The 56,432-nt window shown below is 67.6% G+C and carries 59 protein-coding genes (2 of these 59 cut by a window edge); 16 read left to right on the top strand and 43 right to left on the bottom strand.

Annotation, left to right across the window (positions count from 1 at the left end; genetic code table 11):
• The 4 genes from hflX to ACLQ3J_RS01570 form a co-directional block, all read right to left on the bottom strand.
• A protein-coding gene (hflX, locus tag ACLQ3J_RS01585) for a GTPase HflX (protein ID WP_425901987.1) crosses the window boundary here: on the bottom strand, positions 1–716 show its 5' end (the start). The gene continues 751 nt to the left of window position 1, outside the view; 716 of the gene's 1,467 nt are visible here — the first part of the coding sequence; it begins with the start codon at positions 714–716; its stop codon lies beyond the left edge, outside the window.
• A 73-nt stretch (positions 717–789) separates the two neighbouring features.
• Entirely contained in the window at positions 790–1,656 is an 867-nt protein-coding gene (dapF, locus tag ACLQ3J_RS01580) for a diaminopimelate epimerase (protein ID WP_169652390.1), read from the bottom strand.
• A gap of 27 nt (positions 1,657–1,683) precedes the next feature.
• Positions 1,684–2,658 carry a tRNA (adenosine(37)-N6)-dimethylallyltransferase MiaA gene (gene miaA / locus ACLQ3J_RS01575; RefSeq protein WP_425901986.1) on the bottom strand — a complete coding sequence of 325 codons (975 nt, stop codon included), beginning with the start codon at positions 2,656–2,658 and terminating at the stop codon, positions 1,684–1,686.
• Entirely contained in the window at positions 2,646–3,359 is a 714-nt protein-coding gene (locus tag ACLQ3J_RS01570) for a class III extradiol dioxygenase subunit B-like domain-containing protein (RefSeq protein WP_169652392.1), read from the bottom strand. The genes miaA and ACLQ3J_RS01570 overlap by 13 nt, the downstream gene beginning before the upstream one ends.
• 152 nt (positions 3,360–3,511) lie before the next feature.
• Here ACLQ3J_RS01570 and ACLQ3J_RS01565 point away from each other — a divergent pair, with 152 nt between their 5' ends.
• Positions 3,512–4,927: a DUF349 domain-containing protein gene (locus ACLQ3J_RS01565; protein WP_425901984.1), complete on the top strand. Its 1,416-nt coding sequence runs from the start codon at positions 3,512–3,514 to the stop codon at positions 4,925–4,927.
• Between the two features lie 66 nt (positions 4,928–4,993).
• Here ACLQ3J_RS01565 and ACLQ3J_RS01560 read toward each other — a convergent pair whose 3' ends face one another.
• The gene (locus ACLQ3J_RS01560; RefSeq protein WP_169620638.1) at positions 4,994–5,539 is read right to left on the bottom strand and encodes an Rv2732c family membrane protein; all 546 of its coding nucleotides are present in this window, start codon (positions 5,537–5,539) and stop codon (positions 4,994–4,996) included.
• Complete coding sequence (gene miaB / locus ACLQ3J_RS01555; protein WP_169620637.1) at positions 5,536–7,065, bottom strand: tRNA (N6-isopentenyl adenosine(37)-C2)-methylthiotransferase MiaB; 1,530 nt, start codon at positions 7,063–7,065, stop codon at positions 5,536–5,538. Before miaB ends, ACLQ3J_RS01560 begins: the two co-directional genes overlap by 4 nt.
• 221 nt (positions 7,066–7,286) lie before the next feature.
• On the opposite strand from miaB, the gene gluA reads away from it, so the two are divergent.
• The 4 genes from gluA to ACLQ3J_RS01535 all read left to right on the top strand — a co-directional run bounded on the left by gluA (position 7,287) and on the right by ACLQ3J_RS01535 (position 10,664).
• Positions 7,287–8,015 carry a glutamate ABC transporter ATP-binding protein GluA gene (gene gluA, locus ACLQ3J_RS01550; RefSeq protein ID WP_169620728.1) on the top strand — a complete coding sequence of 243 codons (729 nt, stop codon included), beginning with the start codon at positions 7,287–7,289 and terminating at the stop codon, positions 8,013–8,015.
• A 104-nt stretch (positions 8,016–8,119) separates the two neighbouring features.
• On the top strand, positions 8,120–8,953 hold the full coding sequence (locus ACLQ3J_RS01545; protein WP_169620636.1) for a glutamate ABC transporter substrate-binding protein: 834 nt from the start codon (positions 8,120–8,122) through the stop codon (positions 8,951–8,953).
• A 131-nt stretch (positions 8,954–9,084) separates the two neighbouring features.
• Positions 9,085–9,765, top strand: a complete 681-nt coding sequence (locus ACLQ3J_RS01540) for an amino acid ABC transporter permease (protein WP_169620635.1) — start codon at positions 9,085–9,087, stop codon at positions 9,763–9,765.
• Positions 9,762–10,664, top strand: a complete 903-nt coding sequence (locus tag ACLQ3J_RS01535; protein ID WP_169652393.1) for an amino acid ABC transporter permease — start codon at positions 9,762–9,764, stop codon at positions 10,662–10,664. Before ACLQ3J_RS01540 ends, ACLQ3J_RS01535 begins: the two co-directional genes overlap by 4 nt.
• Before the next feature lie 4 nt (positions 10,665–10,668).
• On the opposite strand, the gene recX is transcribed toward ACLQ3J_RS01535, so the two are convergent.
• The 6 genes from recX to ACLQ3J_RS01505 form a co-directional block, all read right to left on the bottom strand.
• The gene (gene recX / locus ACLQ3J_RS01530) at positions 10,669–11,310 is read right to left on the bottom strand and encodes a recombination regulator RecX (RefSeq protein ID WP_425901980.1); all 642 of its coding nucleotides are present in this window, start codon (positions 11,308–11,310) and stop codon (positions 10,669–10,671) included.
• A 97-nt stretch (positions 11,311–11,407) separates the two neighbouring features.
• Positions 11,408–12,448: a recombinase RecA gene (recA, locus tag ACLQ3J_RS01525; RefSeq protein ID WP_169620632.1), complete on the bottom strand. Its 1,041-nt coding sequence runs from the start codon at positions 12,446–12,448 to the stop codon at positions 11,408–11,410.
• Between the two features lie 202 nt (positions 12,449–12,650).
• On the bottom strand, positions 12,651–12,845 hold the full coding sequence (locus tag ACLQ3J_RS01520) for a DUF3046 domain-containing protein (protein ID WP_169652395.1): 195 nt from the start codon (positions 12,843–12,845) through the stop codon (positions 12,651–12,653).
• Positions 12,846–12,933: 88 nt separating this feature from the next.
• A complete protein-coding gene (locus ACLQ3J_RS01515) occupies positions 12,934–14,079 on the bottom strand; it encodes a glycosyltransferase (protein ID WP_296550890.1) in 1,146 nt (381 codons plus the stop codon).
• Between the two features lie 39 nt (positions 14,080–14,118).
• Entirely contained in the window at positions 14,119–14,838 is a 720-nt protein-coding gene (locus ACLQ3J_RS01510) for a PIG-L deacetylase family protein (protein WP_425901979.1), read from the bottom strand.
• A gap of 123 nt (positions 14,839–14,961) precedes the next feature.
• A complete protein-coding gene (locus ACLQ3J_RS01505) occupies positions 14,962–15,138 on the bottom strand; it encodes a hypothetical protein (protein ID WP_169620629.1) in 177 nt (58 codons plus the stop codon).
• A gap of 250 nt (positions 15,139–15,388) precedes the next feature.
• Here ACLQ3J_RS01505 and ACLQ3J_RS01500 point away from each other — a divergent pair, with 250 nt between their 5' ends.
• Genes ACLQ3J_RS01500 through ACLQ3J_RS01490 form a run of 3 tightly spaced genes read left to right on the top strand, consistent with a single transcriptional unit; the run spans position 15,389 to position 17,288 of the window.
• Positions 15,389–15,985 (top strand): biotin transporter BioY, encoded by a 597-nt coding sequence (locus ACLQ3J_RS01500; protein WP_425901977.1) that lies wholly within the window; start codon positions 15,389–15,391, stop codon positions 15,983–15,985.
• Between the two features lie 20 nt (positions 15,986–16,005).
• Positions 16,006–16,686: an energy-coupling factor ABC transporter ATP-binding protein gene (locus ACLQ3J_RS01495; RefSeq protein ID WP_169620627.1), complete on the top strand. Its 681-nt coding sequence runs from the start codon at positions 16,006–16,008 to the stop codon at positions 16,684–16,686.
• Positions 16,683–17,288, top strand: a complete 606-nt coding sequence (locus ACLQ3J_RS01490) for an energy-coupling factor transporter transmembrane component T family protein (protein ID WP_425901975.1) — start codon at positions 16,683–16,685, stop codon at positions 17,286–17,288. The genes ACLQ3J_RS01495 and ACLQ3J_RS01490 overlap by 4 nt, the downstream gene beginning before the upstream one ends.
• A gap of 25 nt (positions 17,289–17,313) precedes the next feature.
• On the opposite strand, the gene pspM is transcribed toward ACLQ3J_RS01490, so the two are convergent.
• From pspM to pgsA, 5 genes are all read right to left on the bottom strand, one after another.
• Positions 17,314–18,129: a phage shock envelope stress response protein PspM gene (gene pspM, locus ACLQ3J_RS01485; protein ID WP_169620625.1), complete on the bottom strand. Its 816-nt coding sequence runs from the start codon at positions 18,127–18,129 to the stop codon at positions 17,314–17,316.
• 33 nt (positions 18,130–18,162) lie between these two features.
• On the bottom strand, positions 18,163–18,972 hold the full coding sequence (locus ACLQ3J_RS01480; RefSeq protein ID WP_169620624.1) for a PspA/IM30 family protein: 810 nt from the start codon (positions 18,970–18,972) through the stop codon (positions 18,163–18,165).
• Between the two features lie 192 nt (positions 18,973–19,164).
• Positions 19,165–19,554, bottom strand: a complete 390-nt coding sequence (locus tag ACLQ3J_RS01475; protein ID WP_169620623.1) for a helix-turn-helix domain-containing protein — start codon at positions 19,552–19,554, stop codon at positions 19,165–19,167.
• 101 nt (positions 19,555–19,655) lie between these two features.
• Positions 19,656–20,162 carry a CinA family protein gene (locus tag ACLQ3J_RS01470; protein ID WP_425901973.1) on the bottom strand — a complete coding sequence of 169 codons (507 nt, stop codon included), beginning with the start codon at positions 20,160–20,162 and terminating at the stop codon, positions 19,656–19,658.
• Complete coding sequence (pgsA, locus tag ACLQ3J_RS01465; RefSeq protein WP_422424781.1) at positions 20,159–20,836, bottom strand: CDP-diacylglycerol--glycerol-3-phosphate 3-phosphatidyltransferase; 678 nt, start codon at positions 20,834–20,836, stop codon at positions 20,159–20,161. Before pgsA ends, ACLQ3J_RS01470 begins: the two co-directional genes overlap by 4 nt.
• Before the next feature lie 43 nt (positions 20,837–20,879).
• Between pgsA and ACLQ3J_RS01460 the strand changes: the two genes are divergently transcribed.
• The gene (locus tag ACLQ3J_RS01460; protein ID WP_378528292.1) at positions 20,880–21,407 is read left to right on the top strand and encodes an amino-acid N-acetyltransferase; all 528 of its coding nucleotides are present in this window, start codon (positions 20,880–20,882) and stop codon (positions 21,405–21,407) included.
• 39 nt (positions 21,408–21,446) lie between these two features.
• Positions 21,447–21,731 carry a YciI family protein gene (locus ACLQ3J_RS01455; RefSeq protein WP_169620620.1) on the top strand — a complete coding sequence of 95 codons (285 nt, stop codon included), beginning with the start codon at positions 21,447–21,449 and terminating at the stop codon, positions 21,729–21,731.
• Positions 21,732–21,744: 13 nt separating this feature from the next.
• Here the strand turns inward: ACLQ3J_RS01455 and ACLQ3J_RS01450 are convergent, their stop codons facing one another.
• The 6 genes from ACLQ3J_RS01450 to thyX all read right to left on the bottom strand — a co-directional run bounded on the left by ACLQ3J_RS01450 (position 21,745) and on the right by thyX (position 29,993).
• Positions 21,745–22,728: a TerC family protein gene (locus ACLQ3J_RS01450; RefSeq protein WP_169620619.1), complete on the bottom strand. Its 984-nt coding sequence runs from the start codon at positions 22,726–22,728 to the stop codon at positions 21,745–21,747.
• A gap of 165 nt (positions 22,729–22,893) precedes the next feature.
• Positions 22,894–25,623: a DNA translocase FtsK gene (locus ACLQ3J_RS01445; protein ID WP_425901971.1), complete on the bottom strand. Its 2,730-nt coding sequence runs from the start codon at positions 25,621–25,623 to the stop codon at positions 22,894–22,896.
• 125 nt (positions 25,624–25,748) lie between these two features.
• Positions 25,749–26,372, bottom strand: a complete 624-nt coding sequence (locus ACLQ3J_RS01440) for a TIGR03085 family metal-binding protein (protein ID WP_169652400.1) — start codon at positions 26,370–26,372, stop codon at positions 25,749–25,751.
• Between the two features lie 87 nt (positions 26,373–26,459).
• Positions 26,460–28,271: a ribonuclease J gene (locus ACLQ3J_RS01435; protein ID WP_169620617.1), complete on the bottom strand. Its 1,812-nt coding sequence runs from the start codon at positions 28,269–28,271 to the stop codon at positions 26,460–26,462.
• The gene (gene dapA, locus ACLQ3J_RS01430) at positions 28,272–29,177 is read right to left on the bottom strand and encodes a 4-hydroxy-tetrahydrodipicolinate synthase (RefSeq protein WP_169620616.1); all 906 of its coding nucleotides are present in this window, start codon (positions 29,175–29,177) and stop codon (positions 28,272–28,274) included.
• Positions 29,178–29,237: 60 nt separating this feature from the next.
• Complete coding sequence (gene thyX, locus ACLQ3J_RS01425; protein WP_296550889.1) at positions 29,238–29,993, bottom strand: FAD-dependent thymidylate synthase; 756 nt, start codon at positions 29,991–29,993, stop codon at positions 29,238–29,240.
• 144 nt (positions 29,994–30,137) lie between these two features.
• On the opposite strand from thyX, the gene ACLQ3J_RS01420 reads away from it, so the two are divergent.
• Together ACLQ3J_RS01420 and ACLQ3J_RS01415 are read left to right on the top strand one after the other, a co-directional pair.
• Positions 30,138–30,662 (top strand): toxin-antitoxin system HicB family antitoxin, encoded by a 525-nt coding sequence (locus ACLQ3J_RS01420; RefSeq protein ID WP_169620614.1) that lies wholly within the window; start codon positions 30,138–30,140, stop codon positions 30,660–30,662.
• Between the two features lie 63 nt (positions 30,663–30,725).
• On the top strand, positions 30,726–31,166 hold the full coding sequence (locus ACLQ3J_RS01415; protein ID WP_296550888.1) for an SRPBCC family protein: 441 nt from the start codon (positions 30,726–30,728) through the stop codon (positions 31,164–31,166).
• Here the strand turns inward: ACLQ3J_RS01415 and ACLQ3J_RS01410 are convergent.
• The 12 genes from ACLQ3J_RS01410 to ACLQ3J_RS01355 form a co-directional block, all read right to left on the bottom strand.
• A complete protein-coding gene (locus tag ACLQ3J_RS01410) occupies positions 31,157–31,669 on the bottom strand; it encodes a flavodoxin family protein (protein WP_296550887.1) in 513 nt (170 codons plus the stop codon). The genes ACLQ3J_RS01415 and ACLQ3J_RS01410 overlap by 10 nt on opposite strands.
• A gap of 49 nt (positions 31,670–31,718) precedes the next feature.
• On the bottom strand, positions 31,719–32,192 hold the full coding sequence (locus ACLQ3J_RS01405) for a hypothetical protein (protein WP_169620611.1): 474 nt from the start codon (positions 32,190–32,192) through the stop codon (positions 31,719–31,721).
• Complete coding sequence (gene dapB / locus ACLQ3J_RS01400; RefSeq protein ID WP_422424219.1) at positions 32,189–32,944, bottom strand: 4-hydroxy-tetrahydrodipicolinate reductase; 756 nt, start codon at positions 32,942–32,944, stop codon at positions 32,189–32,191. Before dapB ends, ACLQ3J_RS01405 begins: the two co-directional genes overlap by 4 nt.
• A 115-nt stretch (positions 32,945–33,059) precedes the next feature.
• On the bottom strand, positions 33,060–34,397 hold the full coding sequence (locus ACLQ3J_RS01395) for a M16 family metallopeptidase (RefSeq protein WP_296550885.1): 1,338 nt from the start codon (positions 34,395–34,397) through the stop codon (positions 33,060–33,062).
• Positions 34,398–34,489: 92 nt separating this feature from the next.
• The gene (gene narI / locus ACLQ3J_RS01390) at positions 34,490–35,218 is read right to left on the bottom strand and encodes a respiratory nitrate reductase subunit gamma (protein WP_169620608.1); all 729 of its coding nucleotides are present in this window, start codon (positions 35,216–35,218) and stop codon (positions 34,490–34,492) included.
• 3 nt (positions 35,219–35,221) lie between these two features.
• Positions 35,222–35,905, bottom strand: a complete 684-nt coding sequence (narJ, locus tag ACLQ3J_RS01385; protein ID WP_422424216.1) for a nitrate reductase molybdenum cofactor assembly chaperone — start codon at positions 35,903–35,905, stop codon at positions 35,222–35,224.
• The gene (gene narH / locus ACLQ3J_RS01380; RefSeq protein WP_169652403.1) at positions 35,902–37,575 is read right to left on the bottom strand and encodes a nitrate reductase subunit beta; all 1,674 of its coding nucleotides are present in this window, start codon (positions 37,573–37,575) and stop codon (positions 35,902–35,904) included. The genes narJ and narH overlap by 4 nt, the downstream gene beginning before the upstream one ends.
• Before the next feature lie 34 nt (positions 37,576–37,609).
• Complete coding sequence (locus tag ACLQ3J_RS01375) at positions 37,610–41,263, bottom strand: nitrate reductase subunit alpha (protein ID WP_425902273.1); 3,654 nt, start codon at positions 41,261–41,263, stop codon at positions 37,610–37,612.
• Positions 41,264–41,304: 41 nt separating this feature from the next.
• Entirely contained in the window at positions 41,305–42,474 is a 1,170-nt protein-coding gene (locus ACLQ3J_RS01370; RefSeq protein ID WP_296550896.1) for a nitrate/nitrite transporter, read from the bottom strand.
• Between the two features lie 311 nt (positions 42,475–42,785).
• The gene (locus ACLQ3J_RS01365; RefSeq protein ID WP_169620605.1) at positions 42,786–45,059 is read right to left on the bottom strand and encodes a polyribonucleotide nucleotidyltransferase; all 2,274 of its coding nucleotides are present in this window, start codon (positions 45,057–45,059) and stop codon (positions 42,786–42,788) included.
• Positions 45,060–45,384: 325 nt separating this feature from the next.
• On the bottom strand, positions 45,385–45,654 hold the full coding sequence (gene rpsO, locus ACLQ3J_RS01360; protein WP_169620604.1) for a 30S ribosomal protein S15: 270 nt from the start codon (positions 45,652–45,654) through the stop codon (positions 45,385–45,387).
• A gap of 182 nt (positions 45,655–45,836) precedes the next feature.
• Positions 45,837–46,799: a bifunctional riboflavin kinase/FAD synthetase gene (locus tag ACLQ3J_RS01355; RefSeq protein WP_169620603.1), complete on the bottom strand. Its 963-nt coding sequence runs from the start codon at positions 46,797–46,799 to the stop codon at positions 45,837–45,839.
• Positions 46,800–46,879: 80 nt separating this feature from the next.
• On the opposite strand from ACLQ3J_RS01355, the gene ACLQ3J_RS01350 reads away from it, so the two are divergent.
• From ACLQ3J_RS01350 to ACLQ3J_RS01335, 4 genes are read left to right on the top strand one after another with little or no spacing between them, the layout of a single operon-like run.
• Positions 46,880–47,803 (top strand): metal ABC transporter substrate-binding protein, encoded by a 924-nt coding sequence (locus tag ACLQ3J_RS01350; protein ID WP_169620602.1) that lies wholly within the window; start codon positions 46,880–46,882, stop codon positions 47,801–47,803.
• A complete protein-coding gene (locus ACLQ3J_RS01345) occupies positions 47,800–48,564 on the top strand; it encodes a metal ABC transporter ATP-binding protein (protein WP_169620601.1) in 765 nt (254 codons plus the stop codon). Before ACLQ3J_RS01350 ends, ACLQ3J_RS01345 begins: the two co-directional genes overlap by 4 nt.
• Entirely contained in the window at positions 48,564–49,445 is an 882-nt protein-coding gene (locus tag ACLQ3J_RS01340; protein ID WP_296550883.1) for a metal ABC transporter permease, read from the top strand. The genes ACLQ3J_RS01345 and ACLQ3J_RS01340 overlap by 1 nt, the downstream gene beginning before the upstream one ends.
• A 9-nt stretch (positions 49,446–49,454) precedes the next feature.
• Positions 49,455–50,144: a metal-dependent transcriptional regulator gene (locus tag ACLQ3J_RS01335; RefSeq protein ID WP_169620599.1), complete on the top strand. Its 690-nt coding sequence runs from the start codon at positions 49,455–49,457 to the stop codon at positions 50,142–50,144.
• A gap of 4 nt (positions 50,145–50,148) precedes the next feature.
• Here ACLQ3J_RS01335 and truB read toward each other — a convergent pair whose 3' ends face one another.
• The 8 genes from truB to infB form a co-directional block, all read right to left on the bottom strand.
• A complete protein-coding gene (gene truB, locus ACLQ3J_RS01330) occupies positions 50,149–51,069 on the bottom strand; it encodes a tRNA pseudouridine(55) synthase TruB (protein WP_378528283.1) in 921 nt (306 codons plus the stop codon).
• 3 nt (positions 51,070–51,072) lie between these two features.
• Positions 51,073–51,735, bottom strand: a complete 663-nt coding sequence (gene npt, locus ACLQ3J_RS01325; protein ID WP_169620722.1) for a 4'-phosphopantetheinyl transferase Npt — start codon at positions 51,733–51,735, stop codon at positions 51,073–51,075.
• A 41-nt stretch (positions 51,736–51,776) separates the two neighbouring features.
• A complete protein-coding gene (locus ACLQ3J_RS01320) occupies positions 51,777–52,715 on the bottom strand; it encodes a metallophosphoesterase family protein (RefSeq protein WP_169620597.1) in 939 nt (312 codons plus the stop codon).
• Between the two features lie 5 nt (positions 52,716–52,720).
• Complete coding sequence (locus ACLQ3J_RS01315; protein ID WP_169620596.1) at positions 52,721–54,094, bottom strand: MATE family efflux transporter; 1,374 nt, start codon at positions 54,092–54,094, stop codon at positions 52,721–52,723.
• On the bottom strand, positions 54,091–55,056 hold the full coding sequence (locus ACLQ3J_RS01310) for a DHH family phosphoesterase (RefSeq protein WP_425902270.1): 966 nt from the start codon (positions 55,054–55,056) through the stop codon (positions 54,091–54,093). Before ACLQ3J_RS01310 ends, ACLQ3J_RS01315 begins: the two co-directional genes overlap by 4 nt.
• Before the next feature lie 58 nt (positions 55,057–55,114).
• Positions 55,115–55,573: a 30S ribosome-binding factor RbfA gene (gene rbfA, locus ACLQ3J_RS01305; protein ID WP_169620594.1), complete on the bottom strand. Its 459-nt coding sequence runs from the start codon at positions 55,571–55,573 to the stop codon at positions 55,115–55,117.
• Between the two features lie 58 nt (positions 55,574–55,631).
• A complete protein-coding gene (locus ACLQ3J_RS01300; RefSeq protein WP_169620593.1) occupies positions 55,632–55,922 on the bottom strand; it encodes a DUF503 domain-containing protein in 291 nt (96 codons plus the stop codon).
• An 85-nt stretch (positions 55,923–56,007) separates the two neighbouring features.
• A protein-coding gene (infB, locus tag ACLQ3J_RS01295; protein ID WP_169652406.1) for a translation initiation factor IF-2 crosses the window boundary here: on the bottom strand, positions 56,008–56,432 show its end. It continues 2,524 nt past the right edge of the window; only the last 425 of its 2,949 coding nucleotides appear in the window; its start codon lies off the right edge, out of view; it ends in the stop codon at positions 56,008–56,010.

Raw genomic sequence — 56,432 nt, 5'->3', positions numbered from 1 at the left:
ATCCGTTCGCGGATACGCCGACGGTCCGTTTCGATCTTGGTCTCGCCCGGACCGCGAAGACCGACGCCGCCGTTGCTGCCGGCACGACCGCCCGCCTGGCGCGACATCGACTCACCCCAGCCACGCAGGCGGGGCAGCATGTACTCCATCTGTGCGAGGGAGACCTGTGCCTTACCTTCGCGCGACGTCGCGTGCTGCGCGAAGATGTCGAGGATCAACGCCGTCCGGTCGATGACCTTGACCTTGACCACCTTCTCCAGCGCTGTCAGCTGCGCAGGGGTGAGCTCACCGTCGCAGATGACGGTGTCGGCGCCGGTGGCAAGGACGATCTGACGGAGTTCCTCCGCCTTGCCGGAGCCGATGTAGGTCGCGGCGTCGGGTTTGTCGCGACGCTGAATCAGTCCGTCGAGGACCTCCGAGCCGGCAGTCTCCGCGAGCGCGGCGAGCTCGGCGAGGCTCGCGTCGGCCTGCGCGGACGTACCGCCGGTCCAGACACCCACGAGCACGACCCGCTCCAGCCTCAGCTGGCGGTACTCGACCTCGGTGACATCTTCGAGTTCGGTGGACAGCCCGGAGACGCGCCGAAGGGCGGCGCGATCGTCGAGTTGCATCTCGCCGACGGACGGATCCTCGACGGTCCAGTCTCCGTGTGCGGTGTTCGCATCGTCGGGACTGTCTTCTGTGGTGGCACGGTGGGTGTGCGATGTGTTTGTCATACGCCTCCATGTTCCCATGAAGCCCGAATCGATGCATTCGAGTTTCTGCCGCCCCCACCGGGGAGAGGCCAGGTCACCGGAGGGACGACCACCAGTCGTCTGCAAGCTCACCCTTCGCGACGAGGACCGAGGGACCCCGCAGCCACGCACGGCCCTGCTCGATACGCACCTCTACGGAGCCGCCGGGCACACGCACCTGGACCACGCCTTCCTCGCTGCCGTCGTAGTTCAGCGCGGCAGCCGCAGCGGCCACGGTTCCGGTTCCGCAGGAGCGGGTCTCCCCCACACCGCGCTCGTGCACTCGCATGTGTACCGCCCCGGAGAGGATCGGCGTCAGAAACTCGATGTTGACCCCCTGCGGGAAGAACCCCGGGTCGAACCCGGGCGCAGTCAGATCGAGCGCTGCGAGACTCGACTCGGTCAGAGCGGGGTCGACGCACGCCAGGTGCGGGTTCCCTACGTCGATGCCGATTCCACTGTAGAAGCGGCCGTCGAGCGTTGCGGTGGACGTGCCGAGTTGCCGGACGAGTCCCATGTCCACGGTGACCTCGCCGAAGACGGGTCCGGTCGCATGCACCTGAACCGGCTTTCCGCCCGCGCGGCTGCCGACCACGAAGTCCCGCCCGGTCTCGAGACCGTGGGCCGTGAGGTAGTGCGCGAAGACCCGGACCCCGTTGCCGCACATCTCGGCGATCGACCCGTCCGCATTCCTGTAGTCCATGAACCAGTCGTCGGCGCCGGTGCCTTCGGGGAGTTCGGGTAGCACCCCGGCGGACACGAGGGCTCCGGTGCGCGCGACACGGAGAACACCGTCGGCGCCGAGCCCGCGGCGGCGGTCGCACAGCGCCGCGATCCGTTCGGGCGCGAGATCCAACCGCGCGTCGGGATCGGGGAGGATCACGAAGTCGTTCTCGGTGCCGTGCCCTTTGCTGAACTCCATGCCGGTCACCTTATCGAGGACAGGCCGTCAGCGACGGTCCGGCGTCATCCGAGAGCTCGGCGTCACACCGGTCTCGGCGTCCCGCACGGCACGCAGCGCGGACTCGGTGAGCTTCGGATCGCCGCCGTCGAGCCAGTGGATGCGCGGATCACGCCGGAACCACGAACGCTGGCGCCGGACGTAACGGCGGGTCCCGATGAACGTACGTTCGCGAGCATGGGCGAGGTCGTACCCGCCGTCGAGATACTCGAGAACCTGGGCGTACCCGATGGCGCGGCGGGCCGTGACGCCGTCGCGCAATCCGTTCTCGGCCAGCGTCCGGACCTCGTCCACGAGCCCGCGGTCGAACATGGTGTCGGTGCGGCGGGCTATGCGGTCGTCCAGTTCCCGGGTCTCGCGGTCGACGCCGAGGATCACGGTGTCCCAGCGGGGATCACCGATCGTCGGCTGGGATGCGGCGAACGGCATGCCGGTGAGTTCGACGACCTCGAGTGCACGCACCATCCGTCTGCCGTCGGTGGGAAGGATCGTCTCGGCCGCGACGGGGTCGGCGTGGCGTAGCGCCTCGTGCACGGCTGCGGGCCCGCCCTCGTCGAGCACTGTCTCCCACTTGGCGCGGACCTGCGGGTCCGTCGCGGGGAACTGCCACTCGTCGAGCAACGCCTGGACGTACATCATCGAGCCGCCCACGATCACGGGGACGCGTCCCCGGGCGAGTACGGCTTCGATATCCGCTGTCGCGGCAACCTGATAACGGGCGACCGTCGCCGTTTCGGAGACATCGAGAACGTCGAGTTGATGATGCGGAATCCCTCGCCGTTCCTCGACGGGAAGTTTGGCGGTTCCGATGTCCATGCCGCGGTACTGCTGCATCGCGTCGATGTTGACGATTTCGCCGCCCAGCGTGTCCGCGAGGTCCAGGCCGAGGTCGGACTTGCCGGTCGCGGTGGGACCGACGACAGCGATCGGTCGTAGTACCGTCCCGCCGGTCACGGGCGCCACAGCCCCGTGTAGTAGCCCACGCCGTACGGCGCCTCGGCATAGGTGACCGCCGCAGAGGCGGGCGCCCGAGTGAACGCCGCGGCGAACACCTGCCATGCCGCGCGGCCGGCCAGCCGGACCTCGGCGCACAGGGCCGGGTCGAGCGCCGCCAGACCGTCGGGGTCGCCCGAGGCCAACGCCGTCGCAAGCTCCGAGTCGACGTTCCCGGATCGGGGGTCGAACGCTCCCGGCGCCTTGTCCGTCAGGGTCGCGGGACCGTCCGCGACCACCAGCAGCGCACGTGGGACGGAGTCGGCGTCGAGCCGTTCGCGCACCAGGCGGCCGAGCTTCGCGCACGTCGCGGGGTCGGCGTCTTCGGCCAGGATGTGCACGTCGACGAGGGTTTCCGGAGCCACGCGGTCTCGAAGCCATCCGGCGACGAGAGCAGCGAGCGGGAGATCGGGATCGGGCTCGCCACGCGCGCCCGGTCCCAGCGCGACGGGAACATCCGCCCCGTACCCGCGGAAGGTGCCGCGTGCTGTCGGGGGGACCTCGACAGCAACATCTCCTGTGCCGACGACGAGCCATTCGGGGACCGCAGCGAGTTCGCGGGCGACGTCCAGCACCGCACGGCGCAGGGCATCGGTTTCGGCCACGGCGAGACCGTTGAGCTCCGGTACGAGCAGCGGTGGGGAGGGCACGAAGGCCCCGGCGATCAACACACCGGCAACGGTAGTCGACCGGACCCGGCGCCCTGCACCGCCACGACCTGTTTCAATAGGGGGCGGATGTGTGGTCACGGACTCCCGCGACCCGACCTGCGGTAGAACGATGCGACCAGGCAGCCGTGCCGCGCGGCAGAGATGAGGTACTGATGAGTGACCCGAATGCACAGGAACCCGCAGTGGAGCGGACGCCCGGCGATGCACCCCGGCCCGGACCGCCCAAGCCGGGTGCCCCGCGTCCCGGCCCGGTGAAGGCTGCCGCGACCGCCGGCGTCCAGAGCACCGGCTCGCACCCCAAGCCGCACCCCGTCACCTCCCAGAGCCATCCACACATGCCCTCGGTGCCGGCCGGCGATCCCAGCAAGTTCGGCCGGGTCGACGAAGACGGCACCGCGTGGGTCGTCACCGCCGAGGGGGAACGCTGCATCGGTTCGTGGCAAGCCGGTGACGCGGCAGAAGGCCTCGCCCACTTCGGGCGCCGATACGACGATCTCGCCACCGAGGTAGCAATCCTCGAGACGCGGCTCGCCTCCGGCACCGGTGACATCAAGAAGACACGCGCCGCGGCGGAAGCCCTCGCCGAATCCCTCCCGACGGCCGCGGTGATCGGAGACCTCGACGCGCTCTCCGTACGCCTCGCCGACATCATCACCGCGTCGGAGCAGGCTGCCGTCGCCGCCAAGCACGAGAAGGAACAACAGCGCGCCGAGAGCACCGCACGGAAAGAAGCGCTCGCAGCGGAAGCCGAGACGATCGGTGCCGAGTCGACGCAGTGGAAAGCAGCGGGCGATCGGCTCCGCGAGATCCTCGACGAGTGGAAGTCCATCCGCGGGGTCGACCGGAAGGTCGACGACGTCTTGTGGCGCCGGTACTCGAAGGCCCGCGAAGCGTTCAACCGTCGTCGCGGTGCACACTTCGCCGAACTGGACCGTGAGCGGGCAACCGCCAAGAGCCGCAAGGAAGAGCTGGTCGCGCGGGCCGAGTCGCTGCGGGACTCGACCGACTGGGGCGCCACTGCAGCCACCTTCCGCGACCTGCTCGCCGAGTGGAAGGCCGCCGGCCGGGCGCCGCGCGAAGCGGACGATCAGCTGTGGAAGCGTTTCAAGGCCGCGCAGGACGTGTTCTTCGCGGCGCGCAACAGCGCGAACGCCGAGCGCGAGGCCGAGTTCGAGGAGAACGCGCGCGCGAAGGAAGCCTTGCTCGAGAAGGCCGCGACGATCGACCCGTCCACGGACGTGGAGGCCGCGCGGGCGCAACTGCGGGAACTGCAGGACAAGTGGGAGGCGATCGGCAAGGTGCCGCGCGAGCGCACCCACGACCTCGAAGGCCGCCTGCGCGCCATCGAGAAGCGCGTCCGAGACGCCTCCGAGTCGGAGTGGCGCCGCACCGACCCCGAAGCTCTCGCCCGTGCCGCGCAGTTCCGTGAGCGGGTGCGTCAGTTCGAGGACCAAGCCGCCAAGGCGACCGCGAACGGCCGCGAGAAGGAAGCGGAGCAGGCCTTGGCGCAGGCTTCGCAGTGGCGTGAATGGGCCGAAGCCGCAGAAGGCGCCGTCGGCGAACTGTGACGGACAAACGACGGTGCCCCTCCCGGAATCGGGAGGGGCACCGTCGTCTGTAGCGCCGGGGGATCTCTACGTGTCGCGGAACAGCCGCGGGCGGTCGTTTTCGGCGACGACGCGACGCAGGTCGCTCTCTGCTTCGAGTTGTGCGGACGTCCGCGCCCACACCACGCGTGCCCAGTGGAAGACGATCACCATCATCGCGAACCAGCCCAGGACGACTCCGAAGCCCGGGCCGCTCGCCACCGACTCGACGGGCAGCGTCTGACGTGTCCAGATCGAGAGCATCCCGAACACGAGTGTGACCGACGAACCTGCCAGCGTCACCCAGGCCAGCACCCATTTGCGGGTGAGCAGCGCCAGGATCGAGCCGAGTCCGCCGAAGATCAGGGCGAACCACACGAACAGCCGGGACGGGAGGGCGATCTCCTGCGTCACGGCGTCGGGGGCGAAAGCCAGCACCTCCCAGCCGTTCGCCGAACCCGCGTGCGGCAGAGCGAACGAGCCGAGCAGCACGAGCACTGCGATCGCCACGACCATCGCACGCGCACCGGGATCGATCTCTTTGGCGGCGTTCCGTTCGGCGGCCTCGAGGCCGGCACGGATCTCCTCGGTCATGCGTTACATCCCATCTGGGTCGGGAGGTCGGCAGGAGCACCGATCGTGGGCAGGCCCAGACCCACGCCGATCGGCGGAGTCTTGGGGAGTTTGCCCTGCTCGAAATGGTCTCCGGCACGGGTACGGCGGTGGGTGAGTATCGGGTTGTCGGCGATGAGGTGGTGCGGCGCCGCCCCGGTGACGACGACTGTGATCACGTCGCCGGGACGGACAGCGGTGTCGATGTTGCCTTCGGGACGGAAGTGCACGAGGCGCCCGTCGCGTGCGCGCCCGCTCATGCGCGCGGTCTCGGCGTTCTTGCGCCCTTCCCCGGCGGCGACGAGCAGTTCCACCTCGGTACCCACGAGTTCGCGGTTCGCCTCGAGGGTAATGCGCTCCTGGAGTGCGATGAGCCGCTCGTAGCGTTCCTGGACGACTGCCTTGGGAACCTGGCCGTCCATCTCGGCTGCCGGGGTGCCGGGGCGCTTCGAGTACTGGAAGGTGAACGCACTGGTGAAACGTGCCTGTTCGACGACGTCGAGGGTGTCCTGGAAGTCTTCTTCGGTCTCGCCGGGGAAGCCCACGATGATGTCGGTGGTGATCGCCGCGTGCGGCATCGCGGCGCGCACCCTGTCGATGATGCCGAGGAACCGGTCCTTGCGGTAGGACCGGCGCATCGCCCGCAGGATCCGGTCGCTGCCGGACTGCAGCGGCATGTGGAGCTGCGGGCAGACGTTCGGTGTGTGCGCCATCGCCTCGATGACGTCGTCGGTGAACTCCGCCGGATGCGGTGAGGTGAACCGCACACGCTCGAGACCCTCGATGTCACCGCACGCACGCAGAAGCGAGGCGAAGGCGCCGCGGTCGCGGGGCTGTTCGGGATCGGCGAAGGACCGGCCGTACGAGTTGACGTTCTGCCCGAGCAGCGTCACTTCGAGGACACCTTCGTCGACGAGGGCTTTGACCTCGGCGAGGATGTCGCCCGGACGCCGGTCGACTTCCTTGCCCCGCAGCGACGGCACGATGCAGAACGTGCAGGTGTTGTTGCATCCGACCGAGATGGACACCCACCCCGCGTACGGCGACTCCCGCTTGGCGGGAAGCGTGGAGGGGAAGGCCTCGAGGGAATCGAGAATCTCGACCTCGGCGCGACGATTGTGGCGCGCCCGCTCGAGCAGCGCCGGAAGGTTCCCGATGTTGTGGGTGCCGAAGACCACGTCGACCCACGGGGCCTTCTGGACGACGAGACTGCGGTCCTTCTGTGCGAGACAGCCTCCGACCGCGATCTGCATGTCGGGGTTCTCGTCCTTGACCGGCCGCAGATGACTGAGGTTGCCGTAGAGCTTGTTGTCGGCGTTCTCCCGGACTGCGCACGTATTGAAAACAACGAGGTCAGGGGACGTTCCCGGGGAAGCACGATGAAAACCGGCGTCCTCGAGCAATCCGGACAGTCGCTCGGAATCGTGCACGTTCATCTGGCAGCCGTATGTGCGGACTTCGTAGGTCCGGGCAGCGGCGCGGGAGACATTCTCGTCGATCAGTGACACGTCTCAGGGTAGCTCACGCGGACGAGGGGTCTTCCCGCCGGTGACGCCGGGCGACCGACGAACCGGTCTGTTCCGGTGGCGGCCGTAAATTTTCCGTGACAGCATTCACTCCACGGCCCGAAATGCGAGGAATCGGCGCGCGGACCGCATAAGGTCTCCCCATGACATCACCGGCAGCCGGGACGGAGAAGCCGTCCGACAACTCGGACAGCACCACCTCGATGATCTCCCTCTCCCGAGTCGACAAGCACTTCGGCGACCTTCACGTGCTGCAGGACATCAACGTCGAAATCCCTCGTGGGCAGGTCGTGATCGTGGTCGGTCCCTCGGGATCGGGAAAATCCACACTGTGCCGCACCATCAACCGGCTCGAACCGATCGACTCGGGAGAGATTCGGGTCGACGGCACGCTGCTTCCCGCCGAGGGCAAGGCTCTCGCGAAGCTCCGTTCCGACGTCGGCATGGTGTTCCAGTCCTTCAACCTCTTCGCCCACAAGACGATCCTCGAGAACGTGACGCTCGGGCCCGTGAAGGTGCGGAAGATGAAGAAGGACGACGCACGCGAGACCGGCATGCGGCTCCTCGAACGCGTGGGCATCGCCAACCAGGCCGACAAGTACCCCGCGCAGCTTTCGGGTGGCCAGCAGCAGCGCGTCGCCATCGCACGGGCGCTCGCCATGAACCCGAAGGTGATGCTGTTCGACGAGCCCACGTCGGCGCTCGATCCCGAAATGGTTCAGGAAGTCCTCGACGTCATGACCTCGCTGGCGAAGGAGGGCATGACGATGGTCGTCGTGACCCACGAGATGGGCTTCGCCCGCAAGGCCGGCGACCGGGTGCTGTTCATGGCGGACGGCCGGATCGTCGAAGACACCGACCCGGACAGCTTCTTCACCTCGCCCAGTTCCGATCGCGCCAAGGACTTCCTCGGCAAGATCCTCAGCCACTGAGCCGACCTCGTGGGCGTACTGCCCCGTGAGGTCCCTGCAAGCGCCGGTGCGGAGATGTCCGCGCCGTTTCCACCCGCACGACACCCGCAAACCGGAGGTACTCGATGAAACTGTCCCGCTCGATCCGCCTGGGCATCGGCATGATTGCCCTTGCCGTCACCGCGACGGCCTGCGGCGGCGACGAGACGCGCAGCGTGTCGGATTCTGCCGAGAACGGCAACCTGACCGTCGGCATCAAGTTCGATCAGCCCGGGCTCGGCCTGCGCAACCCCGACGGAACCTTCACCGGGTTCGACGTCGAGGTTGCGAAGTACATCGCCGGCCAGCTCGGCGTCTCGGAAGAGAACATCGAGTTCAAGGAAGCCCCGTCGGCACAGCGCGAGACGCTCATCCAGAACGGTGAGGTCGACTACGTCGTCGCGACCTACTCGATCACCGATTCCCGCAAGGAGAAGGTCGACTTCGCCGGCCCGTACTTCGTCGCCGGCCAGTCGCTGCTGGTGCGCTCGGACAACACCGACATCACCGGCCCCGATTCGCTCAACGGTGGCAAGCGTCTCTGCTCGGTCGCAGGTTCGACCCCGGCGCAGAAGGTCAAGGACACCTACGCGCAGGACGTCCAGTTGCAGGAATTCGACACCTACTCGGCATGCGTCGAGGCGCTGCGGAACGGGGCCGTCGATGCGGTGACCACCGACGACATCATCCTCGCCGGCTACGCAGCACAGAGCCCCGGCGAGTTCAAGGTCGTCGGTGAGCCGTTCACCGAGGAGCGTTACGGCATCGGCGTCGCCCTCGGCGACGACGAGTCGCGCACCGCGATCAACGACGCGATCGAAGAGATGATCTCCAGCGGAGCATGGGAATCTGCGTTCCAGGAGACGGTCGGCGCGTCGGGCTACCCGCTCCCCGAAGCACCGTCGGTCGACAAGTACTGAGTAGAACCCGGCACCGGTCGATCCGGTTCCGGAAGTCCCCGCCGAAGTAGCGCCCGGCCGGTTCGTCGACGACGTCGCGAACCGGCCGGACCGCTCCGGCAACCGCCCTCCCCTCGATCCGGAGTAGACCTGTGGATCTGTTGAGCAAGTACGGAAGCCAGCTGCTCGATGCGTTCTGGACCACCATCCAGCTGACGGTCGTGTCGGCGATCGGCGCGCTGGTCCTCGGAACGATCCTCGCGGGCATGCGGGTTTCCCCCATCCCCGTCGCGAGGGCCATCGGCACCGCCTACGTGACCATCTTCCGTAACACGCCACTGACGCTGATCATCATTTTCTGCCTGTTCGGGTTGTCCCAGACACTCGGAGTGAAACTCGCCTCGGAGTCCTCCCCGACGTTCCTCGTCGACAACAACTTTCGCCTCGCGGTGCTCGGTCTGACCGTGTACACCGCCGCGTTCGTGTGTGAGTCCCTGCGCTCGGGCATCAACACCGTGTCGCTCGGGCAGTCCGAGGCCGGGCGCTCACTGGGCCTGACCTTCGGGCAGAACCTCCGGCTCATCGTGCTGCCCCAGGCATTTCGTGCGGTGATCGCGCCGCTCGGTTCGGTGCTGATCGCCTTGACGAAGAACTCGACCATCGCCTCGGTGATCGGTGTCTCCGAGGCGTCGCTGCTGATGAAGACGATGATCGAGAACGAAGCCGCGATCTTCGCGATCGGTGGCATCTTCGCCCTCGGGTTCGTGATCCTGACCCTCCCGACCGGCCTGCTCTTCGGCTGGCTCAGCAAGCGATTCGAGGTAGCACGATGAGTGCCAGCGGAAGCGTTCTCTACGACGTACCCGGCCCCCGCGCGAAGGCGATCTACCGGATCCTGTCGGTGGTGGTGGTCGCGCTACTGCTGCTCGCCGCGTGGTTCATCTACCGAGCACTCGACTCGCAGGGTCAGCTGACTGCGGCGAAGTGGGAGCCGTTCCTCGAATCGACCAGCTGGACAACGTATCTCCTCCCCGGCATCCGGGGAACGCTCATCGCAGCGGCCGCATCGATCGTTCTGGCGCTGATTCTCGGTGCTGTGCTGGGCATCGCACGCATGTCGGATCATCGCCCGGTACGTATCGTCGCCGGCACCATCGTGGAACTGTTCAGGGCCGTTCCCGTCCTGATCCTCATGATCTTCGCCTACCAGGTATTCGCCGAGTACCGCGTGTTCAAGTCGGATTATCTGGCACTCGCTGCGGTGATCACCGGCCTGACGCTCTACAACGGATCGGTGATCGCCGAGATCGTGCGAGCCGGCATCAACTCGCTTCCCCGCGGCCAGACCGAGGCCGCATCGGCGATCGGCATGCGGAAGAACCAGGTCATGCGGCTCATCCTGCTGCCGCAGGCGGTCACGGTGATGTTGCCGGCGATCGTGTCGCAGATGGTGATCGCGCTGAAGGACTCCGCGCTCGGCTACCTCATCGGATACGTCGAAGTAGTGCGTTCCGGACAGCAACTCGGCGCCTTCTTCTCCAACTACCTGCCGTCGCTGCTCGTGGTGGCCGCCATCATGATCGTGCTCAACAGTGCTCTGACCCAGTTCGCGACGCGACTCGAGAAGCGTTTGCGTTCCGGACGCGGGAAGAAGGGCGCAGTGCCTGCGGAAAGTCCTCAGACGATCCCTGTGCTGGCCGTCCCGGGCATGGACATCACCGACAAGCGGTGACCTGTCAGTCGGCGGGCAGGTCGCCGGTGTCGGCACCGAGGGCCGCGAGTTCCTGCCGCACCACGTCGAAGGCCATGCCCTGCGCGTAGCCGCGTCGTGCCAGCATTCCCACCAGCCGCCGCACCACCTTGTCTCGCTCGAGCGCACGTTCGCGCCGGTCGCCCTCGGTGGACAGCGGCGGCTGGGTGCGAAGCTTCTTCCGGACCAGTTCGACGGCGCGCTCTCGTTCGTCGTCGCTGTCGATCTGATCGAGGGCCGCTTCGGCGTCGTCGGCGTCGATGCCCTTGCGCCGCAACTCGAGCGCGATCGCACGTTTTCCTCTGCCGGAGTACAGGTGACGTGACCGCGCCCATTGCTGGGCGAAGTCCGCGTCGTCGATCAGTCCGACCTCGGTGAGACGGTCGAGGGTGCGTTCGGCGACTTCCGCTGTGAAGCCTTTCTGCTCGAGCTTCGCGGCAAGTTCGGCGCGGCTGCGGGCGCGATCGGTGAGCAAGCGAAGGCACACGTCTTTCGCCTGTGCTTCGGTTCCTCCGCCGGGCTCCTTGCCGGTGCCCCGGTCGGTGCGGGAACTGCGGTCGGGCCCGGAGCTTCGCTCGGATCTGCGTCGGCTACTCCCCCGAGTGCCCCCTCGGCTGCTGTCGTCCATGCTGCGGACACTAGAGGAGGACACCGACGGGATACGACGAAGGGACCGACCACACCGGTCGGCCCCTTCCTCACGAACCTCGTGGAAGTCTCGAACTCTAGAAGTCTGCGGGCTCTTCGGCCTCGCCGGCGGTGACGACCGCCCCGATGCCGAGCTTCTCCTTGATCTTCTTTTCGATCTCGTCGCGCACGTCGGTGTTCTCGAGCATGAACTTTCGGGCGTTCTCCTTGCCCTGTCCGAGCTGATCGCCCTCGTAGGTGTACCAGGAGCCCGACTTCCGAATGAAGCCGTGCTCGACACCCATGTCGATCAGCGAACCTTCCTTGCTGATGCCGTGTCCGTACAGGATGTCGAACTCTGCCTGCTTGAAAGGAGGCGACACCTTGTTCTTGACGACCTTGACGCGGGTGCGGTTGCCCACCGCGTCGCCGCCGTCCTTGAGCGTCTCGATCCGTCGCACATCGAGACGCACGGAGGCGTAGAACTTCAGCGCCTTGCCACCGGTGGTGGTCTCGGGGCTGCCGAACATCACGCCGATCTTCTCGCGCAACTGGTTGATGAAGATCGCGGTGGTGCCGGAGTTGCTGAGCGCGCCGGTCATCTTGCGCAGTGCCTGGCTCATGAGCCGGGCCTGCAGGCCGACGTGGCTGTCGCCCATCTCGCCTTCGATCTCGGCTCGGGGCACGAGAGCCGCCACCGAGTCGATCACGATGATGTCGAGGGCACCGGAACGGATGAGCATGTCTGCGATCTCGAGAGCCTGCTCACCGGTGTCGGGCTGGGAGACCAGCAGCGCGTCGGTGTCGACTCCGAGGTTGCGGGCATATTCGGGGTCGAGCGCGTGCTCTGCGTCGATGAAGGCGGCGAGACCGCCGTTCGCCTGCGCGTTTGCCACCGCATGCAGTGCCACCGTCGTCTTACCGGAGGATTCCGGCCCGTAGATCTCGACGACGCGGCCACGCGGGAGACCACCGATTCCGAGCGCGACGTCGAGAGCGATCGACCCGGTCGGGATCACTGCGATGGGCTGGTGGGCTTCCTCCCCCAGTCGCATCACCGAGCCCTTGCCGAAGTTCTTGTCGATCTGCGCGAGGGCGAGCTCGAGCGCCTTTTCGCGATCGTGAGTCTGTGCTGCCATGTTGGTCCCCTTCATCGAATCTCGTCCTGCTTGTCGACGACGTTAGAAGCCGGTACCGACAAGTTCGCTGCGGCGAGCACAGAACGTCTCTTCTGTGGATGGATTCGCTGCGTGTGGACGGCGTCGTCACCGCCCGGCCATATCAGCATAGACGAACATCTGTTCGAATGTTCGGAACAGAGCACTCCCCGCTGCGCTGCGGTCACCGTCGCGCCGGTGGCACATCGAACTCTTCGCACAAAGCCCGCCACACCTCCCGAGGTTCCTGGCCTGCCTCGATCGCCTGGGCGGCGGTACGGCCACCCAGTTCGAGGAGCACGTGGTCACGCAGCAGGGCGTCGCCGTGCATCTGCCCGAATTCGTCTCGGACCATCTCGTGGAATTCCGTCAACCGCACGCGCCCCACGGTAGTCGTCCCCGACGACGCGGTGCCGCATCCGCCCCGCGGCAATTCGATCTTCCCGAGTTCCTCACCGCACCGTGCTTCAGCGGAGGGCGGCCTCGCACACCGCGACCGGGTCCTCGACACTTCCCGCCGTGGCAGCCGCGGCGCGGGCCGCCGCCGCGAACTCCGGGCGCGACAACACCGTCTCCACCGCGGTCCGCACCGCGCCCGCATCCAGCGGCCGGACGACCACGGCGCTGCCCTGCCGGGCCGCACGGTTCGCAAGCTCCCACTGGTCGCCTTCACCGGGAACGATCACGGCGGGAACTCCGGCGCTGAGCGCCTTCGCCAGCATTCCGTGCCCTCCGCCGCACACCACCACGTCGGCGGCACGGAGCAGCACGTCCTGACGGCCGCGCCCCGCGACCGCCCAGTCCGGCAGCGAACCGGCCGGCGGGTCGAGCATCGTCGCCGCCACCCGCATCCCCGTACCGCTCAGCCCCTCGCACACCGACTCGACCAGTCCCACGACACCGGTCGTGGCGGTCGACGGTGCGACCATCACCAGCGGCCCGGTGCCGGACGGAGGCTCGAGCACCACGTCGGTGGGTTCCCACAGCAGCGGGCCGACGACGTGGGCGTGCGCGGGCCAGTCGGGCCGGGGCACCTCGAGGGCGGGCACGGTCGCGACGAGGCGCGCGCACGGTCCGGGGTCCCGGGCCGGCAGGCCGATCCCGATCCGCGCGTCCGCCCTGTGCCGGACACCTTTACGCACCGAACTCGCGGTCATGGCACGCAGCACGGTGTCCCGGAGGCGTCCTGCCGCTCCGGTGCCCACGGCGAGCCCGCTTCCGATCGGCGGCAATCCTCGAGACGGGAGGTAGAGGGGGTGCGGCGACAATTCGATCCAGGGAATGCCCAGTCGCTCGGCCGCCATGCCGCCCCCGGCGGTGATGACGTCCGACACCACGAGGTCCGGGAGCAGGGCGCTGAGGTCCTGGAGCATCTCGGTCGCGATGTGAGCGGCCCGCCCATGGATCTTGGCTCCGGCATCCGCGTCGTCGTCGTCCGACCGCGGAGCCAGCCCCTTGAGCTCAGCGACGGTCACGCCCGGAACATCGATGCCGAACCAGCGCTCACCGGTGAACAGGATCGCCTCGTGGCCGGCGGCGGCGAACCGGCGCGACAATTCGATCGCCGGAATCGCATGGCCTGCATCGGGTCCTGCCACCACTGCCACTCGCACGCAGCTCAGACTGCCACAGCCGATCAGGACGGTCCGCTGCTACCCCGCGACGGTGAACAGTTCGAACCCGACGGCACGCTCGGCCGGGAACCCCGGCAACGCTCCCGACGACATCTGCACCTGTGCCCGGGCCTGCTCGTCGACGTCCACGGTGCTCAGCGCCTCGAGATATCGCCGGTGCGCCGCGAGCGAGCGCTCGGCGGTCTCGACAGTCTCGGTGACGTCGACCGCGTGCGTCGGTGACGGAGTGTTCACCGCGATCCACCGCACACCCGGCCAGGGTTCGAGCCCGTCGCGGGTCAATTCCGGAAAGATCCACTCGTTGGCGGCGTCGGCCACCGCGTCGAGGACGCAGATGCCGAGTGCACGATGGTCCGCGCTGTTGAGGATTCCGGGCAACCAGGTCTCCCCGAAATGGGCGGTCACGAACATCTGCGGCCGGTGCCGCCGGATCGCGGCCGCGATAGCGCGGCGCAGTTCCGGACCCGCGACGAGCAGGCCGTCGGCGTGCCCGAGGAACTCGACGGATTCGACCCCGACGATCCGAGCGGACTCCCGCTCCTCGTCCTCACGTACAGGCGCGGATTGTGCCGGCGGAAGACCGGCGATACCCGCTTCGCCACGTGTCGCGAGGACATACCGCACGTCCTTGCCCTGCCGCGTCCATCTCGCGACTGCCGCCGCCGCGCCGTATTCGATGTCGTCCGGGTGCGCCACCACCACGACGGCGCGTTGCCAGTCCTCCGGTACAGGATCCATGCACTCACTATCCACCCGCACGGTCCGGCTCACCGGACTCCGGGACACACCGCGCGGACGAAGACCCGGCGGTACCTCTACCGCCGGGCCCCCTCTCTGCCGCCGTGGCTGTCCACCGTCCGGTCAGAACCGGGTGACGTGGTCGTCCCTGTCACTGCGCGACATCGCTTTGTACAGCAGATATCCACCGAAGATGATCGCGCTGAGTACGAGGATGCCGAACAGGTGGTCGAACAGGGCGCCGATCACCGCGAGGCCCACCCACACGAGTGCGACCATTCCTACGATCTTCCAGAACATCGTGTTCTCCCGCCTGGCACCTGAGCACCGTCGCTGTCGTACACACTCGATCCTCACACCGTCACGACGGAAAAACACCACGTCATCGCGTAGTTCAGGAAAAGATCAGGGGATACCCGCAGCGCGCGGCCCGGCCGTCTCAGGGGTGCACCCCGAACGGGGGTGGTGGCGTGGGGACCCTCCTGGACCCTTACGCTCTACACGTTCGATCCCACTGCTACTCGACCCGCCGTCAGAAGGCTGAGAAATCGTGTCCTCGACCCGTCGTATGCCCGCTCGCGATCTCGCGCAGATCGCCGTCTTCGCCGCTCTGATCATCGCGCTGGGTCTGCCCGGCCAGATCACCATCGGCTCTTCCGGCGTCCCCATCACCCTGCAGTCTCTCGGTGTGATGCTGGCCGGCGCGTTGCTCGGCGCCCGGAAGGGTGTCCTGTCGGTGACGACGGTGATCGTGATCGGTCTCGCCCTCCCCGTGCTGGCGGGCGGACGTACGACGCTCACGTCCCTGGCCGGACCGACCGCGGGTTTCCTGATCGGCTGGATTCCCGCCGTCGCCGTCATCGGGTGGCTGAGCATGCGGATGCTCCCCCGGTACCGGACAGTGCTGGGTGTCGGAGTGAACGTGCTCGGCGGCATCGTCGTCCTGTACGCCCTCGGGATCGCCGGCATGGTGCTCCGGACCGACCTGACGGTGTGGGCCGCGGCCGCCGCGAACGTCGCCTTCCTTCCGGGCGACCTGATCAAGGCTGTCGTCGCCGCTGCGGTCGCGGCGCAGGTCCACCGGGCCTACCCGGCGCTCCTCGCCGCCCGGATCCCGCGGCAGCCCGCAGCCGACCCGACGCACTGACGGACGGAGCGCACCGGTCGATGAGCGAAATCTGCTTCCGGCAGGTCCGTCACTCCTACGGTGACCGGACCGTCCTCGACGGCATCGACCTGACGCTGACCGAGCGACGGGTCGGCATCGTAGGGGCGAACGGGAGCGGGAAGTCGACGCTCGCGCGCATGATCAACGGTCTCGTGGTGCCCTCCGCCGGCGCCGTGACGGTCGACGGTTTCGACACCGCGAAGAAGGGCCGGGAGGTCCGCAAGCGGGTGGGCTTCGTCTTCACCGATCCCGACCATCAGATCGTGATGCCGACGGTCGCGGAAGACGTCGCATTCTCTCTGCGACGCAGCGGACTGGGGAAAGCGGAGCGCGCCGACCGGGTGCGGGAGGTGCTCGCCGAGTTCGGTCTCGCCGGGCACCACGATCATCCGAGCCACCTGCTCTCCGGTGGGCAGAAACAACTGCTGGCACTCGCGGCGATCATGGTCACCGACCCGGACGTGCTAGTGGCCGACGAGCCCACCACCTTGCTGGACCTGCGCAACACCAAGCTGATCGCCCGCACGTTCGCCTCGCTCCGCCAGCAACTCGTGGTGGTGACCCACGCCCTGGATCTGCTCACGGAGTTCGACCGCGTCCTCGTGGTGGACTCGGGTCTGATCGTGGCCGACGACGAACCCGGACCGGCCGTCGCGTACTACCGGAAGCTGATCGGGTGAACACCTTCGGCCTCTACCACCCCGGGACGTCGGTGCTGCATCGAGTGCCTGCCGGACCGAAGCTTGTCGTCACCGCAGCGATCATCGTGGTCCTGAGCCTGTGGATCCGGCAGCCCTGGCAGGTTCTTCCGGCTGCCGTACTCGCGGTGATCGCGTACACGGTTGCACGAATACCCCTGCGGCTCACGGTGATCCAGTTGCGGCCGATCGTGTGGATGCTGGCGTTCGTCGGCGCGTTCCAATGGGTCGTCGCGGGCTGGGAACGCGCTGTCGTGATCTGCGGTTCACTGCTCGTCGCCGTCGCCCTCGCCGCGCTCGTCACCTTGACGACACGCATGACGGACATGCTCGACGCGATCGTGTCCGCCGCGCGTCCGCTGCGCCGTGTGGGCGTCGACCCGGATCGTGTCGGCCTCGTGCTGGTGATGACCATCCGCGCGATTCCGCTGCTGGGGGCGGTGGTGACCCGGGTGACGGAGGCACGCAAAGCCCGCGGACTCGGATTCTCGCTGCGCGCTCTGGTCGTGCCGGTCGTGGTCGGTGCGCTGATGACCGCCGAAGCGATGGGTGAAGCGCTCGCCGCGCGGGGCGTCGACGACTGAGGGCGGGCTTTCGGTCGCGCGCCGGCTACGGACGGCCGCGATAGCGCCGCTCGATCTGCGCGACGTCCTGCCAGGACAGTGCCCAGCTTTCGAGCTTGTCCGACGTGGTGATCAGCTCCGCTCGATGCTGTTCGAGCAGCGCCATCGAGCGGCTGCCCTCCGGGGCGGCAGCCAGGCGGGCGGCGGCCGCGACGAGTTCCTCGTACTGGTCGACGCCCGACTCGAGCCGCTGACCCGCAGCGGTGATCGCCGTGTCGAGGTGTGCACCTGCCGCCGCACTGCCCCGCGACGCCGCTTCGAGCGCGACGACGTCTTCGACCACTGCGTCGAGCGCGGCCGACGCCGCACGCGCCGCCTCACCGATCTCGTCGAGATCGTCGGCGGCGACAGCGCCTGATCGTGCGATGACGGCGAGCAGCCGGGCCAGGCTCTGCTCGTCGGCGGACAGGCGCTCCATGGGGGCGCGCGCCACCGAGCCTGCGGGAGGCAGAGTCCGGCGGCCCGGTCCGGGTGGAGGTAACGGGAGCGCGTCGAGGCGGCGGAACGTCCGCACCGCCATGACTGCGGGAACGACGAATGCGGCTGTCGCTCCGCCGGTGGCGACGATCGTCCAGTCGGGCGCCGACGCGGCGATGAGTGTGGCCGTACCGATACCCCCGGTGCCGCCTGCTGCGCCGAACAAGCGGGCGCGACGACGGGCCCGGCGCTTCTTGCGACGAAGTCGCGCCGCGGGATCACGCCAGCGGCGGGCAGCATCGACAGCAGCGCCCGTGGCGTCTCTGAGCACGGCAGCGGCCGGGCCGGAGATGCTTCCGGCCCGGCCGCTTCCGGGTGCGTTCATGGCGAGGTCACGTTCCTGGGGTGGTCGCGTGCGTTACTGGCTACCGGCACTGCCCGCAGCGGCCGGCGGCTCCTTGCCGATATCGACGGCGGGCGTCGCGGGCGCACCGGGCAGGGCGTCACCCTTCATGGAGGCGCGGATCTGCTCGAGCCGGCTGTGTCCGGCCATCTGGACGGTCGCCTGCTGGACCTCGAGCATCCGTCCCTGCACCGTGTTCTGCGCGAGCTCGGCAGAACCGAGCGCATTGGCGTAGCGACGCTCGATCTTCTCGCGCACGGCATCGAGACTCGGCGTGGTTCCGGGCGCGGACAAAGTGGAATCCATGGAGCGCAGGGATTCGCTGACCCGTTCCTGCATCTTGGCCTGCTCGAGCTGGCTGAGCAGCTTGGTGCGCTCGGCCACCTTCTGCTGCAATGCCATAGCGTTCTGCTCGACAGCCTTCTTCGCCTGCGCCGCAGCCTGCAGGGACTGGTCGTGCAGCACCTTCAGGTCCTCGACCGACTGCTCGGCGGTGACGAGTTGCGCGGCGAAGGCCTCGGCGGCGTTGGTGTACTGAATGGCCTTCTCGGTGTCGCCCGCAGCACTGGCCTGGTCCGCCATCATCACGGCCTGCCGGGCACTCGCGTTGAGCTTCTCGACCTCGTCCAGCTGGCGGTTGAGCTTCATCTCGAGCTGCCGCTGGTTCCCGATGACGGATGCCGCCTGCTGTGAGAGTGCCTGGTGCTGCCGCTGGGCGTCCTCGATGGCCTGCTGAATCTGGACCTTCGGGTCGGCCTTTTCATCGATCTTGGAGTTGAACAGCGCCATCAGGTACTTCCAACCCTTGACGAACGGATTAGCCATGGGTGTGATCCCGCCTCCATCTGGTACGCCGCGCAGAACGCGACCCGATGCGCGGCCCTCGCGCACCGATTCCGGACCGCCCTGCCGGTCGAATCCCGGCGGTCCAACCTGCCGAGCCCGGATCACCCTGGAGGCGAAGCCGGGATATGTCGCTTGTCCGCGCCGGATGCCCGGTGCGATCTTCAATCCATGTTAGGCGGCAGCAAGCGCCCGCGCCGCCGGTGCAGGGATCACAACTCTGGTCTCTTGCGCAATCCGCGCAGAATCCCGCGCCACCCCGTCGGATCCCGCGAGATCGGAGATACCGACCTCGGCAACCCGCTCGTTCATGCCACTGCGGCGGGGAACCGCATCGGCGAGCGACTCGCTCACGTCGGAAAGGACGTCGGAGAGCGGGACGGCGAGCGCGTCGCAGATCGCCGCGAGAAGCTCACTCGACGCTTCCTTGCGCCCACGTTCGATCTCGGAGAGATACCCGAGGCTGACCCTTGCGCTACTGGAGACTTCGCGCAGGGTGCGGCTTTGCGACACACGGGTACGCCGAAGGCTGTCCCCCAGTGCTTCGCGTAGCAACAGCGCCATCGCATCCTCCTTCGTCCTTCGTACCTATACCCCGACAACGTGCAACAGCACCTACGGGTTCCCACTTCTCGATCGAACCTCGAGAACGCGGTGAACAGACATTACAACGCCGAGGTCGTATGCAGGCGGGCGAGTAGTCCCGACACGGCGGCATCGACCGATCCGAGCCGGATGCCCCACCGGTCTCCCGCCACCTCGGGCCGGCCCACGCGGGTACCTCCCGGCCCGCTGATTCCGATGTACACCGTGCCGGGAGGATGTCCGTCCTGGCTGTCGGGTCCGGCCACGCCGGTCAGTCCCAGCCCCCAGGTGGCGTCGCATCGGGTACGCGCACCGTCCGCGAGTGCCGCAGCCGTGGACTCGGAGACGGGACCGTCGTGCGCGAGGATCTCGGTGTCGACGCCGGCCAGAACGGCTTTCAGGTCGGTGGCGTACACGATCAGCCCCCCGCGCAGGACCGCGCTGGCGCCGGGAACGCCGGCGATCGTCGCCGCAACCAGTCCTGCGGTGAGCGACTCCGCGGTCGCGACGGTCTGTCCGCGCGCCGACAACTCGGCCACGAGTTCGGCTGCCCGCGTCGCGCAGGCAAGCGGGTCGGCAGCGGTCACGACGACGTCCGGTCCCCGCCGCCGTCGTGCGCAGGTTCGCCGGCCCGCACCGCCGTACGCAGTCTGACCGCCTGCACGACGTAGTCGAGGCCCGTCACGACGGTCAGCACCACCGCGAGCACCATCATCGTCACCGCCACCGGCGCGATCGCGTCGGGCAGCGGAAGCAGGTAGATCCCGATGGCAAGGGTCTGGACGAACGTCTTGGCCTTGCCGCCCCGGCTGGCCGGGATCACGCCGTGCCGCAGCACCGCGAATCGCAGAGCTGTGATGCCCAGTTCACGAGCGGCGATGATCGCGGTGACCCACCAGGTGAGGTCGCCGAGGAGCGAGAGCCCGACCAGCGCGGCACCGATGAGCGCCTTGTCGGCGATGGGGTCGGCGAGCTTGCCGAAGTCGGTGACCAGGCCGTACCGGCGCGCCAACTGGCCGTCGATCCGGTCGGTGATCGCGGCGACCGCGAAGACGGCCGTGGCCGCCAGGCGCCACCCGGTGTCGTGCCCGTCGCCGACGAAAAGCAACACCAGGAACACCGGGACCAGCGCGATTCGCAGCACCGTCAGGATGTTCGCGATGTTCCACAAAGGCACCGGATCGTGCGGGGAACCGGCGTTCGGTCCCGGGGCGGCGCCGCTCCCGCCCGATGCGGCGACGTGCTGGCGGGGCGTGCTCATGGGCCCCACAATATCGCCTGGGGCACGCGCTACTGTTCACCGCATGACAACAGCGGCGCCGGAATCCAGCACAACCGACCGAATGGTCGTGCGTCGGGCCCGAACGTCCGACGTGCCGGAAATCAAGCGGCTCATCGACATCTACTCGGGAAGGATCCTTCTCGAGAAGAACCTGGTGACCCTGTACGAGGCCGTCCAGGAGTTCTGGGTGGTCGAGGTCGGTGCGCGTGTCGTCGGGTGCGGAGCGCTGCACGTGCTGTGGTCCGACCTCGGTGAGGTCCGCACCGTGGCCGTCGACCCGCAGGTCAAAGGGCGCGGCGCCGGTCATCTCCTGGTCGCGCGGCTGATCGAGGTGGCCCGGGAACTCGAGCTCGAGCGGCTGTTCGTGCTCACCTTCGAAGTGGACTTCTTCGCCCGCCACGGATTCACCGAAATCGAAGGCACCCCGGTGACAGCCGAGGTCTACGCCGAAATGTGCCGGTCGTACGATACCGGTGTCGCCGAATTCCTGGACCTGAGCTACGTGAAACCGAACACGCTCGGGAACACCCGGATGTTGCTCACACTCTGAGCCACGACGCCCGTCTCCCACCGGATCGAAGGAAACTTCATGGCCATGTTCGCCGTCGAATACACGTACTCCGACGCCACCGCCGCGGCCCGCGACGAGCACCGCCCGAAGCACCGGGCATGGCTCAGCGGTCTCGTCGAGGACGGACGGGTCCGGGCAACCGGCCCGTGGACCGACGGGTCCGGGGCACTGATTCTGCTCGACGTAGCCGACGAGGCCGCGGCGCGGGACCTGATGGCTCAGGATCCGTTCGCGCAGCGCGGCCTCGTCGATGCGGTACGCATCACCGCCTGGACTCCCGTGATGGGCGCTTTCAGCGGTTAGGCGATCGGCGCCGTCATCGCTTGGCGGATGCTTCCACGTGCCGCGTCCGCAGCAAACTCGCAACCGTGGTGATGATGAGAACACCGACGATCACAGCCAGCGACAAGCCGGTGGAGATCTCGGGCACCGCCACGTGTTCGCCGCCGTTGATCCAGCCGAGCGTGTTCTCGTGCAGCGCGTGCAGCACGAGCTTGACGCCGATGAACGCCAGGATCACCGAGAGTCCGTACGACAGGTACACCAGGCGCTCGAGCAGGCCGCCGATGAGGAAGAACAGCTGCCGCAGACCCATGAGCGCGAACGCGTTCGCGGTGAACACGAGGTAGGGCTCTTCGGTGAGACCGTAGATCGCGGGAATCGAGTCGAGCGCGAACAGGATGTCGGTGAACCCGATCGCGATGAGGGCCAGCAGCATCGGCGTGACCATCTTCTTGCCGTCGATGCGGGTGACGAGCTTGTCGCCGTCGTATTCGTCGTGGACCGGCAGGAACTTACGCGCGAGAACCACCATCTTGTTCTCGGAGATACTTCCCTGGTCCTCACCGTGGTCGCGGATGAGCTTGACGGCGGTGTAGATCAGGAAGATCCCGAAAAGGTAGAACACCCAGCTGTACGCATTGATGGCGGCGGCGCCGACAGCGATGAACAGGCCGCGCATCACGAGGGCGAGAACGATGCCGATCGTGAGCACCTTCTGCTGATACTCCCGCGGCACCGCGAACGTCGCCATCAGGATCACGAACACGAAGAGGTTGTCGACGGACAGTGCCTTTTCGGTGACGTAGCCGGCGAAGTACTCCCCGCCGTACGTCGGCCCCCACACCATGAAGACGACCACACCGAAGATGATGGCGATCGTGATGAACACCGCGGACCAGAAACCCGATTCGCGCAACGTCGGCGCGTGAGGCTTGCGTACGTGGGCATAGAAGTCGAAGACGAAAAGTCCGACGATCACCGCAATGGTGATCAACCAGGTCGTCAGGGTTACGTGCATACCTCGGCCTTCCGGTAGGTGTATACCTGCCGGAGGTCTCTCCCGCCCTGCACGAATGCCGGACCGACGGCCCCGGAACGGCATCGGCGCCGTACGTGTTGACGAGACCGCCGCGAATTAGGGGATACTCCCCTCCACAGCTGACACGATTGTGCCATATGTGTCTCAGGCGTCCCCGGACCCGGATCCTGCGTCGTCCGGATCGCCGCCGCCGCGGATCGAGTACAGGAGCCCGTCGAGTTCGTCCGGTTTGACGAGCACCTCGCGCGCCTTGCTGCCCTCGCTCGGACCCACCACCCCGCGCGTCTCCATGAGGTCCATGAGCCGACCTGCCTTCGCGAACCCCACCCGCAGCTTGCGCTGCAGCATCGACGTGGAACCGAACTGGCTCGTCACGACGAGTTCGACGGCCTGGAGGAACACGTCGAGGTCGTCGCCGATGTCTGCGTCGACGTCCTTCTTCTCACCGGCCTTCGGTGCCGTGACGCCCTCGGTGTACTCGGGTTCGGCCTGGTTCTTCGCGGCGTCGACGACCGCCGAGATCTCCTCGTCGGTGATGAACGCGCCCTGCATGCGGACCGGCTTGCCGGCACCCATGGGCAGGAACAGCCCGTCGCCCATACCGATCAGCTTCTCGGCGCCGGGCTGATCGAGGATGACGCGCGAGTCGGTGAGAGAGCTCGTCGCGAACGCGAGCCGCGAGGGCACATTGGTCTTGATCAAGCCGGTCACCACGTCCACCGACGGACGCTGGGTGGCCAGGACGAGGTGGATGCCGGCGGCACGGGCCTTCTGCGTGATCCGGACGATCGCTTCTTCGACGTCGCGCGGAGCCGTCATCATCAGGTCCGCCAGCTCGTCGACGATCGCGAGGATGTACGGGTAGGGCCGGTAGACGCGTTCGCTGCCCAGCGGGGCGGTGATCTCGCCCGACTTCACCTTCGAATTGAAATCGTCGATGTGGCGGACGCGATTGGCCTGCATGTCCTGGTAGCGCTGTTCCATCTCCTCGACCAGCCACGCCAGCGCGGCCGCGGCCTTCTTCGGCTGCGTGATGATGGGCGTGATGAGGTGCGGAATGCCTTCGTAGGGAGTCAACTCGACCATCTTGGGGTCGATCAGGATCATCCGGACCTCGTCGGGCGTAGCCCGGATGAGAAGCGAGACCAGCATCGAGTTGACGAAACTCGACTTACCGGACCCGGTGGAACCCGCCACCAGCAGGTGAGGCATCTTGGCGAGGTTCGCGGAGACGAAATCTCCCTCGATGTCCTTGCCGAGACCGATGACCAGCGGATGGTGGTCGCGGCGGGTCGACGGGGCGGCGAGGACATCCGACAGCCGGACCAGTTCGCGGTCGGAGTTCGGTACCTCGATACCGACCGCCGATTTACCGGGAATCGGCGCGAGCAACCGGACGTTGTCCGTCGCGACCGCGTACGCGATGTTCCGGGCCAGCGCGGTGATCTTCTCGACCTTCACGCCCGGTCCGAGTTCGACTTCGTAGCGGGTGACGGTGGGCCCCCGGGTGAAGCCGGTGACCGCCGCATCGATCTTGAACTGTTCGAGGACTTCGGTGATCGACTCGATCATCTCGTCGTTCGCCGGCGACCTCTTCTTCGGCGGATCGCCCTTGGTGAGCAGGCTCAGCGACGGCAGGACGTAATCGCCGTCGACTTCGCGGTCGGGAACGACGAGAGCATGGGCATCGGACTGCTCCGACACCGGTTCGGGCTCCGGAACCGGTGCCGCCGGGACCGGACGTTTCGCGCGGGTGCGCGCCGGTGCGGGGGCGGTTTCCGGCTCGGGTTCGGGCGGCGGCGCCGCGGCGGTGGCCTCGTCGTCCGGCCACAGGGGCAGTATCTCGGTCTCGGCCTCGAATTCGTCGGGTGGGTAGTTCTCGACGGGGGTGCGGCGACGACGCGACCTGGGCTTTTCCGTGCGATACCCGTCGTCGTAGAGACCAGGATCGTCGTCGTAGTAGTCCCCGTATTCGTCCCCGTATTCGTCGTCCGCGGGGTATTCCAGGCCGAAGTACTCACGGAACAGTTCGGGCAGTTCCCGGATGGTGGTGCCGGTGAGCAGAAGAATGCCGAATCCGGCGGCGAGGAGCATCAGCGGAACGGACAGCCACGCGGTCAGTCCCGCGGTGAGAGGTCCGCCGACCGCGGCGCCGACGAAACCGGCACCCTCGGATCGACCGGTCGCATCCCCCGGGAGGCCGGACGCAACGTGCCACAGGCCGAATGCCGGGAGAGCGACGAGAAGCCCACCGAGCACGAGCCTCGGGCGGATCTCGGGGAACGGTTCGGTACGCATCAGGGTCAGGGCGATGCCGATGGCGACCAGCGGGAGCACCGCTCCCGCGCCGCCCACAACGGCGCGCACACCGGTCTCGACCCAGTCCCCGACCGGACCTCCGACACCGAACCACAGCGATCCTGCGACGACCACCCCGACTGCGACGAGTCCCAGCGCGATACCGTCCCGCCGATGGCCGTGCTCGATGTCGGTGGCCATGCCCATGGTGCGCGCGGTGGCACCGAGCGCGCGCGCCGCCATGAACCATCCGGCGGCGACGCCCTTGCCGAGCGCGCCGAGTACCCCGCCGGAGGTGCGGGACCGCCGCGCTGCGGCGCCGCGTGGAGTGTTGGCGCGGGGCCGGGGCGAGCGGCGGGTTCCGGCCGAGCCCGTCCCGCGGGACGTTCGCGCTCCGCCCGACGTCTTCGCCGTCGCGCCTCGGCCCGCTGCTGCCCTACCGGTACCGGCCTTCGCCTTTCCCGACTTGGCCGAGGCCGCACGGGACCGGTTGGCACCGCCGGACGAGCCGCGTGCCCCCGTCCGCGACCGTGAGGTCGTTGAGGACGAAGCGCGACTGCCCGACTTTCCTGCCATAACCGCCAGGGTAACCGCCCGGGCCTCTCGTGAACCATGTGCAACACGGGTAACGCCGGGCGGCACTGGTCACAGGTGGTGCGGCGCTCTCGGCCACGACGCCGCGACGATGCGGGGCCGGTCGGTCACACTCCGCGCTTGGATCCGTCGATCTCGGCGACGGCGCTCGGCTCGCCCTCCTTGTCGACGTGCACCGCGTCGCGTCCGAACGCGTGAAGAAGTAGTTCCGCGGGCTCGCCCCGAAGGACGACGCTGCGAGGCCCACGCTTCCGGACGGTGACGCGCTCGCCGTCGGGGCGCTCGAAGACGACGGTGACATCGGACCCGCCGTAGCTGGTGCGCGCGAACATCCGCCCGGTCCTCCACAACTGGTCCTGGACCTCGGTGGAGAGGCGTCGCGGTTCCCATCCCTGCTGGGCGCGGCGCACATCCTCGTGGTGCACGAACATTTCCACTGCGTTGGCCACGGAGTCCAGGAGGAAGAGCGGCGACCACTTCGGCGGACCGGAGTCGACCTCGGACAGCAGGTGAGACCACTGCTTGTCGGTCGCCTCGCGACGGACCTTCTCCGTGTGGCCGGCGAAGGCCGGGATCATGATTCCGGGCATCGTGTCGACCCGGCGCTCTCGGACGAGGAGATGCGCGGCGAGATCGCGGGTCGTCCAGTCGCCGCAGAGGGTGGGCGCGTCGGGACCGACCTCGGACATCGTGCGGACCAGGGCATGTCGTTCCGTGCGGGCAAGACTCATCCGGCCACTCTATCGACGGCACGGGCGCGCGGCACGGGAAGAGTCCCGTGCCGCGCGAACATGCCTGGTCGGGCGGTCCGAACTATGTCAGGACACAGCGATGACGGTCGGCACGATCATGGGGCGACGGCGGTACGTGTCGGCCACCCACCTGCCCACTACGCGCCGGATACCCTGCGCGATGCGGTGCGTCTCCGTGACGCCTTCGGCCGCAAGCTCGCTGAGGGTCTTGTCGACGAGCTGGGCGGCTTCGGTGAGCGCGGTCGGGTCGTCGGAGAACCCTCGGCCGGAGACCTCGGGTGTGCTCACGGCGCGGCCGGTGGTCGCGTCCACCGCGACCGAGATGGAAATGAATCCACCTTCGCCGAGGACGAGACGGTCCGACAGTGTCGATTCGCCGACATCGCCGACCGACAATCCGTCGACGTACACGTAGCCCACCGGAACGCGGCCCACGATCTCGGCGAGACCGTCGACCATATCGACGACGACGCCGTCCTCGGCGAGGACGATTCGTTCCTTGGGCACGCCTGTGGCTTCGGCCAGTGCGGCGTTGGCGCGCAGGTGCCGCCATTCGCCGTGAACCGGCATCGCGTTCGTCGGCCGCACCGCGTTGTACAGATACAGCAGTTCGCCCGCGGACGCGTGGCCGGACACGTGCACCTTCGCGTTCTGCTGCGTCACGACCGTCGCGCCGCGCTTGGCGAGACCGTTGACCACGGCGAACACGGAGTTCTCGTTGCCGGGGATCAGCGACGACGCGAGCACGACGAGGTCGTCGGCGCGGATGTTGATCTGGCGGTGTTCCCCGCGCGCCATGCGCGACAAGGCCGACAGCGGCTCACCCTGCGAGCCGGTGGACACCAGAACGACCCGGTTGTCGGGCAACGACGCCGCGGCGTTCAGATCGACCTCGACGCCGTCGGGAACGTGGAGATACCCCAGGTCCTGCGCGATCTGCATGTTGCGCACCATGGAGCGCCCGACGAAGGCGACCCGACGGTTGTAGCGGTGTGCGACGTCGACGACCTGCTGGATCCGGTGCACGTGGCTCGCGAACGACGCCACGATGACCCGGTTGTTGGCCTTGCCGATGACGTTGTCGAGCACCCCGCCGATCTCGCGTTCGGGGGTGACGAATCCGGGGACCTCGGCGTTCGTGGAGTCGACGAGGAAGAGGTCGACACCTTCGTCGCCCAGTCGGGAGAACCCGGCCAGGTCGGTCAGCCGGTTGTCGAGCGGCAACTGGTCGAGCTTGATGTCACCGGTGTGCAGCACGAGACCGGCCGACGTCCGGATCGCGACCGCGAGTGCATCGGGAATCGAGTGGTTGACGGCGAAGTACTCGCACTCGAACGGGCCGTGATCGGTGCGTTCGCCCTCGGTGACCTCGACGAGGCGGGGCCGTTGCCGGTGCTCGCGGCACTTCGCAGCAACAAGCGCGAGAGTGAACTTCGAGCCGACGACCGGGATGTCGGGACGCAGACGCAGCAGGAACGGGACGGCACCGATGTGGTCTTCGTGACCGTGGGTGAGAACGATCGCCTCGACGTCGTCCATCCGGTTCTCGATGTGCCGGAAGTCCGGAAGGATCAGGTCGACGCCCGGCTGCTGGTCTTCCGGGAAGAGCACGCCACAGTCCACGATCAGCAGACGGCCCTGGTGCTCGAAGACGGTCATGTTGCGGCCGATTTCGCCGATGCCGCCGAGAGCGACGATCCGCAGACCGTTCTTGGGCGCCTTGGGAGGGGTCCCGAGGCGTGCGGTGGGATCGACCGGCGGACGCGGGTCGGGACGCTGCGCCGATGCCGAGTTCTGGACGATGCGGCGCTGCGGCCGCGACGCCGGCGGGCCGGCGTTACGGGTGGCGCGGCCACGACTACTGGTGGGACGACTCATTTACAGAACCCCTGCTGCTTGAAGATCGGCCGCGAGGGCGTCGATCTGGGCCGATACCGGTGCGACCTGCGGAAGGCGCGGCTCGCCGACATCGATACCCAGCAGTCTCAGCCCTGCTTTGGAAGCGCTGACACCACCGAGTCGAGCGACCGCGCGGTAGATCGGCACCATGGACAGATTGATCGTGCGGGCCAGTTCGAGATCGCCTGCTTCGAAGGCGGTGTGCAGTTCGCGCAACCGGCCGGGCACGAGATGACCGATGACACTCACGAATCCCACAGCACCCACCGACAACCACGGCAGGTTCAGCGGGTCGTCACCGGAGTAGAACTTCAGATCGGTCGTGCCGATCAGTTCGGCTCCCGCATTGAGGTCACCCTTCGCATCCTTCACGGCCACGATCCGCGGGTGCTCGGCGAGCAACCGCAGCGTGTCCGTTTCGATGGGCACCACAGAGCGTGGCGGAATGTCGTAGAGCATGACGGGAAGGTCGGTGGCATCGGCCACCGCCACGAAGTGCGCGTAGAGACCGGCCTGCGGCGGCCGGGAGTAATACGGGGTCACGACCAGCAGGCCGTGCGCGCCGGCGCGCGCGGCATCGCGGGCGAGTTCGGCGCTGTGCGCGGTGTCGTTGCTTCCGGCACCGGCGATGATCTTCGCGCGATCGCCGACAGAAGCGAGAACAGCCCGCATCAGTTCGAGCTTCTCGTTCTCGGTGGTGGTAGGCGACTCGCCGGTGGTACCGGCGAGTACCAGCGCGTCGCAGCCACCCTCGACGAGGTAGTTCGCAAGACGCACACCCGCGTCCACGTCGAGCTTGCCGTCGGCAGTGAACGGGGTCACCATCGCAGTGGCGACGGTGCCGAACGGGAGCTCGACAGCAGTTGCGGATTCACCGTTGGTCATGGTCAGAAGGCTACCGCGTGGGGATACAGGTCCGACACACGCCCGCCTCCGCCGGGTGGGTCAGCGGTCTGCGGCAAAGGTGGGAGCGGCGATTTCGCTGCCGTCGGGCAACGCCGTGATCGTGAAGTCGGAGAACGCGTTCGGCGCCGCATCGGTGAGTTGCCGCAGGCATTCGACGGCGAGCCGCCGGATTTCCACATCGGCGTGCTCGGTCGCGCGCATCGCGATGAAGTGCCGCCACGACCGGTAGTTGCCGGTGACCACGATGCGGGTCTCGGTGGCGTTGGGGAGCACCGCTCGCGCCGCTTCCCGCACCTGCTTCGCCCGCAGGGGCCCGGGAGGCAGATGCGCCATCTTCTCGTCGAGTGCGTCGAGCAGTTCCACGTACGCCTCGCGGCTGCGCCGGGTGGCGGCGAAGAACAGTTCCTCGAGATGAGGATCGCCCGCGATCGCGGGAGGAACGACGACCGGAGCATCGCCGTCCGCGACGAAACGCTGGGACAGCTGGGAGAACGAGAAGTGCCGATGCCGGATCAGTTCGTGGGTGCACGAACGGGAGATTCCGGTGATGTAGAAGGTGACCGAGGCGTGCTCGAGTACCGACAGGTGGCCCACGGTCAGCAGGTGCCGCAGATATCCGGTGTTGGTCGCGGTCCGCGGGTTCGGCTTCGACCAGCTCTGATAACACGCGCGTCCGGCGAACTCGGCGAGCGCTTCCCCTCCGTCGGCGTCGGTTTCCCAAGGGATGTCGTCCGGCGGCAGGAATTCGGTCTTTGCGACGAGCCTGACCTTCAGGTTTGCGGGTTCGGGAATCATGCGCGTCTCCTCCCGGTGCGTGATCGCACCCTAGCGACCCGGAGCCTCCGCGCGTTCACCGCCACCTCGATGACGCCACCACGACAGCACTCGTGGCGTCATAGGCCTGTTGACTGATGTCACGCATGGCGTCACACTGACGGCATGAACATCGACACCTATACCGCGGCGATCACCGACGCCGTCGTCAACGCCGCCGAACTCGGCGACGAACAGACCCGCCGTACCGCAGCGGCCCTCTCCGCCGCTCTCGCCGCGCCGGCCCGGCTGGCCGTTCTCAGTGCGCTGTCGGATATGGCCGGGGAAATCAGCAAGCAGTTGGACGACCACACCGTCACGGTTCGGCTCGACGGCACGGAAGCCGTCGTGGATGTGCGCAGCGATGCCACGCCGCACACCGACTCGCCGTCGCAGACCTTCGAGGAGATGACCGGAGACATCAGCCGGGTCACCCTGCGTCTCGTCGAACAGATCAAATCCCGCGCCGAGGAAGCGGCCGCGCAGAGCGGTGTCTCGCTCAACTCCTGGGTGGCGCAGGCCGTGCAGGGCGCACTGAAGGATCAGAAGCGGTATCAGAAGCGCGCCGAAGAGTGGCGCCGGCAAGGCACCACACCCACCGCTCCCCCGGCGCCGGCTCCCCGAGAGGACGAAGACGGCGATACGGCCTGAAAACCCCTCCCGTGCGGTAGATTCCCGACGCACCGAACGCGGGAACGAGAGGACACCGAACCGATGGCCGTGAGCAGCACCAGAAGCTTCGAGATCAAGGCGACACCGGAGCAGGTGATGGCGGCTATCGCAGCGGTGGACCGGTTGCCCGAGTGGTCGTCGACGCACAAGAAGGTCGTTGTCGAGTCCACCTACCCGGACGGCCGCCCGCACCGGGTGCGCATGACCGTCTCGGTCATCGGACTCACCGACGAGCAGGTCGTCGACTACACCTGGGACGGCGACCGGTCGATGTCCTGGACGCTCGTCGAGAGCACGCAGCAGAACCAGCAGGACGGTGCCTACACACTCACACCGTCGGGCGGAGCGACCGAGGTCGGTTTCAGCCTGACCATCGATCCGAAGATTCCGGTCCCCGGGTTCCTCGTCCGGCGCGCCGAGAAGACGGCGATCGAGACAGCCGGCAAAGGCCTGACGAAGTTCGTCGAGGAGAACTACCGCTGACGCGGGCAGCCCTCACTCCTGTCGGCCAGAGTCACCGCAACCGTCCCACCGAGCTCGTAACAGCGTTCGCGGACCTGCGCGTCGATCGGTCCGGTGATCTCCAGGTCGGCAGCCACCTGCGTCAGCCCCATCCCCGTGACCAGTTTGCGCACCGACGACACCGCTCCCGCGGTGTCGTCGTTGCCGTGGACCCACATGCCGTACGGGCGGCCCGCAACGGCGTCCAGACACGGGTAGTACACGGTGTCGAAGAAGTGTTTGAGCGCGCCCGACATGTATCCGAAGTTCGCGGGAGTACCGAACAGGTAACCGTCGGCCGCAAGCACGTCCGGGACGGTCGCGCCGAGGGCGGGCACCACACGCACCGTCACCCCGTCGATGTCGGGGTCGTTCGCCCCCGCCAGCACCGCTTCGAGCAGCTCGCGCGTCGCCGGAGACGGCGTGTGGTGGACGACGAGCAGCGTCCGGTCCGTGGCGTCGGTTCGTTCGGGTTGTTCGGTCACAGGCGAAGACTACGACGGGGACGTTGGCCGAGCCGCGATACCGCGCCCGCTACGTCGTGCTGTCGCGTTCTGCTTTTTCGAGGGCAACCGCCCGGCGCATCGTCTCGCGGGCACGGCCCCGGTCGCCCGCATAGTCGTAGGCGCGCGCCAGCCGGTAGGAGTTCCGCCAATTGTCGGGATCGGCTTCCCATTCCCGTTTGACGGTCTCGAACAGGGCGTCCGCCGCGTCGCGGTCGATCTTTCCGGACGGCCGTCGCGGAAGGTCGGTGACATCGAGTTCGAGACCTTCCTCGTGGATGCGCTGCGCAAGCTGCTGGTGCTGCCAGCCCGCACGCAGACTGGCGTACACGATCCAGACTCCGACGAGCGGGAGCAGCAACACGCCGATACCCAGCCCGACCGCGGCGACGCCGCCGGACCGGACGAGTTCGACTCCGCGGCTGCCGAGCAACACGAAGTAGAAGGCGAGCGCGGCGACGATGAACGCGATCGGTACGAGGACCTTGACGAGATCTTTTTTCACAGGTCGAGGAGGGGGTCGATGCCCAGCGTCAGGCCGGGACGGGAAGCGATCTCGCGGACTGCGAGGAGTACGCCCGGTGCGAACGAGGAACGGTCGATGGAATCGTGGCGGATCGTCAGCGTCTCACCCTGGGTTCCCAGCAACACCTCCTGGTGCGCGACCAGCCCGGCGAGACGCACCGAGTGCACCCGCACCCCGTCGACGTCGGCGCCGCGCGCACCGTCGAGTTCGGTGGTCGTGGCATCGGGGCTGCGTCCCACGCCTGCGGCGGCACGTGCCTCGGCGATGAGTTCCGCGGTGCGGTAGGCGGTGCCGGACGGCGCATCGGCCTTGTTGGGATGATGCAGTTCGATGACCTCGACGGAGTCGAAGAATCGGGCGGCGGCCTGCGCGAAGCGCATCGACAGCACCGCGCCGATCGCGAAGTTGGGAGCGATGAGCACACCGACGCCGGGCTGATCGGCGAGGCGGCTGCGGACCTGCGCGAGGCGGTCGTCGTCGAAGCCGGTGGTGCCCACGACGGCGTGGATGCCGTGGTCGATCAGGAACTGCAGGTTGCCCATGACCACGTCGGGGTGCGTGAAATCCACGACGACCTGCGTGCCGGAGGTCACGAAGTCGTCGAGGCTGTCGCCTCGGTCCACCGCTGCGACGAGTTCGAGGTCGGGGGCCGCCTCGACTGCCGCGCAGATGGCCTGGCCGACTTTGCCCTTGGCCCCGAGCACACCCACCCGAACTGCTGCTGCGTTCACTTTGCCGTCCACGACCTTCCCGTCACGTCTTTCCGAGGAAAGCGTACGCAACCGGGGTTGTGGTCTGCACGGGTGGTCACCGCGACGGCGCAGGTGACCGGCAGGCGGAACAGGGTCAGCCGACGATGTCGCGCACCGCGGCGGGGAGATCCCGCGGGCGCCGGTACGGCCCGACCACCGCGGCCGCGAACGGACGGTGCAGTAGTTCGGCTGCGACCTCACGCACCTGTTCCGACGACACGGTCGCGATGCGCTCGAGGGTCTCGGTGAGGCTCCAGTGCCGGCCGTAGTTCAGCTCGCTGCGTCCGATGCGGTGCATCCGCGCCCCGGTGTCTTCGAGACCGAGGACCAGACCACCGCGCAACGAGCCTTTGGCGCGAGCGCATTCCGCGTCGGTGATGCCGTCCTTCGCGACGGCGCCGAGCACCTCGCGGATCACGGCCGCGACCTCGGAGAGATTCTCGGGCTGGCACCCGGCGTACACGGAGAACGCGCCGGTGTCGGCGAAGGTGTCGATACCGGAGTAGACGGAGTACGCCAGACCCCGCTTCTCGCGCACCTCCTGGAACAACCGTGAGCTCAACCCGCCGCCGATCGCGGCGTTGAGCACCGACAGTGCCCAGCGGCGGTCGTCGTGCCGGCCGAAGGAACGAACGCCGAGCGAGAGGTGCGACTGCTCGCCGTCGTGCTCGGTGATGCTCAGGGTGGGTGTGGTGCGCAGTTCGAGCCGGCCTTCCCGGCGCGGCACCGGCCCGCCTGTGCCGTCCAGGTGCCCGGCGAAGGCGCGGCGGACGAGTTCGACGGTGTGCTCGTGGTCGACGTTGCCGGCGACCGCGACGACCATCCGCTGCGGGGTGTACCTGCGCACGTGGAAGGAGTGCAGCTGAGCGCGGGTCATCGCCTCGATGGAGTCGACGGAACCGATGATGGGACGGCCGATGGGGTGATCTCCGTACAGCGCGGTCAGGAAGGAGTCACCGAGGAGATCCTCGGGATCGTCGTCGCGCATCGAGATCTCCTCGAGGACGACCTGCCGTTCGACGTCCACGTCGGCGCTGCGGCACCGGCCCCGTAACACCACGTCGGCGACGACGTCGACTGCGAGCGGAAGATCGTCGTCGAGGACGTGCGCGTAGTAGCAGGTGTGTTCCTTGCTGGTGAACGCGTTGAGTTCGCCGCCCGCCCCGTCGATGAGCTCCGCGATGTCGAGGGCCGTGCGCGTCGGGGTGGATTTGAACAGCAGGTGCTCGAGAAAGTGTGCCGCGCCGGCGACGGACGGTTGTTCGTCGCGGGAGCCGATTCCGACCCACACGCCGACCGCCGCCGATCGCACGCCCGGCACGTGCTCGGTGACCACTCGCACGCCTCCGGGCAGAACGGTGCGGCGAACGCCGGAATCCACTGCGGGGGCGGAAGCGGTATCGGAAGGAGAAACGTGCCGGGTGGGAGCCATGTGTGAGTTCTACGGTCCTGCGGTCGGGGTCCGGCACATACGTCCGGGAACGGAACATCACACGATACATGCGCGGGCGGATCCGGCGACGGTCACCAACCGCGGCGCCGGGGCTGGGAGCCGACCAGCTGACCCTCTCGCGCCTCTCCCCTGCTCCGGTAGACGATGTACGGGCGGAACAGATATCCCACCGGTGCGCTGAATGCGTGGACGAGCCGGGTGAACGGCCAGATCGCGAACAGCACCAGACCGATCAGGGTGTGGATCTGGAACGACACCGGCGCCTCGACGAGGAGTTCGCCGCGTGGCTGCAGGATCCAGATGGACCGGAACCACGGCGATACGGTGTCGCGGTAATTGTGTTCGCCGACCACTCCCGCGCCCATGAGGGTGGTGGCGAGACCCGCGACGATCGCGGCGACCAGGACTACGTACATGACCTTGTCGTTGAGGGTGGTCGCGGAGTACACCGGGCCGTTGGTACGCCGGCGGTAGATGAGCAGGCACACCCCGATGAGGGTCGCGGCGCCGGCGATGGTCCCGAGCACGAGAGCTTGGACGTGGTACGCGTGCTGGCTGATCCCTATCGCGTACGTCCACTGTTTCGGGATCAGCAAGCCGATGACGTGGCCGATGATCACCACCAGAATGCCGAAATGGAACAGCGGACTGCCGATGCGCAGCAGCCTGCTCTCGTAGAGCTGTGACGAGCGGGTGGTCCAGCCGAACTTGTCGTATCGGTACCGCCACCACGTGCCGACGATCAGGATCGCGAGTGTCACGTACGGCACGATGTCCCAGAAGATTGCACCCGCGCTCATCGTTTACGGCCCTTCTCGTCGGTCGTGGGCGTCCCGGCGTGGCGGAACGGTCAGGGTGAACGGCTGCAGGCCGATCGCCTCGGCCGGAGGTCCGGCGTGCATCAGCCGGCGGGCCCGTTGTTCCTGGGCCTCGTCCACAGGAGGCAGCGTGGCGCACACCGCGGCGACGGTGTCCGCGTACGGCGAATCGTCGCCGACCAGCGCGCGATGCAGGACGTCGATCGGTACCCGGTGCGCGACGAGCAGCCGTTCTCCCGCCTCGGGTGCGACGGTGGCCGCGAACTCGAGGACCACCGGGAGGTGGTCGGGCGCCTCGCCGACCGGAGGTTCGGCGCCCGCCTCCCGATAGGTCTGCACGAACGCGTGGATTTCCGATCCCCGGTTGCGTGTGTCTCCCGCGGTCCAGTAGGTCAGGTACATCGTCGAGCGCCGACGCAGGTCGAACGTGTCGACATACGCCTGGGCCGCATCGAGCAGGCTGCTACGACGCAGGTACGCGGCGGTCCGGGTGAGCCGGCCGCGCGCGGGCTCGTCGATGTGGTCGACGAGTGCCTCGACGGTGTCGAGACGCTCCGCCATCTGCTCGTCCGGATACGCCAGCAGCAACGAGGCCGCCTGGTGGACGAGCCGGGTCTGCAACCGGCGAGCGGGATCCTCTCGGCGTGACGCCCGCCGGAACAATGTCACCGCCGCTCCTCGCCGTCGCCGGGCCAGGCACCCGGGAACAGACCCGTGGGCGCTCCTTTGCCGTCCCAGTTCAGCAGATTGACGCGGGAGGGCTCGCGCTCGTTGACCGCGAGGCCTTCCGTGGTCTGTCGCTCTGCGAGCGCGTGGAACGTTTCCACCGCGACCGGGACGGGTCCGCCGCTCGACTCACCGAAGGGCCCGGACTCGTACATTCCCGGTCCACCGTCGAACGACAGAGAGCAGTCCGTGGCGGATTCCTCGAGCTTGTGTCCTTCGGTCGCATAGGCCGTCGGGATCACGTAGCGCTCTTCGTACTTGGCGAGGGCGAGCAACCGGTACATCTCGTAGATCTGCTCCTCCGTCATGCCCACGGACTCCGGGATATGCGGCTGGGTGTCGCGACCGAGGTTGATGTCGCGCATATACGACCGCATCGCGGCGAGCCGTTGCAGGACGGCTTCCACGGACGCGGTGTCCCCCGCTGTGAACAGCTCCGCGAGGTAGCGGATGGGAATGCGCAACGACTCGAGTGCTCCGAACAGGTTTCCGAGATCTTCCCCGTCGTGACCGTCGCGGCTGACCGCGTCGACGACCGGCGACAGCGGCGGCACGTACCAGACCATCGGCATGGTCCGGTACTCCGGATGCAACGGCAGCGCGACCTTGTAGACGTTGATCAGCGAGTAGATCGGTGACTTCTGTGCGCCGGCGATCCAGTCGTCGGAAATCCCTTCGGCCCGGGCCCCCGCGATGACCTCCGGATCGTGGGGGTCGAGCAGGACCTGACGCTGGGCTTCGTAGAGATCCTGTTCGTTCTCCACCGCCGCCGCGTCGAGCACCCGGTCGGCGTCGTAGAACACCAGCCCGATGTAGCGCAGACGCCCGACGCAGGTTTCGGCACACACCGTCGGTAGCCCGACCTCGATGCGGGGATAACAGAACGTGCACTTCTCGGCTTTGCCGGTCTTGTGATTGAAATAGACCTTCTTGTACGGGCATCCGGAGATGCACATCCGCCAGCCGCGGCACCGGTCCTGGTCGACGAGGACGATGCCGTCCTCCGAGCGCTTGTAGATCGCTCCGGACGGGCACGACGCGACACACGACGGGTTGAGGCAGTGCTCGCAGATCCGGGGCAGGTAGAACATGAACGTCTCTTCGAGCGACGTCTTGACCTCTTCGTTGATCTTAGCCAGGATCGGGTCGTCCGGAACGATCTCGGGCGAGCCCGCCAGGTTGTCGTCCCAGTTGGCCGACCACTCCACTTTCATCGGTTCGCCGCTGAGGAGACTGCGCGGTCGCGCCACCGGGATGTTCTCCCCCGCAGGGGCGTTGGTGAGGGTCTCGTAGTCGTACGTCCACGGTTCGTAGTAGTCGTCGATCGACGGCATCTTGGGGTTGGAGAAGATCCGGCTGAGCTTGTGGAGGCGGCCGCCGTCGCGCAGCCGAATCCTGCCCTTCTTGTCCCTGATCCAGCCGCCGCGCCACTTGTCCTGATCCTCGTAGGTGCGGGGGTACCCCTGACCCGGACGGGTCTCCACGTTGTTGAACCAGACGTACTCGGTTCCGGAACGGTTGGTCCAGGTCTGTTTACAGGTCACCGAGCACGTGTGACACCCGATGCACTTGTCGAGGTTCATGACCATCGCCATCTGTGCCATGACCTTCATGAGTGCCCCCGTCCGTGGGGTCCGATGGTGTACATCAGTACGTCACCTCCTGAGACCGGCGGCGCACGACCGTGACTTCGTCGCGCTGGTTGCCGGTCGGTCCGAGATAGTTGAAGGCATACGAGGTCTGGGCGTAGCCGCCCGCCAGATGACTCGGTTTCATCAGGATCCGCGTGATCGAATTGTGGATCCCGCCACGCTTTCCGGTGGTTTCGGTGAGCGGGACATCGATGACGCGTTCCTGCGCGTGGTAGACGAACACCACGCCCTCGGGCATGCGCTGCGACACGATGGCCCGGCACACCACCACGCCGTTGCGGTTCACGGCCTCGATCCAGTCGTTGTCGCGCACCGAGATCTTCGCCGCGTCCGCCGGACTCATCCACATCGTCGGTCCGCCGCGCGAGAGCGAGAGCATGAACAGGTTGTCCTGATACTCCGAGTGGATCGACCATTTCGAATGCGGGGTCAGGTATCTCACCGTCAGCCCCACTCCGTCACCGGTACCGAGGGATGTCTCACCGAACAGACGGTTCATGTCCAGCGGGGGCCGGTAGGTCGGAAGTTGCTCGCCCATCTCCTCGATCCAGTCGTGGTCGAGGTAGAAGTGCATCCGGCCGGTGAGGGTGTGGAACGGTTTGAGTTCCTCGATGTTGGTGGTGAAGGGTGCGTAGCGGCGACCACCTGTTTCGCTGCCCGACCATTCCGGGCTCGTGACCACCGGTACCGGCCGGGCCTGCGTGTCGGCGTAGGTGATCCGGCGTTCCTCACTGCCTTCGGCGAGGTGGACGAGCCTGCGCCCGGTTCGCTTCTCGAGTTCGCGATACCCCTGCACGGCGAGCCGGCCGTTCGACGCCCCGGACAGCGCGAGAATCACGTCGCACATCCGTTCCGCAGTGGTGATCGCCGGGCGCCCGGCGGCGGCACCGGAATCCATGACGCCGAACTTGACGGCGAGTTCGGCGACCTCCTGGTCGGGGTGGGTGGTCACCCCCTTGGTGGTCAGCCCTGCCGACTCCGCGAGCGGCCCGAGCGTGGCCCACTTGTCGGCGACGGCGGTGTAATCCCGCTCGACGACCACGAGAGGCCCCATGGTCTTCCCCGGGATGGGCACTTCACCGGTTTTCCTCCAGTCGTTCTCCGTTCCACCGGGATACGCCATCGCACCGGGCGTGTCGTGCTGGAGCGTCCCCATCACCACATCGGTCCGCGTCCCCAGATGCGTGCGTGCCAGGGCGCTGAACGCCTTCGCGACCGCACCGAACGCCTCGTAGTCCGAGCGGGTCTCCCAGGGAGGATCGATCGCGGGACTGAACGCGTGCACGTAGGGGTGCATGTCGGTACTCGACAGGTCGCCCTTCTCGTACCAGGTCGCCGCGGGCAGCACGACATCCGAGAACAGCGTCGTCGACGTCATCCGGAAGTCGATGGACATGAGCATGTCGAGTTTGCCGTCGGGGACGTCCTCCGGCCAGGCGACGTCGTTCGGACGCAGATCCGGCGTGGCCTTCGCACCCTGAATGTTCGAGTCGGTACCCAGCAGATGCTGCAGGAAGTACTCGTTGCCCTTGCTGGAGGAGCCGAGAAGATTCGAGCGCCACACACTCAGCACGCGCGGCCAGTTACGCGGCGACCCGGGATCGGTGACGGCGAGTTTCACCGTCCCCTGGGCAAGTTGCTCGGCGACATACTCGGGGATGTCGCGACCGGCCGCACGGGCCTCGTCCGCCAGATCGTGTGTGTTGCGGTCGAACTGGGGATAGAACGGCGACCATCCCATCGCGACGGCCGACGCCATCACGTCCATGGTGTGCTTGTCCCGGAAGCGCCCCCGCGACAGCGGGCTCGAGAGGGCGTCCGCCCGGTACCCGTCGTACTTCCACTGGTCGGTGTGCACGTACCAGTACGAGGTGCCCGCCATCTGACGAGGTGGCCTGCTCCAGTCGGTGGCCATCGCCATCGTGGCCCACCCGGTGGCGGTTCGGCACTTCTCCTGCCCGACGTAGTGCGCCCAGCCGCCGCCGTTGCGTCCCATCGCTCCGGTCAGGAGCAGCAGGGACAGCACGGCCCGGTAGGTCGCGTCGCCGTGGAACCACTGGCAGATTCCGGCTCCCATGATGATCATGGAGCGCCCGCCCGATTCCTCGGAGTTTCGCGCGAGTTCCCGGGCCACCCGGATCGCTTGCGCCGCAGACACTCCGGTGATCGATTCCTGCCACGCCGGCGTGTAGGGCGTCGACGGATCGTCATACCCGGTCGGCCACTGCCCGGGCAGATTCAACTCTGCCCGCTGCACGCCGTATTGGGCGAGCATCAGGTCGAACACCGTGCAGACCAGGTGCTCACCCACCCGGCGGACCGGCACACCGCGCTCGAGGCTTCCGCCCCGACCGTCGATCGTGTCGAAACTCGGCAGATGCACGGCGAGGACCTCCGCTGCGCCGCCGGCCGGCGGTGCCACCGTGAGGGCGGGCGACAGGTCACCCAGTTCGAGGTTCCACTTGCCGATACCCTCCTCGCCGTAGCGGAATCCGAGGGAACCGTGAGGAACCGTCACGCTGTCGGTGGCGCTGTCGAGCAGCACGGGCTTGAACGCGGCGTTCTCCACGTCCTGCCCGAGGTCGGCCGCGGTGAGGTTCTTGCCCGCCACCCACTTTCCGCCGCGCTCTTCGAGTTTCACCAGGAAGGGCAGATCGGTGTACTGCGCGGAGAAGTCCGTGAAGAAAGGTACGGGCTTCTCGACGTAGCACTCGCGCAGCAGGACGTGGCCCATCGCCATCGCCAGGGCACCGTCGGTTCCGGCAGCACACGGCATCCACTCGTCCGCGAACTTCGTGTTGTCCGCGTAGTCCGGGCTGATCGCGACAACCTTGGTCCCGCGGTACCGCACCTCCGTCATCCAGTGTGCGTCGGGGGTACGGGTCACCGGGACGTTGGAACCCCACATCAACAGGTACGACGCGTCCCACCAGTCGCCCGATTCGGGGACGTCGGTCTGGTCCCCGAAGACCTGCGGGGAGGCGACCGGCAGGTCCGCGTACCAGTCGTAGAACGAGGTCATGGCGCCACCGACCAGTTCGACGAACCGGGAACCGGCTGCGTGCGACACCATCGACATGGCGGGAATCGGGGAGAAACCGGCGATGCGGTCGGGCCCGTACTCCTTGATGGTGTGCACGTGGGACGCGGCGACCATTTCGGTGGCTTCGGCCCAGGTGACCCGCACCAGCCCGCCCTTGCCTCGCGCACGCTGGTACCGGCGCCGGCGTTCCGGGTCGTTCTGAATGTCCGCCCACGCCAGTACCGGATCTCCGAGACGTTGTTTGGCCTCGCGATACATCTCGACGAGGACTCCGCGCGCGTACGGGTACCGCACCCGTGTCGGAGAGTAGGTGTACCAGGAGAAGGCCGCTCCTCGGGGGCAACCGCGCGGTTCGTACTCGGGGCGGTCTGCTCCCACCGTGGGATAGTCCGTCTCCTGGGTTTCCCAGGTGATGATCCCGTCCTTGACGTAGATCTTCCACGAGCACGAACCGGTGCAGTTCACGCCGTGTGTCGATCGCACCACCTTGTCGTGGCTCCACCGGTCGCGGTAGAAGATGTCACCTGCTCTGCCGCCCTGGTGCGTGATGCTGCGGGTGTCGGCGGATTCTTCGCCACGCGTGAAGAACCGGCCGCTGCGGACCATCAGTTCCTCGAGCGTCCCACCCACGGCGACTTTGTCCGTAGTCACGTGCTCTCCTCCGGTTGCCTGTGTGGAGCGTCCCGCGATGTGGCCGGTTCACGTGCCTTGAGCCAGACCGCGGTGTAGACGAGTGCGATGAGAGCCGCCGCGACCAGGAGCAACAGACCCACGGTGTAGTCGTTGCCCACCGGGTCGTAGGTTGCGCCCATGACCAGCGGCGGGAAGTATCCGCCGAGGCCACCCGCCGCCGCGACGATGCCGGTGACACTGCCGACGGACTGGGCGGGCGAACGCCGCGCCACCCAGGCGAACACGCCTCCGGTACCGATACCGAGGAAGATCGCCATCGAGATGAAGACGACGGCCGACCAGAAGTCCGGGGGCGGTTTGAACGTCGCGAGGAACGCGGTCACGGCAGTGCCCGCGAAGGACGCGAGAACCACGTACTTCGGCGGTATCCGGTCGGACAGTGCACCACCGATGGGCCGGGCGATCACCGCGGCGACGGCGAACCCCGCCGTGCGGGTACCGGCGTCGACCGCGGAGAACTCGTACACCGTCCTGATGTAGGTGGGCAGGTAGCTGCTGAACGCGACGAAACCACCGAAGACGATGGCATACAGGAACGACATTTCCCAGGTGACGCGGAGTTTGCATGCCGCAAGGAATTTGGGCACCACCGGCTGGGTGTTGGGAACGAATGCGGGCGCGTTCCTCATGACGGTCACACACAACACCGCGGTCAGCGCCAGCACCACTGCGATGATCACGTGGGTGGCGACCAGCCCGAACCATCCGACGAAGCGCGGCGTGAAGAAGGCCGACAGTGCCGTGCCGACCATGCCCGCACCGAATACACCCGTGGCGAAACCACGACGAGACGGGTCGTACCAGTTGTTGGCGAACGGGATCCCGACGGCGAAAATCGTGCCGGCGATTCCCAGGAAGAATCCGAAGACGAGCAGCAGCGGGTACGAGCCCGCGTTGCCCGCGAGGCCGACCGCGAGGACCGGCAGTATCGACGCGAGGGTGATCGCGATGAACATGACCCTGCCGCCGTAGCGGTCCGTGAGGGCGCCCACCACGATCCTGCCGAGCGACCCCACGAGGATCGGGGTCGCCACGAGCATCGACGTCTCGGAGCTGCTCAGCGACATGTCGCCGGCGTAGGTGGTGGACAGCGGTCCGATCAGGTTCCAGGCCCAGAAGTTCATGGCCGACACCCAGGTCGCCAGTGCCAGGTTGACTCCTGGGCGCGCCCCGATTCCTGAGGCTGTAACCGTGCTCACACCACCAGGGAACACCCTCGGCAGAATCGCCGTACGCCTTTTGCCGAAAGGTTTACACCGGGGCGGGCCTCGATTCTCGTGGGGTGCCGAACCGGCGGCGACGCTCCGCCGCAGGTCTGGTCAGCGCCCGGTCTAGCCCCCTCACAACGACACCGCGCGCTGTTCCCGCCCCGAAGGGAAGGAACAGCGCGCGGTGATTGCCTGTCCCGGAGCCGGTGGCTACCGGGAGGAGCCGATCAGGACTCGGTGGCTGCCTCGGCCGGAGCGGCCTCGGCGGCGGCGTCGTCCTCGACGGGCACGAGGCTGATCTTGCCCCGGTTGTCGATATCGGCGATCTCGACCCGCAGCTTGGACCCGACGCTCACGACGTCTTCGACCTTCGCGATGCGCTTGCCGTTGCCGAGCTTGCTGATGTGCACCAGACCGTCACGGCCCGGGAGCAGGGAGACGAACGCACCGAACGCCGTGGTCTTGACCACGGTGCCGAGGAAACGCTCGCCGACCTTCGGCAGCTGCGGATTGGCGATGGCGTTGATCTTGTCGATCGCTGCCTGCGCGGACGGACCGTCCGCAGCTCCGACGTACACGGTGCCGTCGTCCTCGATGGAGATGTTGGCGCCGGTCTCCTCGGTGATCGAGTTGATCATCTTGCCCTTGGGCCCGATGACCTCGCCGATCTTGTCGATCGGAACCTTGATCGTGGTGATGCGCGGCGCGAACGGGCTCATCTCGTCCGGAGCGTCGATGGCCTCGGCCATGACCTCGAGGATCGTGGCGCGCGCGTCGTGTGCCTGCGACAGCGCACCCGCGAGCACCTGCGACGGGATTCCGTCGAGCTTGGTGTCGAGCTGCAGCGCGGTGACGAAATCCTTCGTTCCGGCGACCTTGAAGTCCATGTCGCCGAAGGCGTCTTCGGCTCCGAGGATGTCGGTCAGTGCCACGTAGCGGATCTCACCGTCGACCTCGTCCGAGACCAGGCCCATCGCGATACCCGCGACCGGAGCCTTGAGCGGAACACCGGCGTTGAGCAGCGACAGGGTCGAGGCGCACACCGAACCCATCGACGTGGAACCGTTGGAGCTCAACGCTTCCGACACCTGACGGATCGCGTACGGGAACTCTTCCTGGCTCGGGAGCACCGGCACGAGTGCCCGCTCCGCGAGGGCGCCGTGGCCGATCTCGCGACGCTTCGGCGAACCGACGCGGCCGGTCTCACCGGTCGAGTACGGCGGGAAGTTGTAGTGGTGCATGTAGCGCTTGCTGGTCTCCGGGCCGAGCGAGTCGACCTGCTGAGCCATCTTGACCATGTCGAGGGTGGTGATACCCATGATCTGGGTCTCGCCACGCTCGAACAGCGCCGAACCGTGTGCACGGGGAACGACGGCGACCTCGGCCGAGAGTGCACGGATGTCCGTGATCCCGCGCCCGTCGATACGGAACTGGTCACGCAGGATGCGCTGGCGAACCAGCTTCTTGGTCAGCGCGCGGAAGGCTGCGCCGATCTCCTTCTCGCGACCCTCGAACTTCGGGCCGACCTGCTCGAGAACCTCGACCTTGATCTCGTCGGTGCGCTCGTCACGCTGCTGCTTGCCGGCGATGGTCAGCGCCTCGGCCAGCTTCGTCGACGCCGCAGCCTCGACCTCGGCGTACACGTCGTCCGCGTAGGCCGGGAAGAGCGGGAAGTCGCCGGTCGGCTTCGCGGCAGCGACAGCGAGCTGCTGCTGAGCGACGCAGAGGCGGGCGATGAACGGCTTGGCGGCCTCGAGGCCCTGCGCGACGATCGCTTCGGTCGGCGCCTGTGCGCCGCCCTCGACGAGTGCGATGACGTTCTCGGTGGCCTCCGCCTCGACCATCATGATCGCGACATCAGCGGTGTCCGGGTTGTCCGCACCGCCAACGATGCGGCCCGCGACCACCATGTCGAACACGGCGTTCTCGAGCTGCTCGACCGTCGGGAAGGCAACCCACTGGCCGGCCTTGTTGTCGTCGGACGTGATGAGTGCGACACGCACACCGCCGACGGGTCCGGAGAACGGCAGTCCGGCGAGCTGCGTCGACGCCGACGCCGCGTTGATCGCGACCACGTCGTACAGGTCGTTCGGGTTCAGGCTCAGAACCGTGACGACGACCTGGATCTCGTTGCGCAGGCCGTCCACGAAGGACGGGCGCAGCGGCCGGTCGATCAAGCGGCACGTGAGGATCGCGTCGGTGGAGGGACGGCCCTCGCGACGGAAGAACGAGCCCGGGATGCGCCCGGCAGCGTACATACGCTCTTCGACATCCACCGTGAGCGGGAAGAAGTCGAAGTGCTCCTTGGGGTGCTTCGACGCGCTGGTGGCCGACAGCAGCATGGTCTCGTCGTCGAGGTAGGCGACGACGGCGCCGGCGGCCTGCTGTGCGAGGCGGCCGGTCTCGAAACGGATCGTGCGGGTGCCGTAGGCACCGTTGTCGAGTGTCGCGACGGCTTCGTAGACGCCTTCGTCGGTCTCGACTGCGGAATTGCTTGTCATCTTTGTATCTTCTCTTCCCTCTTCGTCTTCGCCGTACCCGCGCGGGCTCCACGGCCCCCTTGGCCGTGGTAGCGCACCGATTCACGGAGGCGGTCGTCGATCGAAACCCTCCGGCGGGGGCGTCTCTTACGGACGCCGTGCCCGGACCGGAAAGTCACTACCGAGGACCGACACCATCGGTGCATACAGTTCACCGCCGTCGGCGGTGTGGCGTGCCGGCTATACCGGCACAAACACCGATAGCCAACGGGGCCCAGTGTAGTGGGTGCCCCGTTGGCTGTCGGAAAAGATCAGCGGATGCAGATCGTGTCGCTTCTCGGCTGCGTCAGCGACGCAGGCCCAGACGCTGGATGAGCGAGCGGTAACGCTCGACGTCGACCTTCTCGACGTACTTCAGCAGGCGGCGACGACGACCGACCAGCAGCAGCAAGCCGCGGCGGGAGTGGTGGTCGTGCTTGTGCTGCTTGAGGTGCTCGGTGAGGTCGACGATGCGCTTGGTGAGCATCGCAACCTGAGCCTCGGGCGACCCGGTATCGGTCTCGTGCAGGCCGTATTCGCCGAGGATCGACTTCTTCTGTTCGGTGGTCAATGCCACTGGTAGTTCTCCTGAACAACTGACGTCCGCGTGACAGATAGCGGACCGGGTCCGCCGGTGCGGCCGCCGCGAACCGCAGCACACACCAGCGGTCGATATTACCAGAGCCGCGCCCGCCCCCCGCGCGCCCGCCTCTCCCGTACGTTCGGCCGACGGGGATACCCGGCGGCCGGTACATGCGGTCAGCCGGCAGCGAGTACCTCGCGCACGCGGTCGGCATCGCGGTGCATCGCAGAAATCAGCGCCTCCACGGAATCGAACTTCTCCATGCCGCGCAGCCGTTCGACGAAGTCCACCGCCACGTGCTGACCGTAGAGATCGGCTTCCTCGTCGAGGACGTATGCCTCGACGGTGCGCTTGCGTCCGGAGAACGTGGGATTGGTTCCGACCGACACCGCGGCCATGTACCGCTCCCCGACCGAGACACCGTCGACGGGTGATCCCGAGCCGAGCACGGTGAACCATGCGGCGTAGACGCCGTCGGCCGGGATAGCGGCGTACATCGGCGGCGCGACGTTCGCGGTCGGGAAGCCGAGCCCGCGCCCTCTCCCGTCGCCGTGCACGACGACTCCTTCGACGCGATGAGGGCGGCCGAGCGCATCGGCCGCCGCAGCGACATCACCGGCGTCGACACAGGACCGGATGTAGGTCGAGGAGAACGTGACGGCGTGCTCGGCGACGAGGGTCAGGCCCTGTACCGCGAAACCGGATCGCGCGCCGATCGAGCGCAGGAGGTCGACGGTGCCGGCCGCCTTCTTGCCGAAGGTGAAGTTCTCCCCCACGACCACTTCCGCGACATGGAGTCGTTCGACGAGGATCTCGTGGGCGTACCGCTCCGGCGAGAGCTTCATGAATTCGGGGGTGAACGGCACGACGCAGAACACGTCGATTCCCAGTTCCTCCGCCAGCTCGGCGCGCCGCGCCAGTGTCGTCAGCTGCGCGGGGTGACTTCCCGGCCGCACGACCTCCATGGGGTGTGGATCGAACGTCATGAGCACGCTCGGGACACCTCGTTCCGTCGCGGCTTTCACAGCGCTCGAAATCAGCTGCTGGTGCCCCCGGTGTACGCCGTCGAACACCCCGATCGTCACCACACAACGACCCCAGTCCGCAGGTATCTCGTCCAGACCTCGCCATCTCTGCACATCGGCAGCCTACGGCGCACGCGCCGGTCGGTCATCCTCGACCGGCTCCGTAGCCCACGTGGACAACATCCGGCACCCGAATGCATAATTTCGGTGTGCCGAAGATTTCCATTGGATGGGTCAAAACCGCCGTTCTGGCGGCTGCTGCCGTCGCCCTCACCGCCTGCACCTCACCGACGGACGCCGACGAGCGGCCGTTCGCCCTCACCACGTTCACCGTGATCGCCGACATGACCCGCGCCGTCGCCGGAGACCATGTGCGCGTCGAATCCATCACGAAACCGGGCGCCGAGGTCCACGGCTACGAGCCCACTCCCAGCGACCTCCGCAACGCCGCCGACGCCGATCTCGTCCTGGACAACGGACTCGGGCTCGAGCGCTGGTTCGAACAGTTCCTCGAAGACGCCGACGCCTCGCACGTCGTCCTCAGCGACGGCATCGAACCGGTGTACATCACCGGAGACAGCTACGCCGGGCAAACCAATCCGCACGCGTGGATGTCACCGCTCACCGCGCAGATCTATGTCGACAACATCGCCGCCGCGTTGTCCGATCTCGCACCCGAACACGCGGACGACTTCGCGGCGAACGCATCCACGTACAAAGCCGAACTCGCGGCGCTCCACGACGAACTGATCGCCGGTGTCTCGGCACTACCGGAGGAGCAGCGAGCCCTCGTGACGTGTGAGGGCGCGTTCAGTTACCTGGCGCGCGACGCAGGGTTGCGGGAGGCCTACCTGTGGCCGGTCAACGCGGACCAGCAGGGCACGCCCCAGCAGGTCGCCCGGACCGTCGACTTCGTGCGCGAGAACCGGGTCCCCGCGGTGTTCTGCGAATCGACCGTGTCGGACAAGGCGCAGCAGCAGGTCGCGGCGGACACCGGGGCGCGGTTCGGCGGCACCCTCTACGTCGATTCGCTGTCCGGCCCGGACGGTCCCGTCCCCACCTACCTGGACCTGCTGCGGCACGACATCTCGACGATCACGGCAGGATTGACACGATGACGGCACCTGCACTGGACATCGATACGGTCACCGTCCGCTACGACACCGTCACCGCGCTCGACCGGGTGTCCCTGAGCTTGTCGCCGGGAACGGTGTGCGGTCTGGTCGGAACCAACGGCTCGGGCAAGTCGACCCTCTTCAAAACGATCATGGGCCTGGTCCGGCCGGTGTCGGGGCGCGTGTCCATCGCGGGCGAATCCACGGTGGTCGCGCGGCGGACCGGCGCAGTGGCATATGTGCCGCAATCGGAGGCCGTCGACTGGGATTTCCCGATCGGGGTGCGGGAAGTGGTGATGACCGGCCGCTACGGTCACCAGGGATTCATGCGCCGGCCCCGGCCGGCGGACCGCGCGGCAGTCGAGTCCGCACTCGACCGCGTCGGCATGACCGACTACGCGACACGGCAGATCGGCCAGCTCTCCGGAGGACAGCGCAAACGCGTGTTCGTGGCGCGCGCGATCGCGCAGGAAGCTCCGCTGCTCCTGCTCGACGAACCGTTCGCCGGCGTGGACGCGAAGACGCAACAGGCACTGACAGCGGTGATCCGGGACCTCGCGGCCTCGGGACGCGCAGTCCTGGTCGCCACGCACGACCTCACCGGACTGCCGGTTCTCTGCGACGAAGCCGTCCTGCTGCAACGACGCCTCCTCGTCCACGGTCCACCCGAGGAGGTGCTGCGTCCCGAGAACCTGGCGCTCGCATTCGGCGCTTCCCCCACCGAGTCGCCGGCAAGTGCGCCGGTCGCGCGAGAGGTGCAGTGATGGTGGATCTCCTTGTCGATCCTCTGCAGTACGGATTCATGCAGCGCGCGCTGATCGTGGCGGTCGCCGCCACAGTGGTGTGCGCGTTGCTCAGCTGCTGGCTCGTCCTGATCGGCTGGTCGCTCATGGGCGATGCCGTCTCGCACGCGGTCCTGCCCGGTGTCGTACTCGCCTATCTCGTCGGCGCACCCTTCGCGCTCGGCGCCCTGCTGTTCGCCGGGATCGCGGTTGCCTTGATCGGACTCGTGCGCAGCACGAGCCGGGTGAAAGAAGACGCGGCGATCGGCATCGTGTTCACCACGCTCTTCGCGCTCGGTGTCGTGCTGATCTCGAAGAATCCCAGCCAGGTCGATCTGAACCACGTACTTTTCGGCAACCTGCTGGGACTCGCCTCGAGCGACGTCTGGCAGGTCTCGGCGCTCGCGGCGGTCGTGCTGATCGTGCTGGTCGTCAAACGCCGCGACCTGACGTTGTTCGCGTTCGACCGGGTGCAGGCGCACGCCCTGGGTATCTCGCCCGGCAGGTTGTCGGCTCTGCTGCTCGCACTCCTGGCCGTGACCATCGTCAGCGCGATCCAGGCCGTCGGCGTCATTCTGGTCGTGGCGATGCTCATCATTCCGGGCGCAACCGCGTACCTGCTCACCGACCGTCTCGCGCGGATGCTCGTCATCGCCCCCGTCCTTGCGGTCGCGGCCTCGGTGGTCGGGGTGTACACGAGCTACTACACCGACGCCGCGACCGGTGGTGTCGTGGTGCTGGCGCAGGCAGTGGTGTTCGCAGCCGTGTATCTGTTCTCGCCGCGCCACGGAGTGGTCACCAAAGCGATCCGGCATCGCACCGGTGCCGGCGACGCGGGTGAATCCGTGCTGCCGGTTACCTAAACTGAACGCGTGACGGACACGAGCGAGACCACCGCGACCGAGACACTGTCCTCGGTGGCCCAGGACTATCTGAAAATCATCTGGACGGTCCAGGAGTGGTCCGGAGAGAAGATCTCCACCAAACTGCTTGCCGAGAAGCTCGGAGTCTCGGCGTCGACCGTGTCCGAGGCGGTGCGGCGCCTGGCCGATCAGGGCCTGCTCGACCACGCACGCTACGGGTCGATCTCGCTCACCGATGCAGGCCGGACCGCTGCCGTCTCGATGGTGCGGCGGCACCGCCTCATCGAGACCTTCCTGGTACGGGAACTCGGCTACGGCTGGGACGAAGTCCACGACGAAGCCGAAGTGCTCGAGCACGCGGTATCCGAACGGATGGTCGCCGCCATCGACGCCAAGCTCGGTTACCCGGAACGCGACCCCCACGGCGACCCCATCCCGTCGCACGACGGCCGTATTCCGGCGCCGCCCGCCCGTCCACTGACCACGTTCAGCGACGGCGAGCACGGCCGGGTCGCGCGGATCTCCGACGCCGACCCGGCGATGCTGCGCTACTTCGACGAGGTCGGCATCGCCCTCGACACCGATATCCGCGTGGTGGAACGACGAGATTTCGCCGGAACGGTCTCGATCGGGATCGGCACCGACGGCCGCACCGTGGACCTGGGCACCCTTGCCGCAGGCGCGATCTGGCTCGTCTGAGCCGTCACATGTTCGCGGGCCGGACCACGAACACCGACGCCGCGCGACGCCCCTTCTCCTGGACCAGTGCCGCCGCGCGGCCGTGCTCGTCGACCGCCGCGTAGACCCCCTCGATCCCCACGGGTTCGAGCCAGCGTCCGTTCGCGAGCACTGCTGCTTCGTCGTCGCTCACGGTCCGGCACTCGAACGCGGTGCGGATCGCGTCGTCGATGCCGAGACTCGGCACGGGATCGTCCGCGAGTTCCTCGAGGGTGCGCGCGTGTTCGAGTCCGAACGGGCCCACCCGGGTGCGGCGCAGGGCCGTCAGGTGTCCCCCGACTCCCAGGGTGGCCCCGAGGTCACGGGCGAGTGCGCGAATGTAGGTTCCCGACGAGCAGTCCACCTCGACATCGAGGTCGACGAAGGCACCGTCGTTGCGGCGCGCGAGCACGTCGAACCGCGACACCGTCACCGGCCGCGCGGGGATCTCGACGGTCTCCCCCTCGCGCATGCGGGCATAGGCGCGCTTACCGTCGATCTTGATGGCACTCACGCTCGCCGGAATCTGCTCGATGTCTCCGGTCAGCGTCTCCACCACCTCGGCGATCCGCTCGTCGGTCACACCGGACGCATCCGACGTCTCCACGACGTCGCCTTCGGCATCGTCTGTGACGGTGCTCCGGCCGAGCCGGATCGTCGCGGTGTAGGACTTGGTGGTCAGCGACAGCAGACCGAGAAGCTTGGTGGCCCGCTCGACGCCGAGCACGAGCACACCCGTGGCCATCGGATCGAGAGTGCCGGCGTGGCCGACCTTGCGGGTGCCGAGCAGCCGGCGGCAACGCGCCACCACGTCGTGGCTGGTCATACCGGCAGGCTTGTCGACGACCAGCAGGCCCGCGCGGGCGACGGCAGGATTGTCGGAGAATTCGTGGGTTCGGTCGGTCATCGTTCAGCGCACCGTGATCGCGGTGAGAACGAGACCGTCGGCGACGAGCCAGCGTCCGTCGAATCCGGTGAGCGGTGGACCGTCCGGCGTGTCGCCGGGCACCAGAATCCGGGAGTGGAAGGTGCCGGTCACGGCATCGGCGGTGGTGTCGCGCTCGAACGTGATGTGCGCGTCCTCGAACCCGAGCCACCGGCCGGTGAGCGGAAACCATGCCTTGTAGGTGGCTTCCTTCGCGCAGAACAGCAGACGGTCCCAGTGCAGGTCGTCGCCCGCCGACGCGAGCCATTCCCGTTCCGGTTCGAGGCTGACCGCCGGCAGGACCCCGTCGGGGAGCACGTCGTGAGGCTCTGCGTCGATCCCCAGCGACCGCACCTGCAGCGAGTAGCCGAGCACCGCGGCCCGGTACCCGTCGCAGTGGGTCAGACTGCCCACCAGCCCACGCGGCCACACCGGAGCGCCGCGCTCACCCCGCAGGACGGGGCCGGGTTCGACCCCGAGGTGCCGCATCGCCTGCCGGGCACAGTGCCGGGCACCGGCGAACTCCCGGCGGCGTTTGTCCACCGCGCGTGCGACGAGCGGTTCCTCCTGCGGATGCGGCCGCAGTCCCGGCGGGTCGGAGAACATTTCCGCAGCCGCGACCCCCTCCGGCACGATGCGCGACAGCAGCGCCGCGTGTGTCTCGGCCTGTTCTCCGGCGGACGGCTCGGTCACCGCATCTCCCTCTGTCGTTGTGCTCGCATCTTCTCGGCTTCGGCTTCCATCTCGGGTGTCACCGTGAAGTGACCGCCCCACTTGTTCAGGGTTCCCGGCGGGTAGTCCGGCACCGGAAGGATCTGCCGGAGAAGCCGATCGGGCAGTCCGCGCCGCTGCCATTCCCTCGGGTAGCCGACCGACACCTCTTCGAAGCGGACCCCGTCGTAGTACGTCGTCCGGGGAATGTGCAGGTGCCCGTAGACGCTGCACAGCGCGCGGTAGCGCAGATGCCAGTCGGCCGTCTCGGTGGTCCCGCACCACAGTGCGAACTCGGGGTAGAACAGCATTCGGGTGGGTTCACGCACAAGCGGGAAATGATTGATCAGCACCGTGGGCAGAGCCGGGTCGAGCGCGTCGAGCCGAGCCCGGGTCTGTTCCACCCGCACCGCGCACCACGTGTCCCGCGTGACATACGGGTCGGGCCGAAGCAGGAACTCGTCGGTCGCGACGACGTTGCGGTCGCGTGCGACGGTGAGGCCTTCCGCCTTGGTGGTGGTGCCGTCGGGAAGGAACGAGTAGTCGTACAGCAGGAACATCGGTACGAGCACTACCGGTCCCCCCTCGCCTTCCCAGACGGGATAGGGATCCTCGGGCGTGAGCACCCCGAGTTCGCGGCACATCGTGACGAGGTAGTCGTAGCGGGCCACCCCGTGCATCTGCACGGGATCCTTCGCGGTGGTCCACAATTCGTGGTTGCCCGGAACCCAGATGACCTTCGCGAACCGGCTGCTCAGCAGCGACAGAGCCCAGCGGATGTCGTCGGTTTTCTCCGACACGTCGCCGGCCACGATCAACCAGTCGTCGGGCGACTCCGGATACAGGTCTTCGGTGACCGGCCGGTTGCCTCGATGGCCTACGTGAATATCACTGATCGCCCACAGCTTCGCTGCCACCGGCATCAACCTCCCGACTCGTTGTGCACGCCGACCTGCCGGTCCGCGCCCGTCACCGCCCATCGACCCGAGACCGTGCGTCCCACGACGGCGAGCATCCGCAACACGATGAACACCGTAAGCCCCGTCCAGATCCCCGCCAGACCCCAGTCGAAGACGAGAGAGCACCAGATGAACGGCAGGAACCCGATCAAGGCCGACAGCAGCGTTGCCGTACGCAGGAACGCGGCATCACCCGCACCGAGGAGTACCCCGTCGAGCGCGAAGACGACACCGGCGACCGGCATGATCGCGACGAAGAACCACCATGCCACGTCGATCTGACCGAGTACCGCGAGGTCCGACGTGAACAAGCCCGGGATCACCGTGCGCCCGAGCAGGAACACGACGGCGAGACCGGTGGCGAACAACGCGGACCACGCGGTGACCCGCCATGCGAGCCGGGTGGCACCGCGCCGATCGGCGCCCCCGAGCGCAGCACCGACGAGCGCCTGCGCCGCGATCGCCAGCGAATCCAGCGCGAGCGTCACGAAATTCCACAGTTGGAGGACCACCTGGTGGCCGGCAACTGCCGCGGCGCCGAACCGCGCGGCCACGGCCGCGGCGGAGAGAAAGCACGCCTGAAATGCCAGGCTGCGGGCGATCAGGTCCCGTCCGAGCCGTAACTGGGCGCCGATCACCTCGGGCCGGGGTCGCAGCGGCACTCCCGACCGCAAGAGCGCCACCACAAACAACGTCGCGGAGACCGTCTGGCCGAGCACGTTCGCGACGGCGGAGCCGACGAGTTCCCATCGCGGTGCTCCCAGCAGTCCGTGCACCAGCACGGGACACAACACCGCGGACAGGGCGAGACCTGCGATCACGTAGCGCAGCGGCCGGAAATTGTCCTGCACTCCCCGCATCCAGCCGTTGCCGGCCATACCGATGAGGATCAGAGGCACTCCGAACAGTGCCACCCGCAACCACGACACGGCTTCGGCGGCGATCTCGTCGTCACCGGCGATCAGGCGCGAGACAGGTCCGGCGAGGAGCTGCCCGGCCAGCAGAATGAGCAACCCCACTCCGACGGCGAGCCAGGTCGCCTGGACGCCCTCACCGACGGCGTCGTCGTGGCGGCGGGCGCCGTGGAGTCGCGCCGATCGGGCGGTGGTGCCGTACGACAGGAACGTCAACTGTGTGCTGACCGTGGCCAGGACGAGTCCGCCGATCGCGAGTCCCGCGAGGGGCAACGCACCGAGGCGCCCCACCACAGCGATGTCGAAGAGCAGGTACAGCGGTTCGGCGGCGAGGACACCGAGCGCGGGTAGGGCCAGACCGAGAATGCGACGGCCGGAGATCTCCGGCGTCGTCGCGGTGTCTCCCGTGGGTTCCGTCGTCACCCGAGTACGCCACGCAGTGCCGCCACCACCGAGTCCGGTGCGCCGTGCGCGGTGTAGCCGGCTGCGAACGCGTGGCCGCCGCCGCCGAGGTCGGTGGCGGCTGCGGATACATCCACTGCGGTCTTCGACCGGAGCGACACCGTCCACACTTCGGTCCCGACCTCCTTGAACACCGCGGCGACCTCCGCTTCTGCGGTGGTCCGCACGATGTCGATCACGCTCTCCACCTCTTCCGAACCGAGGTGTGCCGAATCGACGCGACGAACGAATGCGTAGACCAATCCCCTGCCCCGCACCGCCTCGGGTACCAGGGTCGCGGACGCCAGCACCGACGAGAGCATCGGCAACCACCCGAAGGGGTGGGTATCGAGGAGCCCGCGGGTGATCGCGGATCCGTCGATTCCGGTCGCGAGAAGACGTGCCGCGAGGAGATGCGACGCAGGCCGGCCCCAGCGGAACGAACCGGTGTCCGTCACGAGCCCCGCGTACAGGCAATGGGCGAGGTCCGCGTCGAGCACGACACCCCACTCGTCGAACAGGTCGGCGAGCACCACGGCGGTGGCCTCCGCGTCCGGCGCGATGAGGTTGTCGGTCCCGAACCGGGTGTTGGACACGTGATGGTCGATGACGAGGGTGCGCGCAGCACCTGCCAGGCGGTCACGCAGGTCGCCGAGGCGCCCCGCCGTTCCGCAATCGACGGTCACCACGAGGTCCGCATCCCGGCGCACCGCGGCGGCGGGCGTAACCAGATGCCCGCCGGGCAGCGAGCGCATCGACTCCGGCACCTCGGCGGGAGCGGCGAAGGCCACCTGCACAGCGACGCCCCGCCGCTCGAGCGCGAGACCGAGTGCGAGCCCGCTGCCGAGGGTGTCGGCGTCGGGTTGGACGTGACATAGCACCGTCACCGTGGCCGCTGCGTCGAGCAGGGCCACCGCGCCCGGCAGGTCGACCGAGGCCCCCACTGCGGGCGCGGTGGCGTCCGCGCGAGGAGCAGCAGACCTCGGTTCGCTGCTCGGATCGTTACTCGGCGTCGTCACCGGTGTCACGCTCACGGGGCTCCTTGTACGGATCGGGATCGCCGGCGGGTACTGCGCCCTCGCGGGCGCGGGCCACATCCTCGTCGGCTGCGCGTGCCCGCGCAAGCAGCTCCTCCATCTGCCGTGCCGTGTCCGGCACGGTGTCGGTGACGAAGGTCAAGCTCGGGGTGAAGCGCACACCGGTGCCCGCACCGACCATGGTCCGCAGAACGCCCTTGGCCTTCTCGAGACCGGCGGCGGCTGCCTCCACGTCGGGTTCGGTGTCGAGGTCGGCGCCGCGCACGGTGTAGTAGACGGTCGCGTCGTGCAGGTCGGCGGTGACCTTCGCGTCGGTGATCGTCACGAACTCGAGCCGCGGATCCTTGATCTCGGTGCCGATCGCCGTTGCCACGATGGTGGCGATGCGCTTGGCGAGTCGGCGGGCCCGTGCTGGATCGGCCATGTCGTTCGTTCCTCTCCTCGGCCACCGGTGCCGGTGGCCGTGATCTCCGTCGGCCGGGTCAATCCTCCGGACCGAACAGTCTTCGTCTGGTGGACAGCAGGTCGAGTTCGGGGCGCTGTGCGACCAGTCGCTCGCAGGTGTCCAGTATGTCGCGCACGTGCGCGAAGTCGGGTGCGACCACCGCCACAGCCAGGGTGGAGCGCCGATAGAGGTCGTGCTCGCCGGTTTCCGCGACGGACACACCGAAGCGACGCAATTCGGCGAGGACCGGCCGGATGTACGACCGCTTCTCCTTGAGTGAATGCACGTCTCCGAGCAGGATGTCCAGCTCGAGCGCTCCCAGGTACATCCGCATCCTCGGTGTCGGTGGTGGCGTCCCGACACGCCCGTGGCGGCGAACGACGAATCGTTCGCCGCCACAGGCGCGGGGTGTATCAGTCGCGCGGCTTCTCGCGAAGCTCGTACGCCTCGATCACGTCGCCGACCTTGATGTCGGAGTAGGTGACCGTCAGACCACACTCGTAGCCCTCGCGGACCTCGGTGACATCGTCCTTCTCGCGTCGCAGCGACGAGATGGTGATCGTCTCGGCGACAACGTTGTTGTCGCGGAGCAGACGAGCCTTCGCGTTGCGCTTGACGATGCCGGACTGCACGAGGCAACCCGCGATGTTGCCGACCTTCGACGACTTGAAGATCGCACGGATCTCGGCGCGGCCGAGTTCGACCTCCTCGTAGACCGGCTTGAGCATGCCCTTGAGAGCCTTCTCCACCTCGTCGATCGCCTGGTAGATGATCGAGTAGTAGCGGATGTCGACGCCCTCGCGGTTCGCCAGCTCCGTCGCCTTGCCTTCGGCGCGGA

Source organism: Rhodococcus sp. DT1 (assembly GCF_049844875.1).
Taxonomy (GTDB): Bacteria; Actinomycetota; Actinomycetes; order Mycobacteriales; family Mycobacteriaceae; genus Rhodococcus.
This window is presented reverse-complemented; position numbering and strand designations above follow the sequence as displayed.

Bases quoted from the DNA above. Each gene is read 5' to 3' on its own strand.
- dapF (WP_169652390.1), bottom strand. From the start codon at position 1,656: ATGGAGTTCAGCAAAGGGCACGGCACCGAGAACGACTTCGTGATCCTC.
- ACLQ3J_RS01565 (WP_425901984.1), top strand. From the start codon at position 3,512: ATGAGTGACCCGAATGCACAGGAACCCGCAGTGGAGCGGACGCCCGGC.
- ACLQ3J_RS01560 (WP_169620638.1), bottom strand. From the start codon at position 5,539: ATGACCGAGGAGATCCGTGCCGGCCTCGAGGCCGCCGAACGGAACGCC.
- gluA (WP_169620728.1), top strand. From the start codon at position 7,287: ATGATCTCCCTCTCCCGAGTCGACAAGCACTTCGGCGACCTTCACGTG.
- ACLQ3J_RS01545 (WP_169620636.1), top strand. From the start codon at position 8,120: ATGAAACTGTCCCGCTCGATCCGCCTGGGCATCGGCATGATTGCCCTT.
- ACLQ3J_RS01535 (WP_169652393.1), top strand. From the start codon at position 9,762: ATGAGTGCCAGCGGAAGCGTTCTCTACGACGTACCCGGCCCCCGCGCG.
- recX (WP_425901980.1), bottom strand. From the start codon at position 11,310: ATGGACGACAGCAGCCGAGGGGGCACTCGGGGGAGTAGCCGACGCAGA.
- recA (WP_169620632.1), bottom strand. From the start codon at position 12,448: ATGGCAGCACAGACTCACGATCGCGAAAAGGCGCTCGAGCTCGCCCTC.
- ACLQ3J_RS01510 (WP_425901979.1), bottom strand. From the start codon at position 14,838: ATGGATCCTGTACCGGAGGACTGGCAACGCGCCGTCGTGGTGGTGGCG.
- ACLQ3J_RS01505 (WP_169620629.1), bottom strand. From the start codon at position 15,138: ATGTTCTGGAAGATCGTAGGAATGGTCGCACTCGTGTGGGTGGGCCTC.
- ACLQ3J_RS01495 (WP_169620627.1), top strand. From the start codon at position 16,006: ATGAGCGAAATCTGCTTCCGGCAGGTCCGTCACTCCTACGGTGACCGG.
- pspM (WP_169620625.1), bottom strand. From the start codon at position 18,129: ATGAACGCACCCGGAAGCGGCCGGGCCGGAAGCATCTCCGGCCCGGCC.
- ACLQ3J_RS01480 (WP_169620624.1), bottom strand. From the start codon at position 18,972: ATGGCTAATCCGTTCGTCAAGGGTTGGAAGTACCTGATGGCGCTGTTC.
- ACLQ3J_RS01475 (WP_169620623.1), bottom strand. From the start codon at position 19,554: ATGGCGCTGTTGCTACGCGAAGCACTGGGGGACAGCCTTCGGCGTACC.
- pgsA (WP_422424781.1), bottom strand. From the start codon at position 20,836: ATGAGCACGCCCCGCCAGCACGTCGCCGCATCGGGCGGGAGCGGCGCC.
- ACLQ3J_RS01460 (WP_378528292.1), top strand. From the start codon at position 20,880: ATGACAACAGCGGCGCCGGAATCCAGCACAACCGACCGAATGGTCGTG.
- ACLQ3J_RS01455 (WP_169620620.1), top strand. From the start codon at position 21,447: ATGGCCATGTTCGCCGTCGAATACACGTACTCCGACGCCACCGCCGCG.
- ACLQ3J_RS01450 (WP_169620619.1), bottom strand. From the start codon at position 22,728: ATGCACGTAACCCTGACGACCTGGTTGATCACCATTGCGGTGATCGTC.
- ACLQ3J_RS01445 (WP_425901971.1), bottom strand. From the start codon at position 25,623: ATGGCAGGAAAGTCGGGCAGTCGCGCTTCGTCCTCAACGACCTCACGG.
- ACLQ3J_RS01440 (WP_169652400.1), bottom strand. From the start codon at position 26,372: ATGAGTCTTGCCCGCACGGAACGACATGCCCTGGTCCGCACGATGTCC.
- ACLQ3J_RS01435 (WP_169620617.1), bottom strand. From the start codon at position 28,271: ATGAGTCGTCCCACCAGTAGTCGTGGCCGCGCCACCCGTAACGCCGGC.
- dapA (WP_169620616.1), bottom strand. From the start codon at position 29,177: ATGACCAACGGTGAATCCGCAACTGCTGTCGAGCTCCCGTTCGGCACC.
- thyX (WP_296550889.1), bottom strand. From the start codon at position 29,993: ATGATTCCCGAACCCGCAAACCTGAAGGTCAGGCTCGTCGCAAAGACC.
- ACLQ3J_RS01420 (WP_169620614.1), top strand. From the start codon at position 30,138: ATGAACATCGACACCTATACCGCGGCGATCACCGACGCCGTCGTCAAC.
- ACLQ3J_RS01415 (WP_296550888.1), top strand. From the start codon at position 30,726: ATGGCCGTGAGCAGCACCAGAAGCTTCGAGATCAAGGCGACACCGGAG.
- ACLQ3J_RS01395 (WP_296550885.1), bottom strand. From the start codon at position 34,397: ATGGCTCCCACCCGGCACGTTTCTCCTTCCGATACCGCTTCCGCCCCC.
- narI (WP_169620608.1), bottom strand. From the start codon at position 35,218: ATGAGCGCGGGTGCAATCTTCTGGGACATCGTGCCGTACGTGACACTC.
- narH (WP_169652403.1), bottom strand. From the start codon at position 37,575: ATGAAGGTCATGGCACAGATGGCGATGGTCATGAACCTCGACAAGTGC.
- ACLQ3J_RS01375 (WP_425902273.1), bottom strand. From the start codon at position 41,263: ATGGTCCGCAGCGGCCGGTTCTTCACGCGTGGCGAAGAATCCGCCGAC.
- ACLQ3J_RS01370 (WP_296550896.1), bottom strand. From the start codon at position 42,474: ATGAACTTCTGGGCCTGGAACCTGATCGGACCGCTGTCCACCACCTAC.
- ACLQ3J_RS01365 (WP_169620605.1), bottom strand. From the start codon at position 45,059: ATGACAAGCAATTCCGCAGTCGAGACCGACGAAGGCGTCTACGAAGCC.
- ACLQ3J_RS01350 (WP_169620602.1), top strand. From the start codon at position 46,880: ATGCATAATTTCGGTGTGCCGAAGATTTCCATTGGATGGGTCAAAACC.
- ACLQ3J_RS01345 (WP_169620601.1), top strand. From the start codon at position 47,800: ATGACGGCACCTGCACTGGACATCGATACGGTCACCGTCCGCTACGAC.
- ACLQ3J_RS01340 (WP_296550883.1), top strand. From the start codon at position 48,564: ATGGTGGATCTCCTTGTCGATCCTCTGCAGTACGGATTCATGCAGCGC.
- truB (WP_378528283.1), bottom strand. From the start codon at position 51,069: ATGACCGACCGAACCCACGAATTCTCCGACAATCCTGCCGTCGCCCGC.
- rbfA (WP_169620594.1), bottom strand. From the start codon at position 55,573: ATGGCCGATCCAGCACGGGCCCGCCGACTCGCCAAGCGCATCGCCACC.
- ACLQ3J_RS01300 (WP_169620593.1), bottom strand. From the start codon at position 55,922: ATGTACCTGGGAGCGCTCGAGCTGGACATCCTGCTCGGAGACGTGCAT.